The organism is Micromonospora sp. WMMA2032 (genome assembly GCF_002688545.1).
Lineage (GTDB): Bacteria > Actinomycetota > Actinomycetes > Mycobacteriales > Micromonosporaceae > Micromonospora > Micromonospora sediminicola.
On record NZ_CP024052.1, the window covers coordinates 4,617,210 to 4,673,559 of the forward strand.

Annotated in this window: 56 protein-coding genes (2 of these 56 only partly in view); 38 read left to right on the forward strand and 18 right to left on the reverse strand. The window is 74.3% G+C overall.

Annotation, left to right across the window (positions count from 1 at the left end; all coding sequences use genetic code 11):
• The 5 genes from CO540_RS21365 to CO540_RS21385 all read right to left on the reverse strand — a co-directional run.
• Positions 1–336, reverse strand: partial view of a hypothetical protein gene (locus tag CO540_RS21365; RefSeq protein WP_099163382.1) — the 5' portion only. The gene continues 225 nt to the left of window position 1, outside the view; 336 of the gene's 561 nt are visible here — the first part of the coding sequence; its start codon is at positions 334–336; its stop codon lies beyond the left edge, outside the window.
• On the reverse strand, positions 333–2,273 hold the full coding sequence (locus CO540_RS21370) for a hypothetical protein (protein ID WP_099163383.1): 1,941 nt from the start codon (positions 2,271–2,273) through the stop codon (positions 333–335). Before CO540_RS21370 ends, CO540_RS21365 begins: the two co-directional genes overlap by 4 nt.
• A 1-nt stretch (position 2,274) precedes the next feature.
• Entirely contained in the window at positions 2,275–5,466 is a 3,192-nt protein-coding gene (locus CO540_RS21375; protein ID WP_099163384.1) for an ATP-binding protein, read from the reverse strand.
• A 258-nt stretch (positions 5,467–5,724) separates the two neighbouring features.
• Positions 5,725–6,087: a hypothetical protein gene (locus tag CO540_RS21380; protein WP_099163385.1), complete on the reverse strand. Its 363-nt coding sequence runs from the start codon at positions 6,085–6,087 to the stop codon at positions 5,725–5,727.
• Between the two features lie 14 nt (positions 6,088–6,101).
• Positions 6,102–6,416 (reverse strand): hypothetical protein, encoded by a 315-nt coding sequence (locus CO540_RS21385; RefSeq protein WP_091070155.1) that lies wholly within the window; start codon positions 6,414–6,416, stop codon positions 6,102–6,104.
• 358 nt (positions 6,417–6,774) lie between these two features.
• Here CO540_RS21385 and folP point away from each other — a divergent pair, with 358 nt between their 5' ends.
• The 7 genes from folP to CO540_RS21420 all read left to right on the forward strand — a co-directional run bounded on the left by folP (position 6,775) and on the right by CO540_RS21420 (position 11,354).
• Entirely contained in the window at positions 6,775–7,650 is an 876-nt protein-coding gene (gene folP / locus CO540_RS21390) for a dihydropteroate synthase (protein ID WP_099163386.1), read from the forward strand.
• A complete protein-coding gene (folB, locus tag CO540_RS21395; protein ID WP_091568647.1) occupies positions 7,647–8,006 on the forward strand; it encodes a dihydroneopterin aldolase in 360 nt (119 codons plus the stop codon). The genes folP and folB overlap by 4 nt, the downstream gene beginning before the upstream one ends.
• Positions 8,003–8,530: a 2-amino-4-hydroxy-6-hydroxymethyldihydropteridine diphosphokinase gene (gene folK / locus CO540_RS21400; protein WP_099163387.1), complete on the forward strand. Its 528-nt coding sequence runs from the start codon at positions 8,003–8,005 to the stop codon at positions 8,528–8,530. Before folB ends, folK begins: the two co-directional genes overlap by 4 nt.
• Positions 8,531–8,568: 38 nt before the next feature.
• On the forward strand, positions 8,569–9,057 hold the full coding sequence (locus tag CO540_RS21405; protein WP_172968059.1) for a DUF3180 domain-containing protein: 489 nt from the start codon (positions 8,569–8,571) through the stop codon (positions 9,055–9,057).
• 116 nt (positions 9,058–9,173) lie between these two features.
• Positions 9,174–10,403, forward strand: a complete 1,230-nt coding sequence (locus tag CO540_RS21410; protein WP_099163389.1) for an ABC transporter permease — start codon at positions 9,174–9,176, stop codon at positions 10,401–10,403.
• Between the two features lie 75 nt (positions 10,404–10,478).
• Positions 10,479–10,781, forward strand: a complete 303-nt coding sequence (locus tag CO540_RS21415; protein WP_091568655.1) for a hypothetical protein — start codon at positions 10,479–10,481, stop codon at positions 10,779–10,781.
• Between the two features lie 81 nt (positions 10,782–10,862).
• Positions 10,863–11,354 (forward strand): hypothetical protein, encoded by a 492-nt coding sequence (locus CO540_RS21420; RefSeq protein WP_099163390.1) that lies wholly within the window; start codon positions 10,863–10,865, stop codon positions 11,352–11,354.
• Between the two features lie 63 nt (positions 11,355–11,417).
• On the opposite strand, the gene CO540_RS21425 is transcribed toward CO540_RS21420, so the two are convergent.
• Positions 11,418–12,416 (reverse strand): ABC transporter ATP-binding protein, encoded by a 999-nt coding sequence (locus tag CO540_RS21425; RefSeq protein WP_091568659.1) that lies wholly within the window; start codon positions 12,414–12,416, stop codon positions 11,418–11,420.
• Between the two features lie 2 nt (positions 12,417–12,418).
• Between CO540_RS21425 and CO540_RS21430 the strand changes: the two genes are divergently transcribed.
• The 4 genes from CO540_RS21430 to CO540_RS21445 all read left to right on the forward strand — a co-directional run bounded on the left by CO540_RS21430 (position 12,419) and on the right by CO540_RS21445 (position 17,222).
• Positions 12,419–13,105, forward strand: a complete 687-nt coding sequence (locus tag CO540_RS21430; protein WP_099163391.1) for an ABC transporter permease — start codon at positions 12,419–12,421, stop codon at positions 13,103–13,105.
• Positions 13,106–13,160: 55 nt separating this feature from the next.
• Entirely contained in the window at positions 13,161–13,883 is a 723-nt protein-coding gene (locus tag CO540_RS21435) for an ABC transporter permease (RefSeq protein WP_099163392.1), read from the forward strand.
• 210 nt (positions 13,884–14,093) lie between these two features.
• Positions 14,094–15,098, forward strand: a complete 1,005-nt coding sequence (locus CO540_RS21440) for a glycine betaine ABC transporter substrate-binding protein (RefSeq protein WP_098747605.1) — start codon at positions 14,094–14,096, stop codon at positions 15,096–15,098.
• Between the two features lie 129 nt (positions 15,099–15,227).
• A complete protein-coding gene (locus tag CO540_RS21445) occupies positions 15,228–17,222 on the forward strand; it encodes a hypothetical protein (RefSeq protein ID WP_099163393.1) in 1,995 nt (664 codons plus the stop codon).
• Positions 17,223–17,235: 13 nt separating this feature from the next.
• Here the strand turns inward: CO540_RS21445 and CO540_RS21450 are convergent, their stop codons facing one another.
• A complete protein-coding gene (locus tag CO540_RS21450) occupies positions 17,236–18,405 on the reverse strand; it encodes an NADH-quinone oxidoreductase subunit D (protein WP_172967897.1) in 1,170 nt (389 codons plus the stop codon).
• On the reverse strand, positions 18,402–19,367 hold the full coding sequence (locus tag CO540_RS21455; protein ID WP_099164886.1) for an SAM-dependent methyltransferase: 966 nt from the start codon (positions 19,365–19,367) through the stop codon (positions 18,402–18,404). Before CO540_RS21455 ends, CO540_RS21450 begins: the two co-directional genes overlap by 4 nt.
• A gap of 256 nt (positions 19,368–19,623) precedes the next feature.
• Here CO540_RS21455 and CO540_RS21460 point away from each other — a divergent pair, with 256 nt between their 5' ends.
• The 7 genes from CO540_RS21460 (at position 19,624) to CO540_RS21490 (ending at position 26,433) form a co-directional block, all read left to right on the forward strand.
• Positions 19,624–20,553 carry a Rossmann-like and DUF2520 domain-containing protein gene (locus tag CO540_RS21460; protein WP_099163395.1) on the forward strand — a complete coding sequence of 310 codons (930 nt, stop codon included), beginning with the start codon at positions 19,624–19,626 and terminating at the stop codon, positions 20,551–20,553.
• Positions 20,553–21,401, forward strand: a complete 849-nt coding sequence (panC, locus tag CO540_RS21465) for a pantoate--beta-alanine ligase (protein ID WP_099163396.1) — start codon at positions 20,553–20,555, stop codon at positions 21,399–21,401. The genes CO540_RS21460 and panC overlap by 1 nt, the downstream gene beginning before the upstream one ends.
• A 29-nt stretch (positions 21,402–21,430) precedes the next feature.
• A complete protein-coding gene (panD, locus tag CO540_RS21470; RefSeq protein ID WP_099163397.1) occupies positions 21,431–21,859 on the forward strand; it encodes an aspartate 1-decarboxylase in 429 nt (142 codons plus the stop codon).
• A gap of 208 nt (positions 21,860–22,067) precedes the next feature.
• Entirely contained in the window at positions 22,068–22,961 is an 894-nt protein-coding gene (locus tag CO540_RS21475) for a septum formation family protein (protein ID WP_099163398.1), read from the forward strand.
• Between the two features lie 61 nt (positions 22,962–23,022).
• Positions 23,023–24,711 (forward strand): L-aspartate oxidase, encoded by a 1,689-nt coding sequence (locus CO540_RS21480; RefSeq protein WP_099163399.1) that lies wholly within the window; start codon positions 23,023–23,025, stop codon positions 24,709–24,711.
• Positions 24,708–25,604, forward strand: coding sequence for a carboxylating nicotinate-nucleotide diphosphorylase (nadC, locus tag CO540_RS21485; protein WP_099163400.1), 897 nt, complete (start codon positions 24,708–24,710; stop codon positions 25,602–25,604). The genes CO540_RS21480 and nadC overlap by 4 nt, the downstream gene beginning before the upstream one ends.
• A gap of 70 nt (positions 25,605–25,674) precedes the next feature.
• Entirely contained in the window at positions 25,675–26,433 is a 759-nt protein-coding gene (locus tag CO540_RS21490) for a type III pantothenate kinase (protein WP_099163401.1), read from the forward strand.
• Between the two features lie 52 nt (positions 26,434–26,485).
• Here the strand turns inward: CO540_RS21490 and CO540_RS21495 are convergent, their stop codons facing one another.
• On the reverse strand, positions 26,486–27,226 hold the full coding sequence (locus CO540_RS21495) for a class I SAM-dependent methyltransferase (protein ID WP_099163402.1): 741 nt from the start codon (positions 27,224–27,226) through the stop codon (positions 26,486–26,488).
• Positions 27,227–27,320: 94 nt separating this feature from the next.
• On the opposite strand from CO540_RS21495, the gene lysS reads away from it, so the two are divergent.
• The 3 genes from lysS (at position 27,321) to CO540_RS21510 (ending at position 32,302) form a co-directional block, all read left to right on the forward strand.
• The gene (gene lysS / locus CO540_RS21500; protein WP_099163403.1) at positions 27,321–28,829 is read left to right on the forward strand and encodes a lysine--tRNA ligase; all 1,509 of its coding nucleotides are present in this window, start codon (positions 27,321–27,323) and stop codon (positions 28,827–28,829) included.
• Between the two features lie 117 nt (positions 28,830–28,946).
• Entirely contained in the window at positions 28,947–29,297 is a 351-nt protein-coding gene (locus tag CO540_RS21505) for an Lsr2 family protein (protein ID WP_172967898.1), read from the forward strand.
• A 467-nt stretch (positions 29,298–29,764) separates the two neighbouring features.
• Positions 29,765–32,302, forward strand: coding sequence for an ATP-dependent Clp protease ATP-binding subunit (locus CO540_RS21510; RefSeq protein ID WP_099163404.1), 2,538 nt, complete (start codon positions 29,765–29,767; stop codon positions 32,300–32,302).
• Positions 32,303–32,537: 235 nt separating this feature from the next.
• On the opposite strand, the gene CO540_RS21515 is transcribed toward CO540_RS21510, so the two are convergent.
• Positions 32,538–33,437, reverse strand: coding sequence for an A/G-specific adenine glycosylase (locus CO540_RS21515; RefSeq protein ID WP_099163405.1), 900 nt, complete (start codon positions 33,435–33,437; stop codon positions 32,538–32,540).
• A gap of 96 nt (positions 33,438–33,533) precedes the next feature.
• On the opposite strand from CO540_RS21515, the gene CO540_RS21520 reads away from it, so the two are divergent.
• From CO540_RS21520 to CO540_RS21530, 3 genes are all read left to right on the forward strand, one after another.
• A complete protein-coding gene (locus CO540_RS21520) occupies positions 33,534–34,046 on the forward strand; it encodes a glycine cleavage system protein R (RefSeq protein WP_099163406.1) in 513 nt (170 codons plus the stop codon).
• Positions 34,043–34,606: a peptide deformylase gene (locus tag CO540_RS21525; protein WP_099163407.1), complete on the forward strand. Its 564-nt coding sequence runs from the start codon at positions 34,043–34,045 to the stop codon at positions 34,604–34,606. The genes CO540_RS21520 and CO540_RS21525 overlap by 4 nt, the downstream gene beginning before the upstream one ends.
• 130 nt (positions 34,607–34,736) lie before the next feature.
• On the forward strand, positions 34,737–35,483 hold the full coding sequence (locus tag CO540_RS21530) for a hypothetical protein (protein WP_099163408.1): 747 nt from the start codon (positions 34,737–34,739) through the stop codon (positions 35,481–35,483).
• A gap of 6 nt (positions 35,484–35,489) precedes the next feature.
• On the opposite strand, the gene disA is transcribed toward CO540_RS21530, so the two are convergent.
• From disA to CO540_RS21550, 4 genes are all read right to left on the reverse strand, one after another.
• Complete coding sequence (gene disA / locus CO540_RS21535; RefSeq protein ID WP_091576858.1) at positions 35,490–36,680, reverse strand: DNA integrity scanning diadenylate cyclase DisA; 1,191 nt, start codon at positions 36,678–36,680, stop codon at positions 35,490–35,492.
• 141 nt (positions 36,681–36,821) lie between these two features.
• Positions 36,822–38,270, reverse strand: a complete 1,449-nt coding sequence (gene radA / locus CO540_RS21540) for a DNA repair protein RadA (protein WP_099163409.1) — start codon at positions 38,268–38,270, stop codon at positions 36,822–36,824.
• 107 nt (positions 38,271–38,377) lie between these two features.
• Entirely contained in the window at positions 38,378–39,151 is a 774-nt protein-coding gene (locus tag CO540_RS21545) for a hypothetical protein (protein WP_091568713.1), read from the reverse strand.
• 142 nt (positions 39,152–39,293) lie between these two features.
• Positions 39,294–40,133 carry a UbiA family prenyltransferase gene (locus tag CO540_RS21550; RefSeq protein WP_099163410.1) on the reverse strand — a complete coding sequence of 280 codons (840 nt, stop codon included), beginning with the start codon at positions 40,131–40,133 and terminating at the stop codon, positions 39,294–39,296.
• 45 nt (positions 40,134–40,178) lie between these two features.
• Between CO540_RS21550 and CO540_RS21555 the strand changes: the two genes are divergently transcribed.
• From CO540_RS21555 to CO540_RS21570, 4 genes are all read left to right on the forward strand, one after another.
• Complete coding sequence (locus tag CO540_RS21555; RefSeq protein ID WP_099163411.1) at positions 40,179–40,934, forward strand: methyltransferase domain-containing protein; 756 nt, start codon at positions 40,179–40,181, stop codon at positions 40,932–40,934.
• A gap of 42 nt (positions 40,935–40,976) precedes the next feature.
• Positions 40,977–42,143, forward strand: coding sequence for an acyl-CoA dehydrogenase family protein (locus tag CO540_RS21560; RefSeq protein WP_099163412.1), 1,167 nt, complete (start codon positions 40,977–40,979; stop codon positions 42,141–42,143).
• Between the two features lie 154 nt (positions 42,144–42,297).
• Positions 42,298–43,347 (forward strand): type III polyketide synthase, encoded by a 1,050-nt coding sequence (locus tag CO540_RS21565; protein ID WP_099164887.1) that lies wholly within the window; start codon positions 42,298–42,300, stop codon positions 43,345–43,347.
• A 40-nt stretch (positions 43,348–43,387) separates the two neighbouring features.
• Positions 43,388–43,927: a hypothetical protein gene (locus CO540_RS21570; RefSeq protein ID WP_099163413.1), complete on the forward strand. Its 540-nt coding sequence runs from the start codon at positions 43,388–43,390 to the stop codon at positions 43,925–43,927.
• A gap of 7 nt (positions 43,928–43,934) precedes the next feature.
• Here CO540_RS21570 and CO540_RS21575 read toward each other — a convergent pair whose 3' ends face one another.
• Positions 43,935–44,627: a hypothetical protein gene (locus CO540_RS21575; RefSeq protein ID WP_099163414.1), complete on the reverse strand. Its 693-nt coding sequence runs from the start codon at positions 44,625–44,627 to the stop codon at positions 43,935–43,937.
• Between the two features lie 327 nt (positions 44,628–44,954).
• On the opposite strand from CO540_RS21575, the gene CO540_RS21580 reads away from it, so the two are divergent.
• The 5 genes from CO540_RS21580 to CO540_RS21600 all read left to right on the forward strand — a co-directional run bounded on the left by CO540_RS21580 (position 44,955) and on the right by CO540_RS21600 (position 49,059).
• Positions 44,955–45,440: a CarD family transcriptional regulator gene (locus tag CO540_RS21580; RefSeq protein ID WP_007073334.1), complete on the forward strand. Its 486-nt coding sequence runs from the start codon at positions 44,955–44,957 to the stop codon at positions 45,438–45,440.
• 53 nt (positions 45,441–45,493) lie between these two features.
• Positions 45,494–46,189 (forward strand): 2-C-methyl-D-erythritol 4-phosphate cytidylyltransferase, encoded by a 696-nt coding sequence (ispD, locus tag CO540_RS21585; RefSeq protein WP_099163415.1) that lies wholly within the window; start codon positions 45,494–45,496, stop codon positions 46,187–46,189.
• 155 nt (positions 46,190–46,344) lie between these two features.
• On the forward strand, positions 46,345–46,827 hold the full coding sequence (gene ispF / locus CO540_RS21590) for a 2-C-methyl-D-erythritol 2,4-cyclodiphosphate synthase (RefSeq protein WP_099163416.1): 483 nt from the start codon (positions 46,345–46,347) through the stop codon (positions 46,825–46,827).
• A 42-nt stretch (positions 46,828–46,869) separates the two neighbouring features.
• Positions 46,870–47,868: a lipopolysaccharide assembly protein LapB gene (locus CO540_RS21595; RefSeq protein ID WP_099163417.1), complete on the forward strand. Its 999-nt coding sequence runs from the start codon at positions 46,870–46,872 to the stop codon at positions 47,866–47,868.
• 150 nt (positions 47,869–48,018) lie between these two features.
• Positions 48,019–49,059 carry an NAD(P)-dependent alcohol dehydrogenase gene (locus tag CO540_RS21600; protein WP_099163418.1) on the forward strand — a complete coding sequence of 347 codons (1,041 nt, stop codon included), beginning with the start codon at positions 48,019–48,021 and terminating at the stop codon, positions 49,057–49,059.
• 55 nt (positions 49,060–49,114) lie between these two features.
• Here CO540_RS21600 and CO540_RS21605 read toward each other — a convergent pair whose 3' ends face one another.
• Positions 49,115–50,281 carry a homogentisate 1,2-dioxygenase gene (locus tag CO540_RS21605; protein ID WP_099163419.1) on the reverse strand — a complete coding sequence of 389 codons (1,167 nt, stop codon included), beginning with the start codon at positions 50,279–50,281 and terminating at the stop codon, positions 49,115–49,117.
• Between the two features lie 94 nt (positions 50,282–50,375).
• Between CO540_RS21605 and CO540_RS21610 the strand changes: the two genes are divergently transcribed.
• The 5 genes from CO540_RS21610 to CO540_RS21630 all read left to right on the forward strand — a co-directional run bounded on the left by CO540_RS21610 (position 50,376) and on the right by CO540_RS21630 (position 54,712).
• Positions 50,376–51,242 carry a hypothetical protein gene (locus CO540_RS21610; RefSeq protein ID WP_172967900.1) on the forward strand — a complete coding sequence of 289 codons (867 nt, stop codon included), beginning with the start codon at positions 50,376–50,378 and terminating at the stop codon, positions 51,240–51,242.
• Entirely contained in the window at positions 51,239–52,438 is a 1,200-nt protein-coding gene (gene fahA, locus CO540_RS21615) for a fumarylacetoacetase (protein WP_099163421.1), read from the forward strand. The genes CO540_RS21610 and fahA overlap by 4 nt, the downstream gene beginning before the upstream one ends.
• Before the next feature lie 148 nt (positions 52,439–52,586).
• Complete coding sequence (locus tag CO540_RS21620; protein WP_099163422.1) at positions 52,587–52,796, forward strand: DUF397 domain-containing protein; 210 nt, start codon at positions 52,587–52,589, stop codon at positions 52,794–52,796.
• A 111-nt stretch (positions 52,797–52,907) separates the two neighbouring features.
• A complete protein-coding gene (locus CO540_RS21625) occupies positions 52,908–53,390 on the forward strand; it encodes an SRPBCC family protein (RefSeq protein WP_091568749.1) in 483 nt (160 codons plus the stop codon).
• A gap of 68 nt (positions 53,391–53,458) precedes the next feature.
• Entirely contained in the window at positions 53,459–54,712 is a 1,254-nt protein-coding gene (locus tag CO540_RS21630; RefSeq protein ID WP_099163423.1) for a PQQ-binding-like beta-propeller repeat protein, read from the forward strand.
• Between the two features lie 119 nt (positions 54,713–54,831).
• Here the strand turns inward: CO540_RS21630 and hisC are convergent, their stop codons facing one another.
• Entirely contained in the window at positions 54,832–55,935 is a 1,104-nt protein-coding gene (hisC, locus tag CO540_RS21635) for a histidinol-phosphate transaminase (protein ID WP_099163424.1), read from the reverse strand.
• On the reverse strand, positions 55,932–56,350 hold the end of the coding sequence (locus CO540_RS21640) for an RDD family protein (protein ID WP_099163425.1). Its footprint extends 598 nt past the window's final position; only the last 419 of its 1,017 coding nucleotides appear in the window; its start codon lies off the right edge, out of view — the gene reads right to left on this strand; the stop codon is at positions 55,932–55,934. The genes hisC and CO540_RS21640 overlap by 4 nt, the downstream gene beginning before the upstream one ends.

A 56,350-nucleotide genomic window follows, 5' to 3' on the forward strand; every position in this document is an offset into this window, starting at 1 on the left:
CTGCCAGGCGTCGCCGGTGGTGCCGGGCCCGGTCAACCAGGCCGTGGTGAACCGGCCGGCGACCTGCTCGGGGGTGGCCTCGCCCGGCCGGGTCCGCGGGGCGACCGTCGCCGGGGGACTGGACAGCACGCCGTCCTCACCGGCCCCGGGATCCACGGTGCTGATCGGCTGGGTGGGGCGGGTGGTCAGCCCGAGACCGGAGTCGACCGGCCCGGAGACCAGTCGGGCCGCGCCGATCACGCCGAAGACCAGCACCGCGATCACCAGCGCGATGCCGAGCCGGGACCGGAGGACCCGCGTGACGAGGAATTCGAGTGCCCGTCGCACCGGTCTCACCGGGCCTCGGAACGGATCCGCGGCGCGGGGCGGGCGGGCGGCGCGGCGCGGTCCGCCGAGTCCGGCCGGTAGACCGCGTAGGAGGGCGCCTCCTCGGGCACGTCCGGTTCGGTCCAGGTGGAGGGGGCGCGACGGGGCCGGGGCGCGGCGGCCGGACGGTCGCCCCGCCGCTCGACCACGGGCGCCTCCTCGGGCCGTTCCCGCCCGTCCGGCCGCTCCCGCTCGACCGAGGTGGCGGCGTGCGCCGGGTCCTCGTGCCGGGCCTCCGGCCGGAGGCTGCGCTGGTCGGCCGTGACGGTACGGCGCCGGCCGAACGCCGGCTCGTTGGTGCCGCCGGGCTCGGCCACGTCCAGCCGGGCGGCGATCCGCATGTCCCGGAAGAAGCGGCGGTGCCACGAGCCGGCCGAACTGACCGCCTCGCTGCTGTCCTTGCCGCCGAGCTGGGTGATCCGTCGGTACGGCCGCAGCAGCAGCCAGCCCACCACGCCGCAGAGCCAGACCAGGACCACCTGGAGCCAGCCGGGCAGCGTGGCGGTGTTCATGATCAGGTCGACCGCGAAGAGGTAGATGGCCGCACCGGTGCCGAAGATGGCGATGTTGAACACGGCGGCCACCACCGCGTTCGCCAGCCGGCGCAGGCCGGCGCTGGCCGGGCGCATCAGGCCGACGGTGCCCAGAATGGGCGCGGCGATCACCGCCCACCGGAAGATCAGGAAGCCGAGCAGCACGAGCAGCGACGCGGTGAGGTCGAACATGGCGAAGAGCAGCGAGGCCAGCACCGCGATGAAGCCGGCGCCGATCCGGTCCATGTCCCGGGTGCCCTGCAGGTACTCGTACGCCTCCGGGTCCTCGGTTTTAATCTGCTCCGCAACCTTCATCCACTGTTGTTGCTTCGCCTTGATCACTGCCTCGCGAGTCGCCGGATTCGACCGAATCGACTGCACTTCCCCCCACGTGAACGACCGCGCATCGTAGAGAGCGGGGCCGTATTTTCTTGCGGTCTCGCTGTCTGCCGAGCCGAGCATGCCGCGCAGCCAGTTCCGATAAAGCATGGTCTCTGTTGCGGTATCGCTGGCCCGCACTGCAGGCGGCCTTAGGTCCTTGCATCGTTCCGGGTTCGGATCGATACAGCGGCCTGGGCCTGGATCGCGTTTCTGCGGACCGACCGCATCGTGGACCACGTTGAGGGTCGTGATCAGAGTGCTGTCGGCGATGTTCGCGGACTTGACCGGCCACGCGGCCAGCGCGGTCACCGCCACCATCACGAGGAGCGCCCAACCGGCCGTGGTCATCGCGTTGCTCATGTCCGACTGGCGGGAGCGCCACAGCAGGTAGAGGCCGACGACGCAGATGGTAATGATGCCGAAGACGCTGAACACCTTCTGATACACGGCCTTGGTGGCCTGCTCGACCAACGGGTCCGCCCACCCCCACATCGTCCGCGGATCCCATGCTCGCTCACGCAAGGCGTTGGATGCGCCAATGATCGCGGTGGCGATCATGAACTCGCCATTGGCGACGGTCGTTGTGAACTTGTAGTCGGGGTGAAGGATTGTCGAGGCGCAGCCTCCATCGACGTCGTAGGTCGTGTAGCTGTATCCCGCATAGCCATAGAGGCTGTAACGCCCGGTAACTCCGCCCTCTGATTTCGGTGGAGCGCTGGCAAACCAGCCGGCTAGCCCAGAGTCGGGTGCTCCAGGAGTGGGTGGCTCAAGACACTCCGCGCGTGCGGACGACACTTCCTTCAGCTTCGCGACGCAGGCGCGGAAGTCGGCCTGCCACTCCTTGGTGCTGCACAGCTCGGCCCGGGCCTGGGCGGTCGGGCCGGCGGCGTACGCCGGTGTGGCGGCTCCGATCACCGGCCAGGAGATCGTGGCCCCGGCGAGTACGCCGAGCGCGAGGAGGAGCGCCGCGATCCGTGCCCGGGCCCTCGCCATGTCACGCCTCCAGATCAGCCAGGACGGTCGGCAGTTGCCCGGCGGCCGGGGCGACCGTGCCGGGGGTGGTGTCCAGGTGTTCCAGCAGCCCGTTGACGTACGACACGTCGACCCGGACCTTCTGCACGCGGCCGTCGACGTCGCGCATGACGAACTCGCGGAAGCCGAGTCGGGACGCCGAGCCGCTGTCGGCCTGGCTGAGCGAGGCGAGTGTGGCCTCGTAGCCGTCGTCCACCGGCACCCGCAGCAGCCGCAGCGCCTCGGAGGCGATCTCGCTGTCCTCGGCGATCCGGCCGACGAAGACGGTGGAGACGAGGTTCTGAACGTCGAGACCGAGGATGTCCTTCGGGTTCTGCGAGGCGACCAGCGCGGCGAGGTTCCACTTGCGGGAGTCGCGGGCGAGGCGGACCAGGAACGAGCGCCCGGAGCGCCAGCCCTCCATGAAGTGCGCCTCGTCGAGGCCGACCAGCTTGCGGGAGGACATCGAGCCGCCGTAGCAGCGGCGGACCGCCAGCCGGTGCGCGGTGTGCAGCATCGGCAGCGCGAGGGCCTCCTCGGCGGACCAGTATTCCCGCTCGATCTTCAGGTCGGGCAGCCGGAGCCCGGCCATGGTGATGACGGTGAGCGCGGCGTCGGCGCCGAGCAGCCCTTCCGGCGGCCGGCCGAAGAAGAGCATGGCCAGCGGCATCTCGGCGGTGTCGAGCAGCAGGTGGGCCAGTTCGCGTCCGGCGTCGTCGTCGAGCCCCTGGAGGCAGGTGACCACGTCGTCGAGGGTGGAGGTCTCCTCGGCCGGCACCTGGCGTACGGCGTGCCGGAACAGGGTGGCCGTGGACGCCTCCCGGGCCACCTGTGGCGGCACCAGCATCATGCAGATGTCCTGCACCAGCATCCGGCGCTCGGCGCGGGCGTTGGAGACCGCGATCTCGAACTCCCGATCACCGGCCGCCCCGGTGCCGAACTCGCTGCGCAGGGGCGTGGGGATCAGCGCGTACGGCGCCAGGGTGCCCTGCTCCGAGCCGGTCAGGTTGAGCACCCGCGAGTAGGGCGCCAGCTCGGGCATGGCGCAGAGCCGGGCCAGTGGGCCGGACGGGTCGAGCAGGGTCACCTGCACGCCGCGCCGGGCGGCCAGGTAGCCGAGCGCGCCGAGGAGCGTGGACTTGCCGCCGCCGGGTTCGGCGACGAAGACGGCGAGGCCGGAGCGCTCGCGTACCTCCATCGGGAAGTGCAGGTCGAGGAAGACCGGGCGACGGCAGGTGCCGGCGGTGCGGCCGATCAGGTCGCCGCGCCGGTCGCCGACGGTGGACGCGGCCTGGGGCAGCGCGGCGGCCAGCAGGTTGACCGGCATCCGCCGGACGTAGCCGGTGTTGGCGATCGGCTCGCCGGGGATGAACTCGCGGGCCAGCCAGTCCTGGTTCTTCGGGTGCTGCAGCGAGATCCGCAGCTCCCGCGAGTAGAGCTGGATCAGCCGGCGGGCCCGTTCCAGGCACTCCTCCCGGGTTCGGCCGCCGACCGCGATCCGGTGCCACCCGTGCGCGCGGGCCGAGTCGACCGGCAGCCCGGTGGTCATCTCGTCGCCGATCACCAGGGCACGCTTGGCCAGGCGTTCCAGCTCCGGCGGGGCGTCGATGCCGTGCTCGGCGTAGTCGAGCTGCTGGGAGCGGATCATCCGGAGCCGGTGTTCGAGGTTCCGGAAGGAGTCGTTGGGGCCGAGGATGTCGACCCGGGTGGAGAGTTCCATCGGCCAGGGCAGCCGCTCGTGGAAGTGCAGCCACGGCTCGTGTCGCTCGGGGATCTCCAGCGGTTCCATCCGGCCGACCGCGAGCACGGCCACGTGCCGTTCCTCGCCGGTCATCCGGTTGACCAGCTTGACCGTCGAGCCGTAGGGCGTGCGGTAGCGCTCGACCTGTTCGGTCAGGGCCAGCAGGTCGCCGCGTTCCCAGCGGCCGTTGGTGATCGGGGAGAGCACGCCGGGCGGCGCCATGCAGAGCGCCACCGAGCGGTAGAGCAGCCACTCCAGCTCCGGCGCGGTGACCCGGCGCCCGCGCATGCCGAACGCGCCGAGCACCTCGTCGAACTGCTCGACCGTACGGCCCAGCCGGCGTCGCTCGCCGTCGGCGGTGCCCCGGCCGAACGTGCGCAGCAGGCGCTCGGTGAGCGAGTCGCCGAGCGACCGGCGGGCGAAGGTGACGCCCAGGTAGGTCTGGCCCTCGGCGTGGTTGACCGCCATCAGGTGCCGCTGGGCGGCGACCAGGTGGTCGGCCCAGCCGGTGGTGCCGGGCACGTCCGGCAGCGGGGCGGCGGTGTGCGTGTCGATGGTGCGCGCCCACTCGTCGGCCGGGAACGGCCGGGTGGTGCGGCGCAGGTGCAGCCGGAACCCGGCCAGGCCCGCGTACTGCTCGGAGATCGCCGAGAGCAGCGCCTCGCGCTCGGCGTCGGGCCGGAACGCCCAGCGGACCTCGGGCAGCCAGTACCAGGCGGTGACCGTGTTGGGGGTGAACGTGAGGTGCCCGGCGATCTCGGTGATGGCCAGCTCGACGGCGGGGTCGCGGTCGCCGAACTTGATTTTCGGAGCGCGGACCCGGACCGGCTTGGTCGGCTTGTCCCGGCGGGCGGCGGAACGCTGCCGGGGCGGCGCCACCTCGCGGTGCGCCGGCCGCCCGACCTCGCGGGTCGGTGCCGGCGCCGCCGCGTACGGGTCCGGCAGGTCGTGGTCCGGCTCCCGCCGGTCGACGCGGCGCGCGGGGGGCGCCGTCTCGGCCGGCGGCGGGGCGACGGCCGCCTCGTGGATCGGCTCCGGCTCGGCCGGGGGCCGGAGCGCGGGGAGGCGGTCACCGGCCTGCTGCGGCACCCGCGTGCGCGGCGGTGGCGGCGGGTCGAGCGCGGGGGGCTGGACGGGCTCGGGCAGGGCGTGCGCCGGCTCCGGCCGGGGACGGCCGACCGCGCGTACGCCGGAGGTCTGCTCCCGGGCCGGCGGCGCGGGTTCGGGTCGGGGCGGTTCGACCGGCGCGGCGTGCTGGTGCGGGATCGGCAGCGCCTCCCGGCCGACACCGCGTCGGGGCGGCGCCACCACCGGTTCGACCGGCGCGGCGGGCGGGGTCGTCCCGGCGGGCGGGCCGGCCGGCCGACGGACCCGGGGCGGCGCGCCGCCGAACAGGTCGAGGAAGGGCGAGTCGATGTCGCCCTCGGGCCGGATCGGCTCGCGGGGTTCGGCGCCCCGGGGGTGAGCGGACGCGGAGGCTGGAAGACGCCGACCCGCCCGTGGCCGGGAGTGGTGACGAGCGCCGGGTCGAGGACGATCTCGTCGAGGTCCTCGTCCGGTGGGTAGTCGAACGATCGCGCACGGTTACCGGGCGATCCGCCCGGGTGCCCGGCCGGGGAACCCGGCGTGGAAGAGCGACTCATGCGACCGCCTCACCCGCGTCGTTCGTCTGCGCCGTCGGCGTACGCCTGGTCATGCCAGTTCCTCCCGGATCCTGATCCGGCTCGCGACGAGGCGCGGGTCCCGCAGCTCGGCGGCCGGCTCCCGGGTGCGTCGCCAGTCGGTCAGCGCGGTCCGGATGACCATGCGCGCCGGCCGGTCCGGGTCGACGTACCGGAAGATGAACGAGGTCGTCACGATGGCGAGCGAGATCTCCCAGGCGGGGAACAGCTCGATCTGGAGCGTGAACAACCAGTGGATGAACACGTAGAGGGGTACGAGCAGCATGAACAGGCCGTACTGGGCGTACGGCAGGTGGACGGGAAGGGTGTAGCCGGGCGGGCCCAGGTAGACGAGGCGTGCCCGGTAGATGTCGTCGTCGGTGCGCAGCCGCATCGTCGCCCAACGCCCTACTCGAAGATGAGGTTGATCAGGTAGTCACCGACGAAGAAGAGTGTGGCCGCGCCGGCGATGAAGGCCAGCCCGATGATGGCGATGGCCGAGCTGGTCAGCACCTTGGAGATCTCACCGCGGCTGGCCCGGCCGATGAAGATCACGCCGAGCACGGCGAGCAGGATCGGCGCGACCTTGCTGGCGAAGAAGGTGACGACGTTGTCGGTGTCGATGCCTTTCGGGGCCGGCTCGGCGAGTGGAGTCGACGCCAGGGTGTGGAGCGCGTGGTCGACGGCGGTCGACGCCGTTGCCATGAGCTCGATGGCGATCACTGGAAACCTCCCCAAAGGTCGCGGCCGGCGGTGCCGCGGTGGTGCAGTTAGGCAAGCCTGGCGGGATGGTGCTCGTCAGAGACAGCGCCGTCGACGCTGGGTCCGTCACTCACCACGGAGCGTGGCGAGCTCTGGGGGGATTCGTCCCGCTTCGGCCCTCCCTCCAGGCTTCGCCATCTCGATGCTGGGCAATTCCAAAGCGTACGGGCCGGCCACCTTTGCGACAAGCCGCGAAGAGTGGACCCGTAACGACCCGGACGACCGATCGTACACCTGTTCCAATGAGCACGTCAGGGCCCTCGGCCCGGGGCTCGCCCGGCCGCCGGAAGTCCTGCCGGCGAACGGTACTGTCGGGTCCGTGACCGATCTGGTACGGGCGGAGACCCCGGTGGTGATGGGCGTCCTCAACGTCACGCCCGACTCCTTCTCGGACGGCGGCAGATACGCCGATCTGGACGCCGCCGTCGCACACGGCGTGCGACTGCGCGCCGACGGGGCGGACCTGGTCGACGTCGGGGGCGAATCCACCCGGCCCGGCGCCGACCGGGTGGACGCGGAGACCGAGACCGCCCGGGTGCTGCCGGTGGTGCGGGAGCTGACCGCCGCCGGCATCCCGGTCAGCATCGACACCAGCCGGGCCCGGGTCGCCGAGGCCGTCCTCGCCGCCGGCGCGGCCGTGGTGAACGACGTCTCCGGCGGGCTCGCCGACCCGGACATGGCCCGCGTGGTCCGCGACGCCGGGTGCCCGTGGGTGCTCATGCACTGGCGGGGCCACTCCCGCGAGATGCGCGACCTGGCCCACTACACGGACGTGGTGGCCGACGTCCGGGCCGAGCTGGGCGCGCGGGTCGACGCGGCGCTCGCCGCCGGCGTGGCCGCCGACCGGATCGTCGTCGACCCCGGGCTCGGCTTCGCCAAGACCGCCGCGCACAACTGGGAACTCAGCGCCCGCCTGCCCGAGCTGGTCGACCTCGGCTTCCCGGTCCTGTTCGGGGCCAGCCGCAAGTCCTACCTGGGCCGGCTGCTCACCGACCCGGCGGGCGCGCCCCGCCCCACCGCCGGCCGGGAGGCCGCGACGATCGCGACCAGTGTGCTCGCCGTGGCCGCCGGCGCCTGGGGGGTACGCGTGCACGACGTCCGGGGCACCGCCGACGCGCTCGCCGTCTGGCGTGCCACCGGCCGCCCCCGGCTGGCCACCGCGGGCGCCGGCGCGACCGGAGGAGGGGACCGATGACCGACCGGATCGAGCTGACCGGCCTGCGCGCGCACGGCCGGCACGGGGTCTACGACTTCGAGCGCGCCCAGGGCCAGGAGTTCGTCGTCGACGCCGTGCTCGAGCTCGACCTGGGTCCGGCCGCCCGCTCCGACGAGGTGACCGACACCGTGCACTACGGCGAGCTGGCCGAGCGGCTGGTCGCGGTGATCACCGGCGACCCGGTGAACCTGATCGAGACGCTCGCCGACCGGCTGCTCGCGGTCTGCCTGGCCGAGCCGCTGGTCGCCGCCGCGACGGTGACCGTGCACAAGCCGGAGGCCCCGATCCCGCACGCCTTCCGGGACGTGGCCGTCACCATGCGGCGTACCCGGTGACCCGGGCGGTGCTGTCGATCGGCAGCAACCTCGGCGACCGCCTCGACCACCTGCGCGGCGCGGTGACCGCGCTCGGCGACGCCGTGCTGCTGGTCTCCGGTGTCTACGAGACTCCACCGTGGGGGGACGCGGACCAGCCCGCGTACCTGAACGCGGCGGTGATGGTCGCGGACCCGGCGGCGACGCCGGGCGACTGGCTGGCGCGGGCCCGGGCCGCCGAGGCGGCGGCCGGGCGCACCCGCGACGCGGACCGGCGGTACGGGCCGCGCACGCTCGACGTGGACGTGATCGCGGTCTGGGACGACGCCGGGCGGCCCGTGCTCAACGACGACCCCGAGCTGACCCTGCCGCACCCCCGCGCCCACCTGCGCGCCTTCGTGCTGCGGCCGTGGATCGACATCGAGCCGCACGGCCGGCTGCCCGGGCACGGCTGGCTGACCGACCTGCTCAACGCCGAGCCGTTGGCCGCCGACGCCCTGGAACTGAGCCCGCGACCGGATCTGACGCTAGAGTCGGACGCATGAGTACGACCGGGTCCCCACAGGATCCCGACCGCTTCCGGATGGGTCCGACCCGGGTCTCCACGCTTGTGGTGGCCGGTCTGGCCGCCGCCGCCGTGGCCTGGCTGCTGATCAGCAACTTCTACGGCGACTTCGCCGCCGACCTGCCCTGGTTGCCGGTGATCACGCTGGCCGGGCTGGCCGTGTTGGAGGGTTACGCGGCGGTCAACACCCGGGGCCGGATCGAACGGCGACCCGGACGGGAGCCGGTGAACCCGCTGCTGGTGGCCCGCTTCGTGGTGCTCGCCAAGGCGTCCGCGCTGGCCGGAGCGATCTTCGCCGGCTTCTACGCCGGGCTGGCCGGCTGGCTCTTCGTCGAGCCGACCAACGCCGCCGTCGGCGACCGCCCCGCCGCGGTGGCCGGGCTGGTCGCCTCGCTGGCCCTGGTCGCGGCGGCGCTCTGGCTGGAACGGTCGTGCCGGGTGCCTGAGCAGGAGGACGACTCCGACCGCGAGCCGGGCGACCGGGAAACCCCGCGCGGGCGCCTCTGATCAGGGGGTTCCCCACACCCCGGCCCGCAGGTACCGTCCCTGGCGACCGGAGAGCGACGGCCGCCACCGGTCCGCCCGCCCGTGGGCCGGACGCGGCCACCTGGGAGGCGCGGCCAATGGGGTACGACGAGGCGGACCGGACCGCGTCACCGGAGACCTCCTCCGGCGTACCGGCCGCCGTGCTGGAGAACGTCTTCGACGACCCGTCCCACGGCGAACCCGGCCGGGACCGGATCGCGGTGCACGTGGTCTGGGAGTTCCTGCTGCTGGCCGGGCTGGCCGCGGTGACCTGGCTGCTCTGGCGGGAGGACGCGGACGCGCTGCGCGGCGGCGCGCTCAAGACGCTGCTCGTCGACGTGGCCGGGCTCGGCCTGCTCACCCTGGCCGCCGGGCTGAGCCTGCGGGCCGCCGCGGTGAACCTGGCGGTCGGTCCGGTCGCGCTGGCCGCCGCGATGCACTTCGCCGAGCAGGGCGACCGGGGTGCCCGGGAGGCGCTGCTTCCGGCGCTCGCGGTGGCCGCGGTCGGCGGGCTGGCGCTCGCCCTGGTCGTGGTGGTGCTGCACGTGCCGGGCTGGGCGGCGAGCCTGGCCGGCGCGGCCGGCGTGATCGTCTACCTGGAGCGGCGGACCGCCCCGGTCGCGGTCCAGGGCGAGTACGACCCCCGGCGCACCGCGCTCTACCTCTTCGTCGGCTTCGCCGCGGTGGCCGTCCTCGGTGGCCTCTTCGGTGCGATCAAACCGGTCCGCCGGCTGATCGGCCGGTTCCGTCCGGTCACCGACCCGGCCCGGCGGCGCGGGGCGGTCGCCGCCGTCGTGACCGCGCTGGCGCTCGTCGGCTCCACGGTGCTGGCGATGCTCGGCGGAGTGCTGATCGCCGCGAACGGGGACGGTCCGGTGGCCCCCGGCACCGGGCTGGACTGGACGGTGCTGGCGGTCGGCACGGTCCTGCTCGGCGGCACCAGCGCGTACGGCCGGCGCGGCGGTGTCTTCGGCACGCTGATCGCGGTCAGCCTGGTGGTGGTGTTCCTGGCCTGGACCGTGGCGCACGACTGGTCGATCGGCCGGTGGGCCCTGGGCGGGGCGGTGCTCGGCGCCGGGCTGCTGGTCACCCGGCTGGTCGAGACGTTCGGCCGGCCCCGCCCGGCCCCGCACGTGACGGCCGTGCCCGGCCCGCCGCGCCCGGTCGGGGACGGCCGGATCAGCACCGGCTGGACGACGACCCCGACGCCCGAGCCGACCGACACCTGGCCGTCGGTGCTGCCCGTACGCGAGACCGACACCCCGGTCGACGCCTGGGAGGCGCCCCGCTGGGAGAGCGAGCCGCGGCGCTGGGACGCCGACCGCTGACGTCGAGGAGGGTCGGCTCCGGCGGGGGTCGCGTCCGGCGGGCCGGAGCTGATCTCGCCGGTTAGGCTCGGCGGCATGAGCGAGACTCCTGCCCCCGGCGGCCGTACCTTCGACGAGCTCGACAAGCTCTCCACCGAGGAGCTGCGCGAGCAGGCGTTCCACCTGGCCCGGGAGCGTCGCGACGTGGGGTTCTTCTGGTCGGTGCTGCGGCACCTGCCGAACGCCGACGAGGCCGCCGCCCTGGACGGCGCGCCGAACTCGGTCGGGCCGACCATCGACGAGGCCAACGCGCTGTGGCGGGAGTTGACCGGGCACGGCTACGACGAGTCCGCGCCGCTGCTGCGCGCCGCCTTCATCGACTACCTGATGAAGCACTGACCCGTGGCCGCCCGCCGGCCGACGGCGGTCGCGCGGACGCGCAGGTTTGCCCGGCGCGGCGGCCCGGGAACTGACCGCTCCATGGCCCTCACCAACCGCCCCCGCACCGTCCCCCGGTACGGCACGGCCGCCGGCACCGGCACGCTCGCCGCGTTCCTGCTCGTCGCGGTCGGCGGCAGCCCGATGTACGGGAACTGGGCGCAGGGCAGCACCGACCCGACCGGAGCCGGTGGCTGGTTCCTGCGGCTGCTCTCCTGGCCGGCCTGGCGGTGGCACGCCGACGAGGGGCTGCTCACCACCAACCTGCGGGCGATCCTGCTGCTCGTGGTCGCCGCGGCGCTGCTCTACCTGCTGCCCGGCCCGCAGGTGGACCGGGTGGCCGCCTCGGGCAGCCAGTTCCTCTCCGGTTGGGGCGCGTACGCCCTGGCCGGCGGGATCACCGCCCTGCTCGCCACGCTCCTCGGACCGCACGGCACGCTCTTCGCCGCCTTCCAGGCCGCGAGCGGCGGCGTCACGTACGGCTTCTTCGCCGGCTGGATCGTCGGTCTGGCCAGCCTGGGCGGCCGGGCCTGACTCGCCGTACGGCGGGCCGGGCCCGATCCTCCGGTGACCGGTCCGGCCGGCCGCGCGGGCCGGTCAGGCGCCGTCCACCGCGCCCAGGCTCAGCACCCGGCTGCGCGCGATCAGCCCCACCGGGCTGCCGTCCTCGGTGACCAGCGCGTGGTCGGCGCCGGAGGTGAGCAGCGCGCCCAGCGCGTCGTAGGCCGAGTCGCCGAGCGGCACCGTGGGCAGCCCGGTCCCGCCGTCGGCCGGGAGCGGGTCGAGCACCGCGCGGGTCAGCGGGGTGACCGCCAGCCGGCGGATGCCCCGGTCGGCGCCGACGAACTCGCGGACGAACGCCGAGGCGGGCGAGCCGAGCAGCGCGGCCGGGCTGTCGTACTGCTCCAGCACGCCACCCTCGGAGAGCACCGCGATCCGGTCGCCCAGCCGGACCGCCTCGTCGAGGTCGTGGGTGACCAGCACGATGGTCTTGCGCACCTCGGCCTGGAGCCGCAGGAACTCCTCCTGGAGCCGGGTCCGCACGATCGGGTCGACGGCCGAGAACGGCTCGTCCATCAGCAGCACCACCGGGTCGGCGGCGAGGGCGCGGGCGACGCCCACCCGCTGCCGCTGCCCGCCGGAGAGCTCGTGCGGGTAGCGCCGGCCGAACTGCGCCGGGTCGAGGCCGACCAGTTCCAGCAGCTCGCCGACCCGGGCGCGGGTGCGTTCGCGCGGCCAACCGAGCAGCCCCGGCACGGTCGCCACGTTGGCGGCGACGGTCTGGTGCGGGAACAGGCCGACGTTCTGGATCACGTATCCGATGCGGCGGCGCAGGGTCACCGGGTCGACGCGGGTGACGTCGTCGTCGCCGAGCAGGATCCGTCCGTCGGTCGGCTCGATCAGCCGGTTGATCATCCGCAGCACCGTCGACTTGCCGCAGCCGGACGGGCCGATCAGCACCACCAGCTCGCCCGCCTTGACCTCCAGGCTCAGCTCGCGGACCGCCTCGGTGCCGTCCGGGTAGCGCTTGCGGATGCGCTCCAGCGTGATCGAGGCGGCGCCGTGACCGGCGGTGGTGCCCGGGGTAACGTCCACGTGTGTTCCTCCACCTGAGCTACCGGGCCGCCCCGGGCAATCCGTGGTTCTCCTGGCAGTACGTGCGGGACAACTCTGACACCATCCTCGCCGCGCTGCGCGAGCACACCTGGTTGACCGCCCGGGCCGTGGTGATCGCCGCGCTGGTGGCGCTGCCGCTCGCGGTGGCAGCGTACTGGTTCCGCTCGCTGGCCGCGTCGATCCTGGCGCTGACCGGCGTGCTCTACACGATCCCGTCGCTGGCGCTGTTCGCCTTCCTCGCGCCCTACCTCGGCATCGGGGCGATCACCGTGCTCACCGTGGTGGCGCTCTACGCGCTGCTGGTCATCGTGCGCAACACGCTGGCCGGCCTGAACCAGGTGCCACCGGAGGTGCGGGAGGCCGCCGAGGGCATGGGCTACGGCCGCTGGGGCCGGCTGGTCCGGATCGAGCTGCCGCTGGCGCTGCCCGGCATCCTCACCGGCGTACGACTGGCGACCGTCTCCACGGTCGCGCTGGTCACCGTGGGCGTGGTGGTGGGTCGGGGCGGGCTGGGCCAGCTCATCTTCGCCGGCTTCCAGAACAACTTCTACAAGGCGCAGATCATGACCGGCACGGTGCTCTGCGTGCTGCTGGCGCTGGTGCTCGACCTGGTCCTGGCGGGGGTGGGCCGGCTGCTCACGCCGTGGCTGCGCGGGCGGGTCCGGTGAGCGCGAGGAGTGCAGCGCAGCGGAGCCCCGCAGTCGCGAACGGAGGGCAGGCACGGTGAACCCGGTGCAGCACGCGGTGCTCTGGCTGAACGACCCGCTGAACTGGACCAACCCCGGCGGCGTGCTGGACCGCCTCGGCGAGCACCTGAGCATGTCCGCCCTGGCGGTGCTGCTGGGTTGCCTGGTGGCGTGGCCGATCGGCCTCTGGCTCGGCCACAGCGGCCGGGGCGGCGGGCTGGTGCTGCTGGTCTCCAACGTCACGTTGGCGATCCCGACCCTGGCCCTGCTGACCATCCTGCCGCTGACCTTCCTCGGGTTCGGCCGGTCGGCGGTGGTGGTGGCGCTCGCGGTCTTCGCGGTGCCGCCGCTGCTGGCGAACGCGTACACCGGGGTGCGGCAGGCCGACCCGGAGGCCCGGGACGCCGCGCGCGGGATGGGGCTCTCCGGCGGGCAGGTGCTGCGCCGGGTGGAGTTGCCGCTCGCGGTGCCCTACCTGGCGGCGGGGTTCCGCACCGCGGCCGTGCAGGTGGTGGCGACCGCGGCGTTGGCATCCTTCGTCAACGGTGGCGGGCTGGGCCAGATCATCCGGGCCGGGTTCGGGCTGGACATCGCGGCCGGCGGCGGCCAGATCATCGCCGGCGGTGTCCTGGTGGCCGGCCTGGCGCTGCTGGTCGAGGGGATCCTCGCGGTGCTGGAGCGGGTGGTCACGCCACGCCCGCTGCGGCGGGTCAGCCGGCGGGCGAACCGCCGTGCGGCCGCGGCCACGGCCGGCGGCTGATCTTCCGGCGGCCCCTCGCCGGCCCGTCGGTGAGTCCGGCATCACAGCGCATCCGACCCGCTGGTGACGATCGGATGACGAAAACCGCTCCGAGTTTGTCGGTCGGGTCCGGAGGATGTTGGGTGAAGTCGCGGGCGGCCGTCCGGATCGCCCGTCGGACACGCGGCCGGCCCCATCGGGGTCGCGCCGGGACACGGAAGGCGGGCACTGATGCGCGCACGTGCACGGCTGGCCGCGGGGGCCTTCGGCGCCCTCGCCGCGGCAACTCTCCTCACGGGCTGCGGTGACGCCGGCTCGTCCGGCACCGACGCTCCCGAGGCGGGCGCCTCGGGTGCCGGCTGCGCCCCGGTGGCGGGTGACCAGCTGGTCGTCCTCACCGACGACAAGAAGCTGCAGAACACCGACAACGTCCTCCCCGCGATCAACAAGAAGGCGGCGACGCCGCAGCTGGTCGCCGCGCTGGACAAGGTCTCGGCGAAGCTCGACACCCCCAAGCTGATCCAGCTCAACCGGGCGGTCGACGTCGACCGGAAGACGCCCCAGGTGGCGGCGCAGGAGTTCGCCGCCGCCAACGGCGTGACCGACGGGATCGAGAAGGGTCCGGGCGGCCAGGTGACGGTGGGCGCGGGCAACTTCAGCGAGAGCCAGACCGTCGCCGAGCTCTACAAGATCGCGCTCACCGCGGCCGGCTACCAGGTCAAGGTGCAGACCATCGGCAACCGGGAGCTCTACGAGCCGGCCCTGGAGAAGGGCCAGGTCCAGGTCGTCCCGGAATACGCCGCCACCATGGCCGAGTTCCTCAACACCAAGGCCAACGGCAAGGACGCCCAGCCGGTGTCGTCCCCCGAGCTGGAGAAGACCGTCGCCGCGCTCAAGACCGAGGGCGACAAGGCGGGCCTGGTGTTCGGCCAGCCCTCCCAGGCGCAGGACCAGAACGCGTTCGCGGTGACCAAGGCATTCGCCGAGAAGTACGGCCTGTCGACGCTCTCCGACCTGGCCGCGAAGTGCTCCGGGCAGGCCACCGTGCTCGCCGGCCCGCCGGAGTGCCCGCAGCGGCCGAAGTGCCAGGCCGGGCTGGTCGAGGTCTACGACTTCAAGGCCGGCTCGTTCAGTTCGCTGGACGCGGGTGGCCCGCAGACCAAGAACGCGCTGAAGACCGGCGCCGCCAGCGTCGGGCTCGTCTTCTCCTCGGACGCGGCGCTCGCCACGAGCTGATCCGTCGCCGCCGGCCGGTCGAACCGGCCGGCCGGCGGCGATCCCCGACGGGGCTGCTGGTCAGCGACCGTGCATCCGATCGCGTCGACCCGTTCCCCTCCGGTGGAACTCTCGGTAATCTGCTCAGCCATGCCCGCCTCGGTCGCCCCCGCCGACAAGCGCACTCCGACGCCGCTGACCGTCCTGTTCTGGATCGGCGTGGGGTTGGCGCCCCTGGCGGCGCTCATCCTGCTGGTCGCCGACGGCAACGGCACGCTGCGGTTCGGCGCCGTGCTGGCGATCCTCGCCGTGGTGCTGATCGGTCTCTCCATCGCGCTGCGGGCCGAGAACGGCTCCGGTGACGCCGGGACCGAGGAGTTGCGCGAGGAGCTGGAGCAGCTCCGGCGCGAGTTGCGGTCCGAGATCGTGGCCGCCGCCCAACGTGGCAATCAGGCGCTCGACCAGGCTCGGCGGGCGGAGGAGACGGCCGGCGCGGTGCGTCAGCGGCTCGACGCGGCAGCCGCGGGTCTGGCCGCCGCGCCCGCCGAGGAGCGCCCGGGCGGACGGGCCCGGGTGCCGGTGGCCGGCGCGTACGACGCGGGACGGGCGCACCCGGCCGGCCGCGACGAGGACGCCCCGGGCCGGTCGTCGGGCGCGCGCTACGGCGCCGACGACGCGTCCCGGCACGACGTCGACCGCCCCGACGCTCACGCCGGTACGGGCTGGGGCCGGCCCGAGCCGTACGACGCCGACCCGTCGGGCCCGTACGCCGGGGAGCGCGCGGAGCCGGGCGGCTACCGGGCCGACCCGGACCGCTCCGGCGCGGACCGCCCGGGGTTCGCCGGCTACGGCGCCGAACCGGCCCGGTCCGACCCGCGCGGCACGGAGTGGCCGTCCGCCGGCGCGCCGGGCGCGGACCGGCCGTCGGCCGGCGGGTACGGCCAGGACCGGCCGTCGCCCGGCGGATACGGCCAGGACCGGTCGTCGGCCGGCGTCTACGGCGCGGCGCGGGTGGCCGAGCCGGCCCGGTCGGAGCAGCCCCGCCCCGTCGGCGTGGTCCACCACACCGAGACGGTGCACGTCACCACCCGGCACACCATCGTCGACGGTGGCGAACCGGCGGGCAGCCGGTACGGCGGGCTCGCCGGCCGCTGGTCACCGGGGGCGGACGACCGGCCGCGGGGTACGGAGGCGGCCGACCACCGGGGCGTTGGGCACCGCGAGTCGGGCCGGGACGAGCCGGCCCGATCCGGATGGTCCGGCTCGGAGGAGGACGGCTGGCTGGGCGGCCTGCGGTCCGGCCCGGGCGCGGAACGGACCTGGCCCCGCGACGACGGCGCCCGCGACGACGGCTACCGGGCCGGCGCGCCCGGTGACGGCTACCGGCCCGCCCCGTCGGACGACGCCTACCGCACCGGCCCGTCGGGTGACGGCTACCGGCCCGCCCCGTCCGGCGACGGCTACCGACCCGGCCCGTCGGGTGACGGCTACCGACCCGGCCTGTCCGGCGACGGATACGCGCGGACCGGCGACGGGCGCGAGCACCCCTGGGCCGGTGTCGGCCGGGCCGCGGGCGGCCAGCGGGGCTGGCCGGCGGACGACGACTGGTCGCGGGGCCCGGGATCGGACCGGCCGGCGGACGAGCAGCGCGACTGGTCCGGCCCGGGTGACGACCGGACCGGTCCGGCGGCGGGCGGGGGGCGAGGCGACCGCTCCTGGCCGCCCGCGGAGCAGGCCGGGCGGGCGCAGGTGGCCGAGCCGGACGGCGCGCACTGGTCGCAGGTGCGGGCCGCCGGCAACCGCTGGGCGGCGGTCCGCGACGACGACCGGGGGCGGGAGATCCGGGTCGGGGAGCGGCGGGCCGCGGTGCACGAGGACGGCGGGGGCACCGAGTACCGGGTCGAGGACCGGTGGGCATCCGTCCGTGGCGCACCGGCCGGCGGCTGGTCGCCGGAGAGCCACCCGGCGCTGCCGGCCGGCGGGGTCCCGGTGCCGCAGGAGTGGCGACCGCCGACGCAGCGCAGCGGCCAGCCGGAGTGGCGCGAGGTCGAGCCGGAGTGGCGGCAGCCCGAGCCGGAGTGGCGCCGGCCGGAGCCCGGCGGCTACGGTCAGCCGCCCCGCGACACCGACGACCGCTGGCGCTGACCGCGCCCCGGGCTCACTTGTCGATGTCGCCGACCACGAAGAACATCGAGCCGAGGATGGCGATCAGGTCGGGGACCAGGCACCCGGGCAGCAGCGTCGACAGCGCCTGCACGTTCGCGTACGAGGCGGTGCGCAGCTTGAGCCGCCACGGCGTCTTCTCGCCCCGGGAGACCAGGTAGTAGCCGTTGATGCCGAGCGGGTTCTCGGTCCAGGCGTAGGTGTGTCCCTCGGGCGCCTTGACCACCTTGGGCAGCCGGGTGTTCACCGGCCCGGAGATCCGGTCCACCCGGTCCAGGCACTGCTCGGCGAGGTCGAGCGAGGCGTACACCTGGTCGAGCAGCACCTCGAACCGGGCGTGGCAGTCCCCGGCGGTCTTGGTCACCACCGGCACGTCGAGCTGGTCGTAGGCCAGGTAGGGCTCGTCCCGGCGCAGGTCCAGGTCGAGCCCGGAGGCCCGGGCGACCGGCCCGGACGCGCCGAACGCGGCGGCGTCGGCCGCGGAGAGCACGCCGACCCCGACGGTACGGGCCAGGAAGATCTCGTTACGCCGGATCAGGTGGTCCAGATCCGGCATCCGGCGGCGTACCTCGGCGATGGCGGCGCGGGCCCGGCCGGTCCAGCCGGCGGGCACCTCCTCCTTCAGGCCGCCGACCCGGTTGAACATGTAGTGGATCCGGCCGCCGGAGACCTCCTCCATCACCGCCTGGATGGTCTCCCGTTCCCGGAACGCGTAGAACATCGGCGTGATCGCGCCGATCTCCAGCGGGTAGGAGCCGAGGAACATCAGGTGGTTCAGCACCCGGTTCAGCTCGGCCAACGCCATCCGCAGCCAGGTGGCGCGCTCCGGCACCTCCATGCCCATCAACCGCTCGACCGCGAGCACCACGCCCAGCTCGTTGGAGAACGCCGACAGCCAGTCGTGCCGGTTGGCCAGCACGATGATCTGCCGGTAGTCGCGTACCTCGAAGAGCTTCTCCGCCCCCCGGTGCATGTAGCCGACGATCGGCTCGGCGGCGACCACCCGCTCCCCGTCGAGCACCAGCTTCAGCCGCAGCACGCCGTGCGTCGAGGGGTGTTGCGGCCCGATGTTGAGCACCATGTCGGTGCCGAGCTGCTCACCGCCGGCGCCGGTCCCGACGGTCAGCTCGCGGAGGTCGCCGGCGTCCGTGGTCATGCCCGTCATCGTGCCATGGTCGCCTCGGGCGCGACGCCGACCGGCTGCCGCAGCCACCAGTGCCCGCCGAGTCCGGCCGGGTCGGTCAGCTCGGCCGCCGCCGACGCACCGGCCAGCGCGCGCAGGTAGCCGGCCGGGTCCCGGGAGGCCAGCGCCAGCGGTGGTCGGCCGCCGTCGGCTCCGAGCGCCCGCAGCGCCTCCCGCTGCGACACCAGGGTGTACGCGCACCCCGCGACCCGCGCGCCGGCGGCGGCCACCGAGTCCATGGCGACGTGCGCGGTTACGTCGCACGACCCGTCGGGAACCGGCGACACCTGCCGCCCGTCCCGGTACCCGGTCAGCGTCCCGTCCAGGGGCCGGGCGTCCCGCAGGTGCCCGTAGTCCACCGCCAGCGCCAGCCCCCGCTCGACCCGCCCCACCGCCTCCGCCCACGCCTCGTCCCGAGTCCTCCCCACCTCCGCCCGGGTCGGGGTGGGGGGCCACCAGTGGGTCAGCCAGGTGGTGTCGGTGGGGGAGACGGTGGGGCCGGGGGTCTCGTGGCCGGTGGTGGGGTCGACCAGCAGGTGCCGCCAGCCGTCCGGGGTGGGGGTGGCGACGTCCAGGGGGACGTTGTCCAGCCACTCGGTGGCCAGCAGCAGGCCGGTGATCCCCTCGGGGATCTCGTGGCGCCAGTCGATGCCGGGTGGCAGGTCGGCGGGGCGTTCGGCGCGTTCCACCGCGACCGGGTGGATCCGGTCGGCCAGGTCCGGGTCGGCCCGCGTCAGCAGCGCGCGGAGCAGCTCGCCCCGGCCGGCGCCCACGTCGACCACGTCCAGCCGGGCCGGCCGCCCCAGCGCCTCGTCGACGGCGGCGAGCTGCCGCAGCAGGCAGGCGGCGAAGACCGGTGAGGCGTGCACGCTGGTGCGGAAGTGGGCGGCGGGGCCGGGGCCGGCCACGAAGAAGCCGTCCGGCCCGTAGAGGGCCCGTTCCATCGCGTCGCGCCAGCGCAGCGCGGGGTACCCGGACGTCACCGGGCCGACCCTACGGCCCGCCCTGGCCGGGGTCGTCCGGCGACCCGCCGACCCGGCGTCGAGCGGCGCGGACGTACCCGTACGGGGGGTTCCTCCGCCACCGGAGCGGGCGCTTCGGGCGGTCGGTGAAGGTTTTCACACCTTCTTGTTTCCGGTCTGTCACCCGGGCGCATACTTGCCATCGACCGGTACCCCCTTCGAGGACTGGATCGCTGCCATGAGCGCACCGCTGCGCCCGCGGGCCACTCGCGCCCCGCTCGCCTTCCCCCGCACCCTCACCGTCGGCGTGCTCGGCGCCGGCCGGGTCGGTTCGGTGCTCGGCGCGGCCCTCGCCGCCGCCGGTCACCGCGTGGTGGCCGCCTCGGGCGGTTCCGGCGCCAGCCGGGCCCGGGTGGCGCTGCTCCTGCCGCAGACCCCGCACCGCTCCGCCGCCGCCGTGGCCCGGGCCGCCACCGACCTGCTGATCGTGGCCGTACCCGACGACGCCCTGGCCGACGTGGTCGCCGACCTGGCCGCGAGCGGCGCGCTGCGCCCCGGCCAGGTGGTCGCGCACACGTCCGGCGCGCACGGGCTGGCCGTCCTGGCCCCGGCCGCCGCGGCCGGCGCCCGGCCGCTCGCGCTGCACCCCGCGATGACCTTCACCGGTACGCCGGACGACCTGTCCCGGCTCGCCGGCAGTTCCTACGGCGTGACCGCGCCGGCCGAGCTGCGCCCGTTCGCGGCCCGGTTGGTGGCCGACCTGGGCGGCGTGCCGGAGTGGGTGGGGGAGGCCGACCGGCCGCTCTACCACGCGGCGTTGGCGCACGGCGCGAACCACCTGGTCACCCTGGTCAACGAGGCGGCCGACCGGCTGCGCGACGCCGGGGTGGACCGGCCGGAGAAGGTGCTCGCCCCGCTGCTGCGGGCGGCCCTGGAGAACGCGCTGCGGCTCGGCGACGACGCGCTCACCGGCCCGGTGTCCCGGGGCGACGCGGGCACCGTACGCCGGCACCTGGACCGGCTGGCGCGGACCGCGCCGGAATCCGTACCGGCCTACCTGGCGTTGGCCCGACGGACGGCGGACCGCGCCGTCGCGGCGGGCCGGCTGCGCCCGGCGGACGCCGCGTCGCTGCGGGACGTGCTGGACGGGATGGAGGTTGTCGCCTGATGGTGGACGTGCTGCACACGCGCAAGGAGTTGGCGGCGGCCCGGGAGGGGCTGACCGGCACCGTCGGCGTGGTGATGACCATGGGCGCGCTGCACACCGGGCACGAGACGCTGCTGCGGGCCGCCCGCGAGCGGGCCGACCACGTGCTGGTGACGATCTTCGTGAACCCGTTGCAGTTCGGCCCGAACGAGGACTTCGACCGCTACCCGCGCACGCTCGACTCCGACCTGGAGATCTGCCGGCGGGCCGGGGTGGACCTGGTGTTCGCGCCGTCGGTGGCCGAGATGTACCCGGAGGGTCAGCCGACGGTGCGCCTGGACCCGGGCCCGCTCGGCGAGGACCTGGAGGGCCTGAGCCGGCCCGGCTTCTTCCACGGCGTGCTCACCGTGGTCATGAAGCTGCTCCAGCTCACCCGCCCCGACCTGGCCTTCTTCGGCGAGAAGGACTACCAGCAGCTCACCCTGGTGCGCCGGATGGTCCGTGACCTCGACGTGCCGACCGAGATCGTCGGGGTGCCGACCGTGCGGGAGCCGGACGGCCTGGCGCTGTCCAGCCGCAACCGCTACCTGTCGGCCGACGAGCGGCGGGCCGCGCTGAGCCTGTCCGCCGCGCTGCGCGCGGGTGTCGCGGCGGCCGAGCGGGGCGACGACGCCGGGGCGGTGCTGGCCGCCGCGCACCGGGCCTTCGACCCGGGTACGCCGGACGCCCGCCTCGACTACCTGGTGCTCACCGACACCGACCTGGAGCCCGGTCCGGTCTCCGGCCCGGCCCGGCTGTTGATCGCCGCCTGGGTCGGCGCCACCCGACTGATCGACAACACGGCGCTCCACCTCGCGCCGCGTCCCTGACCCCACCACGAATGCGGAAAGGCACCCCGATGCTCCGGACCATGCTCAAGTCGAAGATCCACCGGGCCACGGTGACCCAGGCCGACCTGCACTACGTCGGTTCGGTGACGGTGGACGAGGACCTGCTCGACGCGGCGGACCTGATCCCCGGCGAGCAGGTCGCGATCGTGGACATCACCAACGGCGCCCGGCTGGAGACGTACGTGATCCCGGGCCGGCGGGGCAGCGGCGTGATCGGCATCAACGGCGCCGCCGCGCACCTGGTGCACCCCGGTGACCTGGTCATCCTCATCTCGTACGGCCAGATGGACGACGCCGAGGCGCGCTCTTACCAGCCCCGCGTGGTGCACGTCGACGCGGACAACAGGGTCGTCGACCTGACCGCCGACCCCACCACCGCCGCCCCCGGCACCGCCGGCGACCCCGTCCCCAACCCCCTCGCCGCCGCCCTGAACTGACCTCGCCCCTGCCCCCGCCCCCGCCCCCGCCCGTCGATCTTGCACTTTCGGTCCCTCGTTCGCCCGGTCTGCACCTTTCGTCCGGGCCGTAACTGCAAGATCAACGGGGTGGGAGGAGGGGGCCGGCGCGGTCTGTTACCGGAAGGTCATTTTCGGCTACCCTGAGCGGACCGTCGGAATCGACGGTCGTCGGGCTGGGGGAGGCGCGATGGGCCGTGTGACGCGGGGCCTGCTCGCCGCCGTGGTCGCGACAGCGGCGCTGGTCGGGTGCGCCTCCTCGGGCGGGCTGGACGGGGACCTCACCGACGACTGGGCGCCGATGGGTCGGCCCGGTCCGTTCACCCCGGCGGCCGGGGTGTGCCAGGTCGCCGACTTCACCCCGACGGTCGGCCTGGCCGCGTACGCCCCGGTCGGCTGCGACCTGCCGCACCGGGTGGAGACCGTGCACGTCGGGGCGTTCACCGTCGGCCGGGCCACGCCGCCCCCGCTCGACTCACCCGAGCTGCGCACCGCCTTCGCCGAGTGCGACACCCGGGCCAGCGGCTTCGTCGGCGACGACTGGCGGGCCGGGCGGCTCCGGCTGGCCGTGGCGGTGCCCACCGGCGCCGGCTGGACGGCCGGCTCCCGCTGGTTCCGGTGCGACCTGACCGAGCTGAACACGGTCGAGGCGGCGGCCACCGTGGTGACCCGCACCGGCAGCCTCCGGGACGCGCTCAAGCCGCCGTCCCCGCTGCGTCTGGGCTGCCAGCGCACCGGCCAGGACCGGCGGCGGGTGCAGACGCTCACCCCGGTCGACTGCGCGGTGGCGCACGACGCCGAGTTCGTCGGCGTCTGGCTCGCGCCGGCCCGCCCGTACCCGAGCAGGCCGGCGGACTGGGCGCCGCTCTACGACGGCTGCTACGGCGCCGTCGCGCGCTGGACCGGCGTGCCCGCCGACCCGGTCCTGCGCTACCGCAGCGGCGTGGTGGTGCGCCCGCCCGGCGCGGCCCGCTGGGCGGTGGGCGACCGGGGCGTCCGGTGCTACCTGTGGCTCAGCGACCGCACCGTGACCGCCTCGTTGAAGGGCGCCGGCCCGGCCGGGCTGCCGCTCCGGACGAGGTAGCCGAAACCACTCGTCCCGCCCCCGTGGCCCGGAGCGAGGACGCTTCGGGTTGACTGTCCGCATGGACCTATCCACCGTCGACCTGCCGGCGCTGCCCCGGCTGCTCGCCGCGCCCGCGCCCGGTTGGGTGGAGACGACCGACGTCATCGTGGTCGGCTCCGGGGTCGCCGGGCTGACCGCCGCGCTGCACCTGCGCGAGGCCGGCCTGCACGTCACCGTCGTCACCAAGGTCGACATGGACGAGGGCTCCACCCGCTGGGCGCAGGGCGGCATCGCCGCGGTGCTGGACCCGGCGGACAGCCCGGGCGCGCACGCGTACGACACGGAGGTGGCCGGCGTCGGCCTCTGCGACCCGGCCGCGGTGCGGGCGCTGGTGGAGGAGGGCCCGACCCGGCTCCGCGAGCTGATGCGGATCGGAGCGGAGTTCGACCGCAACCCGGACGGCTCGCTGATGCTCACCCGGGAGGGCGGGCACCGGGCCGACCGGATCGTGCACGCCGGCGGCGACGCCACCGGCGCCGAGGTGCAGCGGGCGCTGCACGCGGCGGTACGCCGCGACCCCTGGATCCGGCTGGTCGAGCACGCGCTGGTGCTGGACCTGCTGCGCGCGCCCGGCGACGGGCCGGGCGGCCTCGGTCCGGCCTGCGGGATCACCCTGCACGTGCTCGGTGAGGGCAGCGAGGACGGCGTCGGCGCCGTCCTCGGCCGCGCGGTGGTGCTGGCCACCGGCGGGATGGGGCAGATCTTCGCCGCCACCACCAACCCGGCGGTCTCCACCGGCGACGGGGTGGCGCTCGCGCTGCGCGCCGGCGCGGCCGTCACCGACCTGGAGTTCGTCCAGTTCCACCCGACCGCGCTGATCGTGCCGGCCGGCGGGCCGGGCGCCGGCCTGGCGCAGCAGCCGCTGGTCTCCGAGGCGCTGCGGGGCGAGGGCGCCCACCTGGTCGACGGCGACGGCAAGCGGTTCATGGTCGGCCAGCACGAGCTGGCCGAGCTGGCCCCCCGCGACGTGGTGGCCAAGGGCATCCACCGGGTCCTGCTCGCCACCGGCGCGGACCACGTCCACCTGGACGCCCGGCACCTCGGCGGCGACTTCCTGGCCCGGCGGTTCCCCACCATCGTGGCGTCCTGCCTGGCCATCGGCGTGGACCCGGCGACCGACCTGATCCCGGTGGCCCCGGCCGCCCACTACGCGTCGGGCGGCGTCCGGACCGACCTGCGCGGCCGCACCTCGATCCCCGGCCTGTACGCCTGCGGCGAGGTGGCCTGCACCGGGGTGCACGGCGCCAACCGGCTGGCCAGCAACTCGCTGCTGGAGGGGCTGGTCTTCTCCCGCCGGATCGCCGAGGACATCGCCGCCGGTCTGCCCGAGCAGGCCCGGCCGGCGGAGACCGGCGCCTGGGTCGGCGGGCAGGGCTGGCTGGTGCCGGCCGGGGGCACGCCGGACCTGCAACGGGCGATGACCCGGGGCGCGGGCGTGCTCCGCTCGGCGGACACGCTGGCCGGCACCGCCGCCGCGCTCACCGCGCTGGGCGCGGGTCGGGGCGTGCCGCGTACCGCCGACTGGGAGGCGACGAACCTGATCACGGTGGCGTCGACGCTGGTCGCCGCCGCGTACGCCCGGCGGGAGACCCGGGGCTGCCACTGGCGGGAGGACTTCCCGTCGGCGGACGACAGGTGGCGGGGCCACCTGGTGGCCGAGGTGGGCCCGGACGGGCGGCTGACCGAGAACTGGGAGGATGTTTCGTGATCGAGTCGACGCGGCGGGCGCTGCGGGACGGCGGCCTGGACCCGGAGTCGATCCGGCGGATCGTCGTCGACACCCTGGCCGAGGACCTCGGCCCGGACTTCCTCGACGTCACCAGCGTCGCCACCATTCCGGCCGAACAGCAGGACACGGCCGACCTGGTGGCGCGCGCGGACGGCGTGGTGGCCGGGCTGCCGGTGGCGGCCGCGGTGTTCGAGCTGGTGGGCGAGGTGACCGGCGCCGACCGTACGGTCGAGGTGTCGTTGGTGGCCCACGACGGGCAGCGGGTGGCGCGCGGCGACGTGCTGGCCACCGTGACCGGGCCGACCCGGCTGCTGCTCACCGCCGAGCGGACGGCGCTCAACCTGCTCTCCCGGATGTCCGGGGTGGCGACCCACACCCGGGCCTGGGCCGACGCGCTCGCCGGCACGAAGGCCATGGTGCTCGACACCCGCAAGACCACGCCGGGGCTGCGCGCGCTGGAGAAGTACGCGGTCCGGGCCGGCGGTGGCACCAACAAGCGGATGGGCCTCTACGACGTCGCCATGATCAAGGACAACCACAAGGTGGGCGCGGGCGGGATCGGGGCGGCGTTCCGCCGGGTCCGGGCGGCGTTCCCGGAGGTTCCGGTGCAGGTGGAGGTGGACACCCTGGCCGAGGCGGTGGAGGCGGTCGAGGCAGGGGCCGGGTTCCTGCTGCTGGACAACATGACCCCGGCGCAGCTGCGCGACGTGGTGGCCGCGGTCGGCGACCGGGCGGAGCTGGAGGCGACCGGCGGGTTGACCCTGCCGGTGGCGGCCGAGTACGGGGCCACCGGTGTCGACTACCTCTCCGTCGGCGCGCTCACCCATTCGTCGCCGATCCTCGACATCGCCCTCGACCTGCGCGAGGAATGACGTGCGGCTCGCCACCCCGGCTCACTCCGCGCGCTTCGACCGCGGCGCGAGCGCCGTCTAGGCTGCCGCTGTGCTGCTCTGCATCGACATCGGAAACACCAACACCGTGCTGGCGACCTTCGACGGCGACAAGCTGGTGCACTCCTGGCGGATCAAGACCGACGCCCGTTCCACCGCGGACGAGCTGGGCCTGATGTTCCGCGGGCTGCTGGCCGGTGACGCCGTGGAGATCACCGGGGTGGCCGCCTGCTCGACCGTGCCGGCGGCGCTGCGCTCGCTGCGCACCATGCTCGGCCGCTACTACGCGGACCTGCCCAGCGTGATCGTCGAGCCCGGCGTCCGCACCGGCGTGCAGCTCGCCATCGACAACCCGAAGGAGGTGGGCGCGGACCGGGTGGTGAACACGCTGGCCGCGTACACGCTCTACGGCGGGCCGTCGATCGTGGTGGACTTCGGCACCACCACCAACTTCGACGTGATCAGCGACCGGGGCGAGTTCCTCGGCGGGGCGTTCGCGCCCGGCATCGAGATCTCCTTCGACGCGTTGGCCGCCCGCGCCGCCCAGTTGCGCAAGGTGGAGGCCACCCGTCCCCGCTCGGTGATCGGCAAGAACACCGTCGAGTGCCTCCAGGCCGGTCTCTACTTCGGCTTCGCCGGCCAGGTCGACCGGATCGTCGAGCGGATGTCCGAGGAGTTGGGCGACGTCAGGGCGGTGATCGCCACCGGCGGCCTGGCCTCGCTGGTGCTCGGCGAGTGCCGCACCATCACCCACCACGAGCCGATGATCACCCTGATCGGCCTGCGGATGGTCTACGAGCGCAACACCTGAGGTGCAAGGAAGGGCCCCCTCTTAACGCCTCCGGTAGAGGAAGGGCCCCCTGTTAACGCCGGCGGGCCCGGAGCACGAGCGTCCGGTACGGCAGCTCGACGGTGTCCCGGCCGACCAGGTCGGGGTGGCCGGCGAACAGCTCGGTCAGCCCGTCGTCGACCCGGGCCCGCTCCGCCGGGGTGGCGGTCAGCCAGTACGACCGGGTGTGCAGCATGCCCACCACCTGGTCCGGCGTGAGCGTGGTCGCGTGCGCGAACTCGCCCACCTCGACCGGCGTGAAGGCGGGACCGAAGTCGGCGTACCGGCCGGTCACGTCACCGGCGGTGTCGCCGAGGTGGGCGATCCGGGTCAGCTCGGCCACCCAGGCGACCCGCTCGTCCCGGACGTTCCACACCGGCGCGAACGTGCCGCCCGGGCGCAGCACGCGGGCGATCTCGACGTGCGCCCGCTCCCGGTCGAACCAGTGGTAGGCCTGCCCGGCCAGCACGGCGTCCGCCGACGCGTCCGGCAGCGGCACCGCCTCCGCGCCGCCCGCCAGCGCCGTCGTGCCCGGCGTGGCGGCCGCGAGTTGCGCCCGCATCCCCGGATCCGGCTCCACGGGTACGACGTGCTGCCCGAGCGCCAGCAGGCCCCGGGTGAGGATGCCGGTGCCGGCGCCGAGGTCCACCACCCGGGCCGGGGCGTCCAGCCCGTCCAGCGCCCAGCGCAGGGCCGCCTCGGGATAGCGGGGTCGGAACCGGTCGTACGCGGCGGCGGCGGCGCCGAACGAGAGCGCCGGAGTGGGGTCGGTCATGGCGGGCAGGTTATCCCGTAACGGTCGCCACGCCGCTTGAGTACGCTCATGGGCTGACCCCGCCGTTGTTCCCCAAGGCCTGAGGAAGCGTGCCGTGACCGAGCAGAACGACCTGCCCACCGACCCCGCCGACGACCTTCCCGAGCAGATGAAGGTCCGCCGGGAGAAGCGGGACCGGATGCTCGCCGAGGGGGTCGAGCCGTACCCGGTCGGCTTCCCGCGGACCACCACGCTCGCGCGGCTCCGCGAGCGCTACGCCGAGCTGCCCACCGACACGGCCACCGGGGACCGGGTCTCGGTCACCGGTCGGGTGATCTTCATCCGCAACACCGGCAAGCTCTGCTTCGCCACCCTGCGCGACGGCGACGGCACCGAGCTTCAGGCGATGCTCTCGCTGGACCGGGTCGGCGCGGAGCGGTTGGCCGACTGGAAGCGCCTGGTCGACCTCGGTGACCACGTCGGCGTGACCGGCGAGGTGATCACGAGCCGGCGCGGCGAGCTGTCGGTGCTGGCCGACGAGTGGGCGGTCACCGCGAAGGCGCTGCGCCCGCTGCCGGTGGCGCACAAGCCGCTCAGCGAGGAGTCCCGGGTCCGCCAGCGGTACGTGGACCTGGTGGTGCGCCCGCAGGCCCGGCAGATGGTGCGCACCCGGGCCACCGCGGTGCGCAGCCTGCGCGACACGCTGCACGGGCAGGACTTCATCGAGGTGGAGACGCCGATGCTGCAGTTGCTGCACGGTGGCGCGGCGGCCCGCCCATTCGTGACCCACAGCAATGCGCTCGACACCGATCTGTATCTGCGAATCGCGCCGGAACTGTTTCTCAAGCGCGCGGTGGTCGGTGGCGTGGACCGCGTCTTCGAGATCAACCGCAACTTCCGTAATGAGGGCATCGACTCCTCGCACTCGCCGGAGTTCGCGATGCTGGAGACCTACCAGGCGTACGGCGACTACGACACGATGGCGGAGCTGACGAGAAATCTCGTGCAGCAGGCCGCCGTCGCGGTCGCCGGCTCCACGGTGGTGACGCACGCCGACGGCCGGGAGTTCGATCTGGGCGGCGAGTGGCGGTCGGTGACGCTGTTCGGTGTTCTTTCCGAAGCGCTCGGTGAGGAGGTCACCGTCCGCACGGAAAGGTCACGCCTGGTCGAGTACGCGGACAAGGTCGGCCTCTCCGTCGACCCGAAGTGGGGGCCGGGCAAGCTCGCGGAGGAGTTGTTCGAGGAACTGGTGGTGCCGTCCCTGCAGGCGCCCACGTTCGTGCGCGACTACCCGGAGGAGACCAGCCCGCTGACCCGGGCCCACCGCAGCGAGCCGGGCCTGGCCGAGAAGTGGGACCTCTACGTGCTCGGTTTCGAGCTGGGCACCGCGTACTCGGAGCTGGTCGACCCGGTCGTGCAGCGGGAGCGGCTGGTGGCCCAGGCGCAGCTCGCGGCGCGCGGCGACGACGAGGCGATGCGACTCGACGAGGACTTTCTCCGGGCCATGGAGTACGGAATGCCGCCGGCCGGTGGTATGGGAATGGGAATCGACCGGCTCCTGATGGCCTTGACCGGCCTGGGAATTCGGGAAACCATCCTGTTCCCGTTGGTCCGGCCCGAGTAGGCGCGCAAACCTTCTCCGGCTCGTTACCCGGTCCTATTGACGGAGCAAGCATCGGGCGGGTTATCGTGCTTGCGAGTATTCGCAGGAGCGTGACCCTGCTCGAAAGGAATGTGGGACGTGGCCAAGCAGATCATTCACAAGCTGGTCGATGACCTGGACGGCGGGGACGCTGACGAGACTGTCAAGTTCGCGCTCGACGGCGTGCAGTACGAGATCGACCTCTCCGCCTCCAACGCTGAAAAATTGCGCGACGTATTCGCGCCGTACATCGCGCACGGCACGCGGGTGGGTCGTGGGGGTGTGGTCGTGGGCGGCCGGGCCGCGCGCGGTCGGGGCGGCGCCACCGCCGACCGTGAGCAGAACCGTGCCATCCGCGAGTGGGCCAAGAAGGCCGGCAAGGACATCTCCGACCGGGGCCGGATCCCGCAGGAGATCGTGGACGAGTACCACGCGAAGGCGGGGCACTGACCCCGACCCTCGTGAGACGGGCGACCCGACGCCGGACCGGAGTGCGACTCCGGGCCGGCGTCGCCGTTTCCGCCCCGGGGTGCCGCGTGTCCGGTTCCGGGCCGACCCCGCGCCGGCGGGAAGAAAACCCCGTCCGGACCGGTTGTCCACAGGCGGTGGAGATTCCGTCCACAGGCTGTGGACGACCGTGGCGGGCGCGTACACCCCGCCCGAACCCCCCGACCGGGACTTTCCACCGCCGGTCGAATTTCGCTCTGCGCGTACAGGTAGGGGTCCCGGAACACCTCCTGAGCGTGGACGGTTGTCAGAAACGACGTCGGAACGGTCATTCGCGGGGACACACGACCTCAGCGGAGACGGTCCGCGGCGATAGAGTAAGGAGGCACGGACGCCGTCCCGGACGTCCGCGCACCGGCCCCGCCGAGATCTGACCATCAAGGCGCACGGCACGTGAGGAGCACGAGGGCATGTTCGAGCGGTTCACCGACCGAGCGCGACGGGTTGTCGTCCTGGCCCAAGAAGAGGCCCGGATGCTCAACCACAACTACATCGGTACGGAGCACATCCTGCTGGGCCTCATCCACGAGGGTGAGGGCGTCGCCGCCAAGGCTCTGGAGAGCCTGGGCATCTCCCTGGAGGGCGTGCGCCAGCAGGTCGAGGAGATCATCGGCCAGGGCCAGCAGGCGCCGAGCGGGCACATCCCGTTCACGCCGCGGGCCAAGAAGGTGCTGGAGCTGTCGCTGCGCGAGGCGCTGCAGCTCGGCCACAACTACATCGGCACCGAGCACATCCTGCTCGGCCTGATCCGCGAGGGTGAGGGCGTCGCCGCCCAGGTGCTGGTCAAGCTCGGCGCCGACCTGAACCGGGTCCGCCAGCAGGTGATCCAGCTGCTCTCGGGCTACCAGGGCAAGGAGCCCGCCGCGGCCGGCGCCGCGCCGGGCGAGGCCGCGCCGTCGACCAGCCTCGTGCTGGACCAGTTCGGCCGCAACCTGACCCAGGCCGCCCGCGAGGGCAAGCTCGACCCGGTCATCGGGCGCGAGAAGGAGATCGAGCGGGTCATGCAGGTGCTGTCCCGCCGCACCAAGAACAACCCGGTGCTGATCGGCGAGCCGGGCGTCGGCAAGACCGCCGTGGTCGAGGGGCTGTCCCAGAAGATCATCAAGGGCGAGGTGCCCGAGACGCTCAAGGACAAGCAGCTCTACACGCTCGACCTGGGCGCCCTGGTGGCCGGCTCCCGCTACCGCGGTGACTTCGAGGAGCGCCTCAAGAAGGTGCTCAAGGAGATCCGCACCCGCGGTGACATCATCCTGTTCATCGACGAGATCCACACCCTGGTGGGTGCGGGTGCGGCCGAGGGCGCGATCGACGCCGCCAGCATCCTCAAGCCGATGCTGGCCCGTGGCGAGCTGCAGACCATCGGTGCCACCACCCTCGACGAATACCGCAAGCACCTGGAGAAGGACGCCGCCCTCGAGCGCCGCTTCCAGCCGATCCAGGTGGGTGAGCCCTCGCTGGCGCACACCATCGAGATCCTCAAGGGCCTGCGGGACCGCTACGAGGCGCACCACCGGGTGAGCATCACCGACGCGGCCCTCGTCGCGGCGGCCACCCTGGCCGACCGCTACATCTCCGACCGCTTCCTGCCGGACAAGGCGATCGACCTGATCGACGAGGCCGGCGCGCGGATGCGGATCCGCCGGATGACCGCGCCGCCGGACCTGCGTGACTTCGACGAGCGCATCGCCCAGGTGCGCCGCGACAAGGAGTCCGCGATCGACGCGCAGGACTTCGAGCGGGCCGCGCAGCTGCGCGACAAGGAGAAGCAGCTCCTCGGTCAGAAGGCGCAGCGGGAGAAGGAGTGGAAGGCCGGTGACCTGGACGTCGTCAGCGAGGTCGACGACGAGCAGATCGCCGAGGTGCTCGGCAACTGGACCGGCATCCCGGTCTACAAGCTGACCGAGGAGGAGACCTCGCGCCTGCTGCGCATGGAGGACGAGCTGCACAAGCGCGTCATCGGCCAGGAGGACGCGGTCAAGGCGGTCTCGAAGGCGATCCGGCGGACCCGGGCCGGCCTGAAGGACCCGAAGCGCCCGTCCGGCTCGTTCATCTTCGCCGGCCCGTCCGGTGTGGGTAAGACCGAGCTGTCCAAGGCGCTCGCCGAGTTCCTCTTCGGCAGCGAGGACGCGCTGATCCAGCTGGACATGTCCGAGTTCCACGACCGCTACACGGTGTCGCGGCTGGTGGGTGCCCCTCCCGGCTACGTCGGCTACGACGAGGGCGGGCAGCTGACCGAGAAGGTGCGTCGCCGGCCGTTCTCGGTGGTGCTGTTCGACGAGATCGAGAAGGCCCACCCGGACGTGTTCAACACGCTCCTGCAGATCCTCGAGGACGGGCGCCTCACCGACGGCCAGGGCCGGATCGTGGACTTCAAGAACACGGTCATCATCCTGACCACCAACCTCGGTACCCGTGACGTCGCGAAGGCCGTCTCGCTGGGCTTCCAGGCCTCTGAGGACTCCGAGTCGAACTACGACCGGATGAAGCAGAAGGTCAACGACGAGCTCAAGCAGCACTTCCGGCCCGAGTTCCTGAACCGGATCGACGACACCATCGTCTTCCACCAGCTGCGCGAGAACGAGATCCTCTCGATCGTCGACATCATGATCCAGCGGATCGAGTCGCAGCTGCGGAACAAGGACATGGGTCTCGAGCTGACCGACAACGCCAAGAAGTACCTGGCGAAGAAGGGCTTCGACCCGGTGCTGGGCGCGCGGCCGCTGCGTCGCACGATCCAGCGCGACATCGAGGACAACCTCTCCGAGCGGATCCTGTTCAACGAGCTGACCCCGGGTCAGATCGTGGTGGTCGACTGCGAGGGCGACCCCGAGAACATCGACAAGTCCAAGCTCGTCTTCCGGGGCGCGGACCGGCCGGACGCCGTGCCGGACGCGGTCCCGGCGGACCTCGGCGGCACTGCCGCCACCGGCGCGGACGACGCCGCCTGATCCGGGCGGAACATCGAGGGCGGCGGCCCCGGCTGGCGAAAGCCACCGGGGCCGCCGCCTTTCCCATGCCCACCGCACCTCGCTCCCGGTGCCGCCCGCCCGCCCTCACGCCCGCCCTCGCCCCGTCGATCATGAGGTTGACCGCACGTGGCGTCCGATTTGTCGCCGCCAACTTCATGATCGACGGGGCGGGCCCCGGCCGGGGTCCGGGGCGGGGGCCGGGGCCGGGGGGCTGTCAGGGGAGGGGGACGGCGGGGCCGTCGCCGGCCAGGCGGAAGGACTCCTCGCCCACCGGTTCCACCAGGCCGTCGGTCACCAGGCCGGCCAGGGCGCGGGCCCGCTGCACGTCGTCCTGCCAGACCTGGTCCAGCCGCTGGTGCGGCACCGGACCGGTGGCGTCCCGGAGCACCGCGAGGAGCAGCCCGCGTACCTGCCGGTCGGTGCCGGCGTAGCGCTGCGGGCGGCGGGTCGGGCCGGCCGGCGCCGCCTGGCCGGACGCCCGCCAGGCACAGCTCGACTCGACCGGGCAGATCGCGCAGCGGGGCGCGCGGGCGGTGCAGACCACCGCGCCGAGTTCCATGAAGGCCGCGCTGGCCAGGGCGGCGGCGGCCGGCTCGATCGGCAGCAGTTCCTCGGTGGCGACCAGGTCGGACGGGCGGGTGGTCGGTCCGGCGTCGGGTTCGCCGGCGATCGCCCGGCACACCACCCGCCGGACGTTCGTGTCCACCACCGGGTGGCGCTGCCCGTAGGCGAACGCCGCCACCGCCCGGGCCGTGTACGTGCCCACGCCGGGCAGCGCCAGCAGCTGGTCCAGCCGGTCGGGCACCACGCCGCCGTGCCGTTCCACGACGGCCACCGCGCACTCGCGCAGGCGCACCGCCCGACGGGGGTAGCCGAGCCGGCCCCACATCCGGATCGCCTCGGCCGGGGTGTCCTCCGCCAGCGCGCGCGGCTCCGGCCACCGGGCCAGCCACGCCTCCCAGGCGGGCACCACTCGGACCACCGGGGTCTGCTGGAGCATGACCTCGCTGACCAGGATCGCCCAGGCGCCGATGCCGGGCCGGCGCCACGGCAGGTCGCGGGCGTTGCGCTCGTACCAGCGGCTGACCTGGGCGGCGAAGGTGGGCTCAGTCATGGCGCTGACGATGATGTCACGGGCGGAGATCCCGCTGGTTGGGCGACCCGGGTGGGCCGGCGCGGCCGATCATGGACGGCGGGGCAGAATGTCCGAATGAACGAGCTCGCGATCACCGTCATCGGCCGGGACCGGCCGGGCATCGTCGCCGACGTCGCGGAGGTCCTCGCCCGGCTGGGCGCGAACCTCACCGACTCGACGATGACCCGGTTGCGGGGACACTTCGCGATGACCCTGATCTGTGTCGGCCCGGCCGCCGCCGACGTGGAGGCCGCGCTGGCCCCGCTCGCCGCCGACGGGCACCTGCTGGCCACCGTACGCGCGGTGACCCCGGACGGTGGCAGCGCGGTGGCGGGCGAGCCGTACGTGCTGGCGGTGCACGGCGCGGACCGGATGGGCATCGTCGCGGCGATGACCCGGGTGCTGGCCGATGCGGGCGGCAACGTGACCGATCTGAGCACCCGGCTCACCGGATCGCTCTACGTGGTGGTCGCCGAGGTCGAGCTGCCGCCGGGCAGCGCGGACGAGGTCGCCGGCCGGCTCACCCGCGCCGCCGCGGAGCTGGGCGTCGGGGTCAGCCTGCGCCCGGCGGACACGGACCTGCTGTGACCGCCGAGGAGTACGCCGGGTTGGGCGGCTGGACGCCGGAGAAGCTGGGCGTCCCCGGCGAGGTACGTCAGGTGGTGGCCGCCCCGGAGCCGGTGCTGAGCCGGCCGGGCCCGGCGGTCGACCCGACCTCGCCCGAGGTGGTGCGACTCGCCGCCGATCTGGTGGCCACGATGCGGGTCTCGCCGGGCTGTGTGGGCCTGGCGGCACCGCAGGTCGGGGTGAGCGCCCAGGTGTTCGCGGTGGACGTGACCGGCCATCCGAAGGCGGTCACCGTGCACGGCACGTTCGTGCTGTGCAACGCCCGGGTGGTGGAGGCGACCCGCTGGAAGGCCGGTCGCGAGGGCTGCATGTCGGTGCCGGATCTGACCGGGGACGTGAAGCGGGCGAGTCGCCTCGTGGTGGAGGGGGCGCTGCCGGGCAGCGGGGAGCCGGTGCGACTGGTCACCGACGGCTTCGAGGCCCGCGCGCTGCAGCACGAGATCGACCACTGCGCCGGGCTGCTCTTTCTCGACCGGGTGGCCGGGGCGCACGCCGTCTACCAGCGCCAGGTCTATCTCTGACCGGCAGTGGTCCGGCGACGTCGCTCGGTGAACGTCGCCCTCCACTGTGGACGCTTCGGGCCGGGCGGCGCGGTGTCACCGGCGCGTCGGACCCACGCGTCGCGCACCGCGCGGATACGGTAGGCGCATCATGCGTCTGACGGTCGGCCCCCTGCCCCCCGCCGTGTACTGGCGGCGTCGTGCCGTCGTGCTCGGTGCGGGGCTGCTCTTCCTGATTGTCCTGCTCTATTCCTGCACGGGCACGGATCGCAACGCCGGCCCGCCGTCCGGCAACCCGTCGCCGAGCGGCACCGCGGGGGCGGCCCCGGGCCCGTCGGGCTCGGTGCTGAGCCCGCAGTCGGGCAGCCCGTCGCCGACACCGGGCGCCTCGGGCGACACCGGCTCGGACGGTGGGGGATCGAGCAGCGGCGGCGGCACGAGCGACGGGGGCGGCTCGGGCACGGGCGACGGCGGGGCATCCGGGCAACCGGTCTCCGACGACGGCACCTGCACCGACTCCGAACTGCTGGTGACGCCGGTGGCGGTACCGGCCAGCGCCCAGCGGGGCACCGTGGTCACCCTGCGCCTGAAGGTCAAGAACGTCTCGGACCGCACGTGCAGCCGGAACGTCGGCGCCGACCTGCAGGAGCTGTACGTGAAGGCCGGGGCGGAGAAAATCTGGTCGTCGGACACCTGCGGCACCGGCAAGGGCAACGACGTGCAGTCGTTCACGCCGAACTTCGAGCGCGCCTACGAGCTGGGCTGGAACGGCCGGCTGGACAACCGGTGTGCCGGCGGGCTGGCCAACGGCGAGTACGCCCCGATCGGCACGTACCAGGTCTTCGCCCGGGTGGGCACCAAGATCAGCGAGCCGGTGAAGCTGACCGTCACCGGCTGAGCCGGGTCAGACGTACCGCTCCAGGATGGACGCCTCGGCGAGCCGGGACAGCCCTTCGCGGACGCCCCGGGCGCGGGCGTCGCCCACGCCCTCGACCGCCTGGAGGTCCTCCACGGTCGCACCGAGGAGCCGCTGGAGGCTGCCGAAGTGCACGACCAGTCGGTCGACCACGGCCGCCGGGAGCCGGGGCACCTTGGCCAGCAGGCGGAACCCGCGCGGGCTGACCGCCGCGTCGAGCGCGTCGGAGGCGGACGGGTAGCCGATCGCCTTCGCCACCGCCACCAGGTCGATCAGCTCGGTGGCGGTGAGCAGGTCGAGTTCGACGAGTGCCTCATCGAGGGTGCGCGACTTGCGGCCGACGGGCAGGTAGTCGCGGATGACCAGGGTGCGGTCGGCGTCCACGCCGGCCATCAGCTCGTCGAGCTGGAGTGCCAGCAGCCGGCCGTCGGTGCCCAGCTCGACCACGTAGCCGGCGATCTCGTCGGCGATCCGCCGGACCATCTCCAGCCGCTGCACCACGGCCACCGCGTCGCGGACGGTGACCAGGTCCTCGATCTCCAGCGCGGAGAGGGTGCCGGAGACCTCGTCCAGCCGCAGCTTGTAGCGCTCCAGCGTGGCCAGGGCCTGGTTGGCCCGGGACAGGATCGCCGCCGAGTCGTCGAGCACGTGCCGCTGGCCGTTGACGTAGAGGCTGATGATCCGCATCGACTGGCTGACCGAGATGACCGGGTAGCCGGTCTGCCGGGCCACCCGCTCGGCGGTGCGGTGCCGGGTGCCGGACTCCTCGGTGGGGATGGACGGGTCGGGCATCAGGTGCACGCCGGCCTGGACGATCCGGGTGCCGTCGCTGGAGAGGACCACGGCGCCGTCCATCTTGCACAGCTCGCGGACCCGGGTGGCGGAGAACTCGACGTCCATCGGGAAGCCGCCGGTGCAGATCTGCTCGACCACCTTGTCGTAGCCGAGCACGATGAGCGCGCCCGTGCGGCCGCGCAGGATCCGCTCCAGGCCGTCCCGGAGCGCGGTGCCCGGTGCCATCAGGGCGAGATTGGCCCGCAGCGGATCGCCACCGGCCCCACCGACGCTCCCGGTGACGGTCACGCTGATGGCGGCACGGGCGGGGTTCCCGCTCACGGCGCCGGTGCGGGCGTGCGGCGTCGCCGTTGCGGGCTTGGTGGCATCGCGGTCGATCGGCACGGGCACAGTCTACGGACTGCGGTGCGGTGGGTGCTCTCGTGGTTACTGTGATGTGTCACGATGCCCGGCTCCGGGGCTCGCCGCCCGCTTGCGCGACCTGTCCGATTCGCCCGACCGCTCCCGCCCCAGCGCTACCCACCGTCACTCCGCCGACGCCCGGGCGGCAGCCTGGAGCGCGGCGCGCACGTCAGTGACCTCGATCACGCGCATGTTCTCCGGGGCGACGCCGCTGCTGCCCGGGCCGCAGCCGGGCGGCACCAGGGCCAGCCGGAAGCCCAGCCGGGCGGCCTCGGCCAACCGTCGGGGGACCGCGCCGACCCGGCGCACCTCGCCGGTCAGCCCGACCTCACCGATGGCGACCAGGTGCGCGTTGAGCGCGAGGTTGAGCCCGCCGGACGCGACGGCGAGCGCCACGGCCAGGTCGGCCGCCGGCTCGACCACCCGGATGCCGCCGACCGTGGCGGCGAAGACCTCCCGGTCGTGCAGCGTCAGCCGCTCGGTGCGCCGCTGGAGCACCGCGAGGACCATGGCCAGCCGGGCGCCGTCGAGACCCGAGACGGTGCGCCGGGGCGAACCGGCGACGGTGGCCCCGATCAGCGCCTGCACCTCGGTGACCAGCGCCCGCCGCCCCTCCATCGCCACCGTCACGCAGGTGCCCGGCACCGGTTCGGAATAGCGGGTCAGGAAGAGGCCGGACGGGTCGGCGAGGCTGCTGATGCCGCCCTCGTGCATCTCGAAGCAGCCCACCTCGTCGGCCGCGCCGAACCGGTTCTTCACGCCGCGCACCATCCGCAGCGAGGAGTGCTTGTCGCCCTCGAAGTGCAGCACCACGTCGACCAGGTGCTCCAGCACCCGCGGGCCGGCCACCTGGCCGTCCTTGGTGACGTGCCCGACCAGCACGGTGGCGATGCCCCGCTCCTTGGCCACCGCGACCAGCGCCGCGGTGACCGCGCGCACCTGGGTGACCCCGCCGGGCACGCCCTCGGTGCCGGTGGTGGAGATGGTCTGCACCGAGTCGAGCACCAGCAGCCCCGGCTTGACCGCGTCGAGGTGGCCGAGCACCGCCGACAGGTCACTCTCGGCGGCCAGGTAGAGCTGGTCGTGCAGGGTGCCCATCCGCTCGGCGCGCAGCCGCACCTGGCTCACCGACTCCTCGCCGCTGACCACGAGCGACGGGCTGCCCGCGCCGACCGCCCACTGCTGGGCCACGTCGAGCAGCAGCGTCGACTTGCCCACGCCGGGCTCGCCGGCCAGCAGCACCACCGCGCCGGGGACCAGGCCGCCGCCGAGCACCCGGTCGAGCTCGCTGACCCCGGTCGGCCGGGCACGGGCCGGAGCGGCGCTGATGGTGGCGATCGGCCGGGCCGGCTCGGCCGGCATCCGGGAGCTGACCACCCGGCCGGAGACCAGCGGGCCGGTGACGGTGCACTCGACCACCGAGCCCCACTCGCCGCACTCGGGGCACCGGCCCACCCACTTCGGCGGCTGGTGACCGCACGCGTCGCACTCGTAGGCCGGGCGGGGTTCGCGGGCGGCGGCGCGACCACGGCCGGCGCCGGCACGGGAGGAGGTCGATCGGGGCGAGGTCACCTCAGGACGCTAACCGGACGGTACGACGAACGCCCACCCTCCGAACGACCACACCGCCGGCGTGGCGCTGGCCACGAACGGCGGTGTCGGCGGAACGGGGAACGGCGTCAGCCGTGGCTGCCGCCCTCGACGCCACCCTCTTCACCGGCGTGCTCGCGCGGGTTGACCACCGCGGACGGCTCGGCCTCGGGGGTGAGCGGGACGCCGATCGGGGCCGGGGTCTTGATCACCTTGCCGCCGCCGAAGTCGAAGGTCAGGTTGACCTGCTGGCCGACGAGCAGCTTCTGGTTCAGGCCGACCAGCTGGAGGAACTGCGGGTTGCCGCTGTTCAGCTGGGCGTAGGAGAGGGCCGGGATCTCGATCCGGGCCGGCTGGCCGGCGGGCGCCGATTCGCTCTCCGACGGCGACGGGCTGGCCGAGGCGGACTCGCCCGCCGACGGCGAGCCGGTGACGTCGAGCGACTGGCTGGGCGAGGCGCTCGGGTCGGCGGCGGTCGGCGAGGCCGAGGCCGGCTCGGTCGGCGAGCCGGTCGGGGTGGCCGCGCCGCTGGACCCGGCACCGCCGGTGAGCAGGATCTCGCGGGCGCTGTCGGTGGTGACGGTCACGGTCACCGGGGCCTGGCTGTCGTTGTAGATCACGACGTTGAGCGGCGCGGTCGCGCCCGCCTCGTAGCCCTTCGGACCCGGGAACTGCACGTAGAGCCCGCGCACCTTGTAGAGGTTGTCGGAGGTCTGGACGTTGACGCCCTGTACCGACGGGATCTTGTTGGCGGTCTCGGCGATCTGCCCGGCGCCGCACCCGGACAGCAGCAGGCTCGCCGCCGCCGCCGTGCCGGCCAGCAGCAGGGCCGGCCCCCGGGAACCCCTGATCGAGCGCGTCACGTCGGTCCTCCTCGTCACGATCCCCGCCCGGTCGACCCCCGGGCACGGGGTGGCCATACCCGCGCAGACCGCGCTCCAGGGTAGTTGGAGCTGATCGAGGCCCGCACGCGGACCCGGCAATGCCCCCCGCACAGGGGACTTCTCAGACCACCCGGCCGTTCGCCACCAGCAGCACCACATCGATCAACGCCACCACCAGCACCGCCCGGAAGGCGGTCACCGGCCGGCCCCCGGCCCGGGCGGCGGCGCGTCCCGCGTACCAACCGAGGGCCGGCACCGCGACGGCGGCGGCGACCGCCGCCAGGCCGGTCCACGACGGCGGCCCGGGTGGTCCGAACACCAGCGCGACGGTGGCCGCGAGGAGCAGCCCGGCGGCGGCCAGCCGGCTGCCCCCGGACCCCAGCCGGTGTGGCAGTCCGCGCACGCCGGTCCGGGCGTCGTCGGCCAGGTCCGGCAGGACGTTCGCGAAGTGCGCCCCGGCACCCAGCAGCGCGGCGGCGGCCACCAGCCAGGCCGGTGGCGCGGGCGAGCCGGGCAGGGCCAGCACCACGAAGGCGGGCAGCGCGCCGAACGAGACCGCGTAGGGCAGCACCGACACCGGCGTCGACTTCAGCGGCCGGTTGTAGAGCAGCGCGGAGACCAGTCCCAGGGTGGCGCACGCGGCCGCGGCCGGTCCGCCGGCCAGCGCCAGCAGCGGGGTGGCGACCGCGGCCACCGCGGTGGCGCGGGCCAGCGTCGGGCGGGCGACCGCGCCGGTGGTCACCGGCTTGTCGGTACGCCCCACCGTGGCGTCCCGCTCGGCGTCGATCAGGTCGTTGCTCCAGCCCACCGCGAGTTGGCTGGCCAGCACCGTCAACGCCACCACGGCGACGCCGACGGCGGAGTGCCCGACGCCGGCCGCGAGCAGCGCGGCGACCACGACGACCGCCGCCGCCGGCTCCGGATGGCTCGCCCTGACCAGCCCTAACACCCGCGTCGACATAAGGGAAGTCTGGTCGTTACCGGGGAGTCGTGCCACGCTCGGACCATGCCAGAAGCGTCCCCGGTGTCCACACCGCACCGGGTGCTGCCGCCGAACGACCCCCGGCAGTACGACGACCTGGCCGGGGAGTGGTGGCGGCCGGACGGCGCGTTCGCGATGCTGCACTGGCTGGCCCGCGCCCGCGCGGCCCTGGTGCCGCCCGCGTCCACCCCGGACGACCTGCTGGTCGACCTCGGCTGCGGAGCCGGGCTGCTGGCGCCGCACCTGGTCGGGAAGGGCTACCGGCACGTCGGGGTGGACCTGACCCGCTCCGCGCTCGACCAGGCCGCCGCGCACGGCGTGACGGTGCTCCAGGGCGACGCCACCGCCGTGCCCCTGGCCGACGGCTGCGCCGCCGTGGTCTCCGCCGGCGAGCTGCTGGAGCACGTGCCGGACTGGCGTCGGGCGGTGGCCGAGGCGTGCCGCCTGCTGCGCCCCGGCGGCCTCCTGGTGCTCGACACGCTCAACGACACGCTGCTGGCCCGGCTGGTCGCGGTGGAGGTGGGCGAGCGGTTGCCCACCGTGCCGCGCGGGATCCACGACCCACGGATGTTCGTGGACGCCCGCGCGCTGGTCGCGGAGTGCGCCCGGCACGGCGTGTCGCTGCGGCTGCGCGGGGTGCGGCCGGAGCTGGGCGGCACGCTGGCCTGGCTGCTGCGCCGGTGGCGTGGCGGCGACCGTCCGGCCCGGACGGAGCCGCGCATCGTGCCGACCCGGTCCACCGCCGTGCTCTATCAGGGCAGGGGGCGCCGGAGCGGGTAGCCGGGACGGCCCGGGGTAAAGGGACGCCGAGAAGGGGGCGACATGAGTGTGCACGCGCTGGAGGCGGCCCGCCGGTTGGCGCCGCGACTGGCCGCCCGCGCGGCCGAGCACGACCGGGACGGCTCGTTCCCGGTGGACGACTTCGCCGACCTCCGGGCGGCCGGCCTGTTCGGGCTGATGGTGCCGCAGGCGCTGGGCGGCCGGGGCGCCAGCTTCGCCGAGTACGCGGCGGTCGCCACCGAATTGGCCCGGGGCAACGGCGCGACCGCGCTGGTGTTCAACATGCACGCCTCGGTCACCGGGGCGCTGGGCGCGGTCACCGAGGAACTGGCCGAGGCGCTCGGCGTACCGGACGAGGCGCTGGCCGCCCGCGACCGGCTGCTGCGCGCGGCGGCCGACGGGTCCTGGTACGCGGTGGCGATGAGCGAACGCGGCGCCGGCGCGCGACTGTCCCAGCTCAGCACGGTCTACGAGCCGGTGGACGGCGGCTGGCACATCAAGGGCAGCAAGACGTTCTGCTCCGGCGCCGGCCACCCGGACGGCTATCTGGTGGCCGCCCGCAGCGCCACCGACCAGTCGGTGGTCTCCCAGTTCCTGGTCCCGGCCGGCGAGGGCATCACGGTCGAGCCCACCTGGGACTCGCTGGGCATGCGGGCCACCTCCTCGCACGACCTGCACCTGGACGTGACGGTCCCCGCCGACCGACTGCTCGGCGGGGTCGAGGGGCTGGCCCTGGTGGTCGCCCAGCTCATGCCGCACTGGCTGGTGGCCAGCTACGCGGCCGTCTACGTGGGGGTGGCGCGGGCCGCCATCGACGCCGCCGCCGAGCACCTGAACGCCCGCAACCTGGCCGGTCTGCCGGCGGTCCGGGCCCGCCTGGGCCGGGCGGACGCGGCCGCCGCCGCCGCCGAGCTGGTGGTCGCCGAGGCGGCCCGCCGGGTCGACGAGGCCCCCGGCGACGCGGAGACGAACCGCTGGGTGTGGCGCGCCAAGCTGCTGGCCGGCACCACGGCGGCCGAGGTGGCGGCGTCCATGCTGGAGGCCGCGGGCACCTCGGCGACCCGCCGGGGCCATCCGCTGGAGCGGCTCTACCGGGACGCCCGCTGCGGCTCGCTGCACCCGGCGACGTCCGACGTCTGCGCCGACTGGCTCGGCATCGCGGCGCTCGGCGGCGACCCGGACCGTGACGGCTCGACCCCTCGTTGGTGAGCGCGAGGAGTGAGCCGGGGTTGCGAGCCTCGCAGTCGCGAACGAAGGACGGCCCGGTGAGCGCGAGGAGTGAGCCGGGGTTGCGAGCCTCGCAGTCGCGAACGAAGGACGGCCCGGTGAGCGCGAGGGCTGAGGGATCCGAGAGGTGGGGGACGTGGACGTACCGGTGATCGCGGGTTTGGGTACGGCGCAGCCGCCGGCCGCCGCGCAGGACGAGCTGTGGTCGGGCTTCTTCGCGCGGCACTTCTCCGGGACCACCCGGGCGCTGGCCGAACGGATCTTCGCGAACTCCGGCGTGACCCGCCGGCAGGCGGCGGTGAACCCGCTGCTGGAGGACGTCTCGGAGTGGCCGACCGAACGGCGGATGCGCCGCTACCAGGTCGAGGCGCTGCCGCTGGGCAAGGAGGCGGTGGGGCGCGCGCTCACCGCGGCCGGCCTCGACGCCGGTGACGTCGGCCTGTTCGTGGTCTGCTCCTGCACCGGGTACGCGACCCCGGGGCTGGACATCCTACTCGCCCGGGACCTCGGCATGGCCCCGGGCACGCAGCGCATGTTCGTCGGGCACATGGGCTGCTACGCCGCTCTGCCCGGGCTCGGCGCGGCGAGCGACTTCGTCACCGCCCGGGGTCGGCCCGCGCTGCTGCTCTGCGCGGAGCTGACCAGCCTGCACATCCAGCCGCCGGGCGCCCGGGTGGACACCCAGCAGATCGTCTCGCACGCGCTCTTCTCCGACGCCGCGGTCGCCGCCGTGGTGGTGCCCGGCGGCCGGGGGTACGCGCTGCGCGAGGTCACCTCGGTCACCGACACCTCCACCGCCGACCACATGACCTGGGACGTCACCGACACCGGCTTCCGGATGGGCCTGTCGCCGAAGGTGCCGCAGGTGCTGTCCCGCTACGTCCGGGACCTGGTCGACGACCTGCTGGCCCGGCACGGGTGCGACCGTTCCGAGGTGGACGGCTGGGCGGTGCACCCGGGCGGCCCGCGTATCCTCAACGTGGTGGAGCGTGAGCTGGACCTGCCGCCCACGGCGCTGGCCGCGTCCCGGGAGACGCTGGCCGAGCACGGCAACTGCTCGTCGCCGACGGTGTTGCTGATCCTGGACCGGCTGTGCCGTGCGCAGCGCCCGCCCCGGCGGGTGGTGATGCTGGCGTTCGGTCCCGGGCTGACGCTCTACGCGGCACTGCTCGAACGGGAGTCCTGAGGGTCGGCGGGCGACACGGGCCCCCGATACGCTTCGCCGCATGGTCTCCGAGGAGCGGACCCGGTCGGCGCTGCTGGCCGGTCTGACCGTGCTGGCCCTGACGGTCGGGGCGTGGTGGTGGCGGTCGGCCGCCCCGGTCCCGGCGGCTCGCGCCACCGTCGCGGCGGAGCCCAGCCCGGCCAGCGAGCCCGCCTTGGGTTCGCGCGTGTGGATCGTCGACCCGGGCACCGGGGATGCGAGTCCGGGGCCGGGCATCGGGTCGGTGCTGGCGGGCGGCGAGGAGGTGCGCCCCGATCCGCTCTGGCACGACGGGTCCCACCTGCGGGCCGGCGACCAGTTGGAACGGCAGGCAAGTTCCGCCTCGGGGGCACGTCTCCTGCTCAGCGCGGCCTGCCGCGGCCCCGGTCCGCTGACCGTGTCCTGGACGGGCACGGAGGAGGACGAGACGCAGCTCCTGGTCGACTGCGGTGGGGCGGCCATCAACCAGCCCCTCGTCGCCGCCGGTGGGCCGGTGACCGTCCGTTTCTTCGCCGGCGAGCGGCAGTTGGACCTGGACGCGACCCTGGCGGGGCTCTACTGAACCCGGCTCAGCCGCCGAGCCGGACCAGGTCGTCGCGGTAGTCGGTCGCCGGGCCCAGCTCGGGAACCAGCCGGACCAGCGTGCCCTGCCGGTCCACCAGCAGCGCGGCGGCGGTGCCGGGGTGGGCGACGAGGTGCAGGTAGGACCGCAGTCCGCCGGCCGGGTCGCCGAGGGGCCGCACACCGGGGACGGTGGCGGGGCCGGCGCTGCGGCCCTCGGTCACGGTCACCACGGTGACTCCGGGAGGTGCGGCGGCGGCCGCCGTGCCGACCTGGTCGGCGCAGGTGCAGGCGTCCACCAGGATGATCATGGCGGGCAGCAGGCTGCGCAGCGGCACCGGCGTGTCGTCGCCGCCGACCAGGTCGAGCGCGGGGAGCGGGCCGACCGCCAGCGGCGTGGCGGTGGTCCGGGGCAGCACGGTCGGGGCGCCGCCGGAGCGGTTCGACCGGGGCCAGGTGACGGCGGCCAGGCCGGCGAGCGTGACCAGCACCGAGACCAGCAGCGCGAGTGCCGGGAGCCCGATCCGGACCGGGCCGGGCCGGGGCGCCTGCCGGGGGTCGCGGCGTAGCTCCCGGCGAACCTGCCGGGCCTCGTCGGCCAGCGCGGAGGCGTCGTCGGGGACGACCACCCGGCCCCACTCGGGCGGGAGCCCGGGCAGCCCGTCCGGCGGCCCCTGGCCGTCTGCGTCAGGCACGCCCATCGGACCCCCAGGAACGTCTCGGTGAGCGGACGTCGCGTCCTCCACCAGCGTCCCGCACCGGGGGCCGTACCGCCACACCTGGGCGCGAGTGGAGTTACGGAGCTACCATGGAAGGAGCGCATTGCCCTAGATCTGGACGCTCCCGTCACCCGTACCGGGTTGTCATTCGTTCGTCACGGAGCGTGTTGAAACCATCGACTTGACCGCCTGTCAAGCCGAAGAAATACCTCTCACAGGGCCCCTGAGCTGCGCCAACGGTCAGGACAGCGGTGAGACATCGGTGCCTGAGCGTGTTACCCTAGACACAGCGAAAGGGGTTTCGAACCTATGGTTTTCAGTGTCGGCGAGACCGTTGTTTACCCCCACCACGGGGCCGCACTCATCGAGGCAATCGAGACTCGGGTCATCAAGGGCGAGCCGAAGCAGTACCTCGTCCTGAGGGTCGCGCAGGGTGACCTGACGGTCCGGGTGCCCGCCGAGAACGCCGAGATCGTGGGTGTGCGCGAGGTGGTCGGCGAAGAGGGCCTGGGCAAGGTCTTCGACGTGCTCCGTGCACCGCACACCGAGGAGCCGACCAACTGGTCGCGGCGTTACAAGGCGAATCTGGAGAAGCTGGCCTCCGGCAACCCGCTGAAGGTGGCCGAGGTCGTCCGCGACCTGTGGCGCCGGGAGCGGGAGCGGGGCCTGTCGGCGGGCGAGAAGCGCATGCTCGCCAAGGCCCGTGACATCCTCGTGGGCGAGGTCGCGCTGGCCGAGAAGAGCACCAAGGACGAGGCCGAGACTCTGCTCGACAAGGTGCTGACCGAGGCCTGATCCACACCTCTGCCTCTACCCGTCCCGCAGCGAACGAATCCGAGGACCGCGACGTGACCGCGCAGCTCAATCCGCGCGGTGACGTCGCGGTCCTCGTTCCTGCGGCCGGTGCCGGGGTACGCCTCGGCCCCGGTGCCCCGAAGGCGCTCCGGCTGCTCGCCGGCGAGCCGCTGCTGGTGCACGCCGTACGCCGGATCGCCGCCGCGCCCTCGGTGCACACGATCGTGGTGGCCGCGCCGGCCGCCGACGTCGAGTCGGTGCGGGCGATGCTCGGCGCGGTGGCGCCGGTGACCGTGGTGCCCGGAGGCGCCGAGCGCCAGGAATCCGTGGCGGCCGCGCTCGCCGCCGTCCCCGCCGGGCCGCAGATCGTCCTGGTGCACGACGCGGCCCGCGCGCTGACCCCGCCCGAGCTGGTCGAGTCGGTGGCCGCGGCGGTCCGCGACGGGCACGACGCGGTGATCCCGGTGCTGCCGGTGGTCGACACGATCAAGGAGGTCGACGCCGCCGAACGGGTGCTCGGCACGGTCGACCGGTCAGCGCTGCGGGCGGTGCAGACGCCGCAGGGCTTCCGCCGGTCGGTGCTGGTCGCGGCCCACCGGTCGGCGGGTGACGCGCTCACCGACGACGCCGGGCTGGTCGAGAAGCAGGGGGGCGCGGTGACCTGCGTACCCGGCTCCGAGCTGGCCCTGAAGATCACCCGCCCGTTCGACCTGGCCCTCGCCGAACACCTGCTGACCACAGGCGCCTGACCCGCGCCGCCCCCCCGGTGCGTGGCTTCGAGATCCTGGGATCTGGAACGTGGATCCCATTTCGGTCGATGGTTGATCGGCGTGCTGGGGCGTACGAGAACCAGTGCTGACCACAGTCCGGGCCGCAGCCGAGGCGCGGCGCGTACCCTCTGGTCATGATCGTTCCTCGGGTGGCCGTCGGCACCGACGTGCACGCGTTCGAGGCCGGGCGGCCCTGCTGGGTGGCGGGCCTGCACTGGCCGGAGCAGGACGGCCTGGCCGGCCACTCGGACGCCGACGTGGCGGCGCACGCCGCCTGCAACGCGTTGCTCTCCGCGGCGGGCCTCGGCGACCTGGGCGCGAACTTCGGGGTGGACCAGCCGGAGTGGGCCGGCGCGTCCGGGGTGGCGCTGCTGGCCGAGAGCGCCCGCCGGGTGCGTGCCGCGGGCTTCCGGATCGGCAACGTCTCGGTCCAGGTGATCGGCAACCGGCCCAAGATCGGGCCGCGCCGGGACGAGGCGCAGCGGGTGCTCTCCGAGGCGGTCGGCGCGCCGGTGACGGTGTCCGCGGCGACCACGGACGGCCTCGGCTTCACCGGCCGCGGTGAGGGCCTGACCGGCATCGCGGTGGCCCTGGTCTACGAGGCGCCGGCGGACTGACCCGCTCCGCGCGGCGGGGTGACGGCGGTTACGCTCGCCGGGATGCCGAGTGACGCCGCCCCCGACCAGTCCGCCGCCGACGGCTACCTGCAGCGTGCCCACCTCCTCGCCGAGCTGGGCCGCTACGACGAGGGGATCGACGAGCTCACCGCCCTGATCGCGGCGCAACCCGCGCATCTGGAGGCGCTGACCATGCTGGCCCGGATGCAGCTCGCCGCCGACCGTCCCGCGGAGGCGCTCGCCGCGTCCGAGGCGGCGTCGGCGACCGCACCGGGCACCGTGCCGGCGCTGGTGGTACGCGGTCTCGCGCTGCTCGACCTGGAGCGCTGGAAGGCCGCCGCGGCCACCGCGGACGAGATCCTCGCGCTCGGGCCGACCGACGCGTACGCGCAGCGCGGCGCCGCCGCGATCCTGTCCGCCTCGCGGAACGGGCAGGCGGCGCTCGACGCGGCCTGGCGGGGTGTCGAGCTGGCGCCGGACGAGCCGGAGGCGCATCTGGTGCTCGGCCTGGTCGCGGTGCGCCTCGAACTGTTCGACCTGGCCGAGCGGGCCTACCGGGAGGCGTTGCGGCTGGATCCGGAACTGGCCGGGGCGCGGCAGGACACCGGCGTGGCCCGGCTGGAGCGGCGCCGCTACGCCGAGACGCTGGAGGACCTGACCGAGGTGGTCGACCTGACCCCGGCGCGGGTGGATCCGGCCCGCACCGCGGACGCCGGGCTGCGCCGGCTGGTGCTGTCCGCCGCCGGCTGGTCGCTGGGCGCCGCCGTGCTGGTGGCGGTGCTGGCCCCGGCCGCCCCGGGCGCGTCCCGCCTGCTCGCGGTGCTGGCCGCGGTCGGTGCCGGGTTGCTGTTCTGGCGGCCCGCGTCCCGGCTGCCCGGGCTGCGCGACGCGATGGCGCGCGGCCTGGCCCCGGCGATCTACGCGGCGGCCGCCGCGCCGCTGCTGCTGGCGGTGTACGCGCTGGTCGGCGGCCCGTGGCCGCTGGTGGGGGCGGTCACCGCCACCGTCCTCGCGGGTTTCACGGTGCTCGCCCGCCGCTGAGCCGTGCCGCTATTCCCGTCCCCGGGGTGAGGAAGCGAACGTGTCGGCCGGGGTGGCCCGGGGGTAGGAAAGCCGGAGCGACAGGCTGTGTCGCGGGCCGGGCGTGTCCCGGCGCGGAAGGAAACCACCGGCTGCAGGAAGCGGGAATCCGTGTTCACCGTCAATGCCTACGCGGCGACGTCCGCGACCGAACCGCTCGCCCCGACCACCATCGAGCGGCGGGACCTCGGACCGGACGACGTCGCGATCGACATCAAGTTCTCCGGCATCTGCCACTCCGACATCCACACCGCGCGCAGCGAGTGGGGACCGACCACCTACCCGATGGTGGTGGGTCACGAGATCGCCGGCGTGGTGCGGGAGGTCGGCTCCGCGGTGACGAAGTTCGCCGTCGGTGACCGGGTCGGCGTCGGCTGCATGGTCGACTCCTGCCGGGAGTGCGACAACTGCCGCAAGGGCCTGGAGCAGTACTGCCTCAAGGGCAACATCGGCACGTACGGCGGGGTGGGCCGGGACGGCGAGCCGACCCAGGGCGGCTACGCGCAGGCCATCGTGGTCACCGAGGACTTCGTGCTGCGCATCCCGGACGGCATCGAGCTGGACGCGGCCGCGCCGCTGCTCTGCGCCGGCATCACCACCTACTCGCCGCTGCGGCACTGGAACGCCGGCCCGGGCCGGCGGGTGGCCGTGATCGGCATGGGCGGTCTGGGCCACATGGCCGTCAAGCTGGCCCACGCCATGGGCGCCGAGGTGACCGTGCTGTCCCAGTCGCTGAAGAAGCGGGAGGACGGGCTGCGGCTCGGCGCCGACCACTACCACGCCACCTCGGACGAGGCGACGTTCACCGACCTGGCCGGCTCGTTCGACCTGATCGTCAACACGGTCAGCGCGGCCATCGACCTGGACGCGTACCTGGGCCTGCTGGCCGTGGACGGCACGCTGGTCAACGTGGGCGCGCCGGAGGACCCGCTGTCGGTGCGCGCGTTCTCGCTGATCCCGGCCCGGCGGTCGTTCGCCGGCTCGATGATCGGCGGCATCGCCGAGACCCAGGAGATGCTCGACTTCTGCGCCGAGCACGGGCTGGGCGCCGAGATCGAGGTGATCGGAGCCGAGAAGATCAACGAGGCGTACGAGCGGGTGCTCGCGTCCGACGTGCGCTACCGCTTCGTCATCGACGCCTCGACGTTCTGACGACTCCGTGCGAAGGGGCCGCGTCCGTGCCGGGCGCGGCCCCTTCTCGCGTACGTCAGGGCTTGCGCGCCCAGGTCCAGGCGTAGCCGTCGTCCTCGCAGGCGGTCGCCGCGTCGCAGAGGTCCAGCGGGCGGAACGTGTCCACCATGACCGCCAGCTCGTCGAAGAAGTCCGCCCCGATCGACCGCTCGGCGGCGCCCGGCTGGGGGCCGTGGGTGAAGCCGGACGGGTGCAGCGAGATCGAGCCCTGCCCGATCCCGGAGCCGCGCCGGGCCTCGTAGTTGCCGCCGGTGTAGAAGAGCATCTCGTCGGAGTCGACGTTGTGGTGGTTGTACGGCACCGGGATGGCGGCCGGGTGGTAGTCCACCTTGCGCGGCACGAACGAGCAGATCACGAAGTTCGGGCCCTGGAACGTCTGGTGCACCGGCGGCGGCTGGTGGATCCGCCCGGTGATCGGCTCGAAGTCGTGGATGGAGAACGCCCACGGGTAGAGGTGCCCGTCCCAGCCGACCACGTCGAACGGATGGTTCGCGTAGACGTACCTCGTCCACCCGCGGCGGTGCCTGACCAGCACCTCCACCTCCTCGCCGTCGACCAGCAGCGGGGTGTCCGGTCCCCGGACGTCACGCTCGCAGTAGGGCGAGTGCTCCAGGAACTGCCCGCGTACGGAGAGGTAGCGCTTGGGCGGGCCGATGTGGCCGGACGCCTCCACCGCGAGCAGCCGGGTCGGCTCGTCGCCGGTGGGCACCAGGCGGTGGATGGTCGAGGTGGGGATGACGACGTAGTCGCCGGCCACCGCGTCGAGCACGCCGAACGGCGACTCCACCCGCAGCGAGCCGGACTCCAGGTAGAGGCAGTGGTCGCCGGTGGCGTCGCGGAACAGCGGTGAGGGCCGGTCGGCCAGCACGTACGCGATCCGGACGTCGTCGTTGGCGAGCAGGTACTGCCGGCCGAGCACCGGGTCCGCGCCGGCGCCGTCGAGTTTGTGCGTGCGCAGGTGGCGCGGCTTGAGCGGCAGGTTCGGCACCCGGGTGACGGTGGGCGGGGCGAACTCCTCGGCGGCGAGGATCGCGGTCGGCGCGTGCCGGTGGTAGAGCAGCGACGAGTCGGAGGAGAAGCCCTCCTGGCCGACCAGCTCCTCCGCGTAGAGCGTGCCGTCGGGCTGCCGGAACTGGGTGTGGCGCTTGCGGGGCACCTCGCCGACGCTGCGGTAGTACGGCATCTCGCCTCCCGTTATGTCCCGTTCTCCGGCCGGTGGCGTCCGATAATCGGACGCGGTTGTCCGTTCCTCGTAGCGTCCCGTACATTCTTGTCTCGTGTCAACGCAGGTGCCCCGCCTCCTCGCCGGCCTGGTCGACGACGCCGCGGTCTTCCCGCCCGGCAACGCCGCGCTGCCCGACGCGGTCACCGCGCACCGCCGGCACCGCGCGGCCTGGTACGCCGACCTGGTCGGCCCGCTGCTGCTGCCCGCCTCCGACCTCCGGGCCGGTGCGTTGACCGGCCTGGTCGACCCCTCCGAGGGCCTCGTCATCGGCCTGATCGGCGACACCGGCCTCGACGGGCTGCCCGCCGCGCTGTCGGCCCTGGCGCCGGACGGCGTGACCGCCCGGCAGGTCGAGGCGCCGGTGGCCAAGCGCGGCGAGGACCCCGCCCCCGGGGTGGCCGAGCTGGTCGCGCTCGCCGGCCGGCTCGAGGGCGCCTCCGTGTACGCGGAGATCCCGCTGACGCTCGGCCTGATGGACGCGCTGGACGCGCTCGCCCGGGCCCGGGCCGGCGGGCTTCCGGTGGCGGCCAAGTTCCGCACCGGCGGGCTGGCCGCCGAGTTGTTCCCGACGCCGGTCGAGCTGGCCGCGGTGATCTGCGCCTGCCGCGACCGCGAGCTGCCGTTCAAGCTCACCGCCGGGCTGCACCACGCGATCCGGCACCGTGACCCGGAGACCGGCTTCACCCACCACGGCTTCGTCAACGTGCTGGCCGCCACGCTGGCCGCGGTCGAGGGCGCCCAGGTGGACGCCGTCGCCGAGCTGTTGGCCGCGACCGACCCGCTGCGCGTGGTCGAGTCGGCCCGGGCCCGCCGCGAGTCCGCGCGACCGCTCTGGGTCGGCTACGGCTCGTGCAGCATCTCCGAACCATTGACCGATCTGATCCGGCTGGGGCTGGTGAACGGGGGGTACGAGACATGACGTGGGTTTCGGGTGCGGCGGGTTCGGCCTTCGGGGTGACCAACCTGCCGTACGGGGTGTTCCGGCACGGCGACCGCGAGCCGCGGATCGGCGTTCGCATCGGCGACTTCGTGCTCGACCTGGCCGGCGCGGAGGCGGCCGGGCTGGTGCTGGCCGGTGGGGCGCTCGGCCGACCCACGCTGAACGCCTTCCTGGCGCTCGGCCGCCCGCAGTGGACCGCCGTCCGGCAGCGGGTCGTCGAGCTGCTCACCGACCCGGCGCACCGCCCGGCGGTGGAGCCGCTGCTGGTGCCGCTGCGCGAGGTCGAGCTGCTGCTGCCGTTCGAGGTCGCGGACTACGTCGACTTCTACTCCTCCGAGCACCACGCCGGCAACGTCGGGCAGATCTTCCGGCCCGGCCAGCCGCCGCTGCTGCCGAACTGGAAGCACGTGCCGATCGGCTACCACGGCCGGGCCGGCACGGTGGTCGTCTCCGGCACCCCGGTGGTCCGCCCCTCCGGGCAGCGGGCCAGCGCGCAGGGCCCCACCACGGGCGCGTCCGTACGCCTGGACATCGAGGCCGAGGTGGGTTTCGTGGTCGGCGTGCCGAGCCGGCTCGGCGAGCGGGTGCCGACGGCCGACTTCGCCGACCACGTGTTCGGCGTGGTGCTGGTCAACGACTGGTCCGCGCGGGACATCCAGGCCTGGGAATACCAGCCGCTCGGCCCGTTCCTGGGCAAGTCGTTCGCCACCTCGGTCTCCGGCTGGGTCACCCCGCTGGAGGCACTTGCCGACGCGTTCGTGCCCGCGCCCGACCAGGACCCGCCGGTGCAGGACTACCTGCGGGACACCCCGCACCTCGGGCTGGACCTGACCCTGTCGGTGGAGTGGAACGGCGAGCGGGTCGCCGAGCCGCCGTTCGCCACCATGTACTGGACCCCGGCCCAGCAGCTCGCCCACCTCACCGTGAACGGCGCCTCGCTGCGCACCGGCGACCTCTACGCCTCCGGAACCGTCTCCGGCCCCGAGCGCGCTCAGGTCGGCTCGTTCCTGGAGCTGACCTGGGGCGGGTCCGAGCCGGTCAAGCTCGCCGACGGCAGCGAGCGGACGTTCCTGGAGGACGGCGACACGGTGACGATCACCGCCACCGCGCCCGGCCCGGACGGCACCACCATCGCGCTGGGCGAGGTCACCGGGACGGTCCTCCCCGCCCGCTGAACCACCTGTCGGCCGGACGGCCTCGATCGCACATCGGGTGCGATCGAGGCCGTTTCCTTCCGCGTTGATCGACTCGGATCGCGTACGCCCCGGGCGGCCACTCCGGGGCGCGCCCGAGTCGGAAGAAGCCGAACAGGAAGGACCGAGCATGACCGAGCTGACCGGAGCCGTCTGGCGCACCAGCAGCCGCTCCAACGATCAGGGCCTCTGCGTCGAGGTGGCGACCAACGTGGTCCCCGCGCACGGCGTGGTGGGCGTACGCGACTCGAAGGACCCGGACGGTCCGGCGCTCGCGGTCAGCCCGCCGGGCTGGACGGCGTTCGTCACCGCGCTGCGGGGCGGCACGCTCCGCGGCTGACCGCTCGTCGGATGCCCCGGTGCCCCGCTCGGGGCACCGGTGGTGGAAATGTCACCGCAAGGCTCCCGGTTTCCGGTGACGGCCCGTACCGTGGACGACACGGGAGGTGCCATGTCGACGGTGACGGTTTCCGCATTCATCGAAGCGCAGGACGACGACCTGTGGCGCCTGCTCACCGACCTCCCGGCCCGCGCCGACTGGCTCTCGGCGGTGGGCGCGGTCGAGGTCCTCGGCGCCGGCGGCTTCGCGCCCGGCACGGTCTGGCGGGAGACCCGCCTGCGGCCGGACGGTGGCACCGAGCCGGAGGAGTACGAGGTGGTCGAGGCGGTGGCGCCGGCCCGCCTGGTGCTCGACTCGCGCGGCGCGGGCGTCGACTACCGGATCACCTGGACGCTGCGCACGGTCGAGCGGCGGCGGCGCGGGTGCACCGAGGTCACCGTCGAGCAGGAGGCGGTGCCGACCCGGCCGTACGGGCGGGTGCTGGCCCTGATCCTCGGCGGCCTGGCCGCCCGCGCGGTGGAGGGTGCGCTCCGGCGTGACCTGGCCGACCTGGCGCTGGCCGCCGGCCCCGCCCGTTCCGCCGAAGCCGCCTGAGCCGACCCGACCGCTCCCCGCACCCCGGCCCGGACCCGGCCGGTAGGGTGCCGGGGCGGAGGTGGCGGATGGCGAAGGCCGCGAGGCGGCGGATCCTGACGACGCTGCTGGCGGTGCTGGCCGTCGCGGCGTCGGTCGCCGTGGTCGTCCGGGTGCTGGCGCCCGCCGAGGTCGAGACCGTCGCCCGGGACCCGTACCCGGCCGCGCCCGCGCCGACCGCCGGGGTGATCGCGCGGCTGCCGGTGGCGCCGCTGGTCGTGGACGGCCGGCTCCGGGTCTACGCCGGCACCCGCCAGGTGTACGCGGACCAGCCGGTCACCGGACGGCATCGGGTCACCCCGTTCTGGTCCTACCGCCGCTGGCCGGCGACGCTCGTCGGGGTGCTCGCCGAGGGCACCACGGTGGTCAGCCGCTGGTCCGACGGGACGCTGGTGGCACTGGACGCGCGGACCGGCCGGGTGGCCTGGCGCGCGGACGGCCCGGAGCCGGGGTCGGTGCCGGAGCCGCGCCGCACCTACGCCGCCACGGTCTGGGACCCGGCCGGCCTGCACGTGGCCCGGACGGCGGCCGGCCGGACCGTGCTGCTCGCCGCCGGTCCGGGTGCGCTCGGCGGGTACGACCTCGGCGACGGCCGCCGGCTCTGGCGCGTCGACATCGGGCGCGGCTGCCGGACCGACGTGGGCACGACGGCCAGCGGCGAGCTGGTCGGGGTGGACCGCTGCGCCGGGCCGGCCGCGGTCGAGCTGCGGGACGCGGCGACCGGCGCGGTACGGACCCGTTGGCGGCCGCCGGACGCGCCGGACCAGCTGGTGGTCAGCCCGGTGGGTTGCCGCGACGGGCACTCCGGCTGCCGGGGGCTGCGGACCGCCGGGCCCGGCGGCGAGAACAGCCGGGGCTGGCTGGTGGCGGACCCGGGTGAGCCGACCGCCGCGCCGGGCCTGGACGGTCCGGACACGGCGCTGGACGGCGAGCGGGTGGTGGACACGTCCGGCCCGGTGGTGGTCGGGCGGTCGCCCCGCACCGGCGAGGAGCTGTGGCGTCGGGCGGACATCCACCCGGCCCGGGTGCTGGCGGTCGAGCCGGGGCGGGTGCACCTGCTGACCGACCGGCGGGAGCTGGTCACCGTGGATCCGATCACCGGCGCGACGCGGTCGACGTCCGTGCTGGACCTCGGGCGGGACGGGATCGCCTGGCGACCGGGCCGGGCGTACGCGGTGGACGGTTACGTCGCGGTGGAGCGGCTGCGGGAGCGGGCCCGCCCGGAGGACGACGACCAGGGGTACTTCCTGATGGCGGAGCCGGTGCTGCTCGCCGCCACGTGACCGAATCTGCTAACAAAACGGACAAAAGCTACTACAGTTCTCTCATCCGATGGTCGTCGGACGAGACGTCCGAGGCCGGTCCGTAGGGGGTTGACGGACCGGCCTCGGACGCGTTCCGGTCAGGCCAGCGCGGCCTCGGCGGCGGCCAGGAACGCGTCGTTCTCGGCCGGGGTGCCGATGGTGACCCGCACCCCGTCGCCCGGGAACGGCCGGACGATCACGCCGCGCGCCTCGCACGCCTTGCCGAACGCCACCGCGCGCTCGCCCAGCGGCAACCAGACGAAGTTGGCCTGGCTCTCCGGCACGTCCGGCACGAACTTGCGCAGCGCCTCGGTGACCCGGTCCCGCTCGGCCACCACCAGCGCGCAGCGCCGCTCGACCTCGTCGGCCTGCGCCAGCGCGGCCAGCGCGCCGGCCTGGGCGGCCATGCTGGTGGAGAACGGCGTCACCACCTTGCGCACGGCGGCGGCCACGGCCGGCGCGGCCACCAGCCAGCCGATCCGCAGCCCGGCCAGACCCCACGCCTTGGACAGCGTGCGCAGCACCGCCACGTTCGGCCGGTCCAGGTAGGTCAGGCCGTCCGGCACCTCCGGGTCGGTGACGAACTCGCGGTACGCCTCGTCGATCACCACGAGCACGTCGTCCGGCACCGCGTCGAGGAAGCGGTCCAGCTCTGCCCGGCGCACCGCCGTACCGGTGGGGTTGTTCGGGTTGCAGACCAGGACCATCCGCGTCCGGTCGGTCACCGCCGCCGCCATCGCGTCCAGGTCGTGCCCGTGGCCGGCGTCGTTCGGCACCCGCACGCTGGTCGCGCCGCTGGTCGCCGCGATGATCGGGTACGCCTCGAACGAGCGCCACGAGTAGAGCAGCTCGTCACCGGGCAGGCAGGTCGCCCGCACCAGGTGCTCGGCCAGCGCCACCGAACCGCAGCCGGTGGCGATCCGGTCGGCGTCCACGCCGTACCGCTCGGCCAGCGCCTGGCGCAGCGCCACCACGCCCATGTCCGGGTAGCGGTGCGAACCGGCGACCGCCTCGGCGACCGCCTCCACCACGCCGGGCAGCGGGCCGTACGGAACCTCGTTGCTGGCCAGCTTGATGGCCTCGGGCAGGCCCAGCTCCCGGGCCAGGTCGGCCGGGCTGCGGCCGGGCACGTAGTTGGGCAGCGCGTCCAGGTCGGCGCGGGTGAGCCGCAGCGGAGGCTGGTGACGTCCGGTGTCGGTCATGGGGTGTCTCCCGGGGGGTCGGCGCGGTCGCGCGGGGCGGTACGGGGGTCGGTCCGGTCACGGGGGAGCTGGACCACCACGGTCTGCGCCCGCTTGTCGTGCAGAGCCTGACGCAGCGGCTGGTCGAACAGCGGCGAGACCGCGTCGACGAACTGGAGCAGCAGGCCCAGCCCGCAGCAGTACCAGAGCAGCGTGGGCAGGCCCATCGTGCTCCAGCGCCGGGTGGCCCGGCCGAAGCCGAGCGGCTGGTCCGCCTCGATCGGCACCGCGCGTACGCCCATCAGCCGCTTGCCGAAGGTCTGCCCGCGCGCCGCCATCGACGGCACCTCGTACGCGTACCAGAGCGCGGTGGCGATCAGCAGGATGGCGATCTGCAACCCGCCGGCCTGCTCGTCGATCTGCGGCAGCCCCTCGG

Coding starts and splice junctions, on each gene's coding strand:
- CO540_RS21415 (WP_091568655.1), top strand. CDS start 10,479: ATGAGCGAGACTCCTGCCCCCGGCGGCCGTACCTTCGACGAGCTCGAC.
- hisC (WP_099163424.1), bottom strand. CDS start 55,935: ATGACCGACACCGGACGTCACCAGCCTCCGCTGCGGCTCACCCGCGCC.
- CO540_RS21620 (WP_099163422.1), top strand. CDS start 52,587: ATGACCGAGCTGACCGGAGCCGTCTGGCGCACCAGCAGCCGCTCCAAC.
- fahA (WP_099163421.1), top strand. CDS start 51,239: ATGACGTGGGTTTCGGGTGCGGCGGGTTCGGCCTTCGGGGTGACCAAC.
- CO540_RS21380 (WP_099163385.1), bottom strand. CDS start 6,087: ATGCGGCTGCGCACCGACGACGACATCTACCGGGCACGCCTCGTCTAC.
- CO540_RS21410 (WP_099163389.1), top strand. CDS start 9,174: ATGGGGTACGACGAGGCGGACCGGACCGCGTCACCGGAGACCTCCTCC.
- CO540_RS21460 (WP_099163395.1), top strand. CDS start 19,624: ATGAGCGCACCGCTGCGCCCGCGGGCCACTCGCGCCCCGCTCGCCTTC.
- CO540_RS21580 (WP_007073334.1), top strand. CDS start 44,955: ATGGTTTTCAGTGTCGGCGAGACCGTTGTTTACCCCCACCACGGGGCC.
- CO540_RS21555 (WP_099163411.1), top strand. CDS start 40,179: ATGCCAGAAGCGTCCCCGGTGTCCACACCGCACCGGGTGCTGCCGCCG.
- CO540_RS21405 (WP_172968059.1), top strand. CDS start 8,569: ATGGGTCCGACCCGGGTCTCCACGCTTGTGGTGGCCGGTCTGGCCGCC.
- CO540_RS21445 (WP_099163393.1), top strand. CDS start 15,228: ATGCCCGCCTCGGTCGCCCCCGCCGACAAGCGCACTCCGACGCCGCTG.
- CO540_RS21510 (WP_099163404.1), top strand. CDS start 29,765: ATGTTCGAGCGGTTCACCGACCGAGCGCGACGGGTTGTCGTCCTGGCC.
- ispF (WP_099163416.1), top strand. CDS start 46,345: ATGATCGTTCCTCGGGTGGCCGTCGGCACCGACGTGCACGCGTTCGAG.
- CO540_RS21530 (WP_099163408.1), top strand. CDS start 34,737: ATGCGTCTGACGGTCGGCCCCCTGCCCCCCGCCGTGTACTGGCGGCGT.
- CO540_RS21420 (WP_099163390.1), top strand. CDS start 10,863: ATGGCCCTCACCAACCGCCCCCGCACCGTCCCCCGGTACGGCACGGCC.
- CO540_RS21450 (WP_172967897.1), bottom strand. CDS start 18,405: ATGACGGGCATGACCACGGACGCCGGCGACCTCCGCGAGCTGACCGTC.
- CO540_RS21625 (WP_091568749.1), top strand. CDS start 52,908: ATGTCGACGGTGACGGTTTCCGCATTCATCGAAGCGCAGGACGACGAC.
- CO540_RS21570 (WP_099163413.1), top strand. CDS start 43,388: ATGGTCTCCGAGGAGCGGACCCGGTCGGCGCTGCTGGCCGGTCTGACC.
- CO540_RS21440 (WP_098747605.1), top strand. CDS start 14,094: ATGCGCGCACGTGCACGGCTGGCCGCGGGGGCCTTCGGCGCCCTCGCC.
- CO540_RS21520 (WP_099163406.1), top strand. CDS start 33,534: ATGAACGAGCTCGCGATCACCGTCATCGGCCGGGACCGGCCGGGCATC.
- CO540_RS21515 (WP_099163405.1), bottom strand. CDS start 33,437: ATGACTGAGCCCACCTTCGCCGCCCAGGTCAGCCGCTGGTACGAGCGC.
- panD (WP_099163397.1), top strand. CDS start 21,431: ATGCTCCGGACCATGCTCAAGTCGAAGATCCACCGGGCCACGGTGACC.
- CO540_RS21575 (WP_099163414.1), bottom strand. CDS start 44,627: ATGGGCGTGCCTGACGCAGACGGCCAGGGGCCGCCGGACGGGCTGCCC.
- CO540_RS21480 (WP_099163399.1), top strand. CDS start 23,023: ATGGACCTATCCACCGTCGACCTGCCGGCGCTGCCCCGGCTGCTCGCC.
- CO540_RS21550 (WP_099163410.1), bottom strand. CDS start 40,133: ATGTCGACGCGGGTGTTAGGGCTGGTCAGGGCGAGCCATCCGGAGCCG.
- CO540_RS21560 (WP_099163412.1), top strand. CDS start 40,977: ATGAGTGTGCACGCGCTGGAGGCGGCCCGCCGGTTGGCGCCGCGACTG.
- CO540_RS21495 (WP_099163402.1), bottom strand. CDS start 27,226: ATGACCGACCCCACTCCGGCGCTCTCGTTCGGCGCCGCCGCCGCCGCG.
- CO540_RS21370 (WP_099163383.1), bottom strand. CDS start 2,273: ATGGCGAGGGCCCGGGCACGGATCGCGGCGCTCCTCCTCGCGCTCGGC.
- folB (WP_091568647.1), top strand. CDS start 7,647: ATGACCGACCGGATCGAGCTGACCGGCCTGCGCGCGCACGGCCGGCAC.
- CO540_RS21595 (WP_099163417.1), top strand. CDS start 46,870: ATGCCGAGTGACGCCGCCCCCGACCAGTCCGCCGCCGACGGCTACCTG.
- CO540_RS21475 (WP_099163398.1), top strand. CDS start 22,068: ATGGGCCGTGTGACGCGGGGCCTGCTCGCCGCCGTGGTCGCGACAGCG.
- CO540_RS21630 (WP_099163423.1), top strand. CDS start 53,459: ATGGCGAAGGCCGCGAGGCGGCGGATCCTGACGACGCTGCTGGCGGTG.
- panC (WP_099163396.1), top strand. CDS start 20,553: ATGGTGGACGTGCTGCACACGCGCAAGGAGTTGGCGGCGGCCCGGGAG.
- CO540_RS21455 (WP_099164886.1), bottom strand. CDS start 19,367: ATGGAACGGGCCCTCTACGGGCCGGACGGCTTCTTCGTGGCCGGCCCC.
- CO540_RS21605 (WP_099163419.1), bottom strand. CDS start 50,281: ATGCCGTACTACCGCAGCGTCGGCGAGGTGCCCCGCAAGCGCCACACC.